This window comes from Neobacillus mesonae (assembly GCF_023715155.1).
GTDB classification, from domain to species: domain Bacteria; phylum Bacillota; class Bacilli; order Bacillales; family Cytobacillaceae; genus Neobacillus; species Neobacillus mesonae_A.
Window position 1 is genome coordinate 57,672 of sequence record NZ_JAMBNQ010000008.1, and the last position, 57,671, is coordinate 115,342.

General features: G+C 39.0%; 52 protein-coding genes, 1 tRNA gene, 1 riboswitch and 1 other annotated feature (1 of these 55 only partly in view). Of the genes, 50 read left to right on the plus strand and 3 right to left on the minus strand.

The features are described from left to right. From M3183_RS09620 to M3183_RS09660, 9 genes are all read left to right on the plus strand, one after another. On the plus strand, nt 1-225 hold the 3' portion of the coding sequence (locus tag M3183_RS09620) for a DUF350 domain-containing protein (RefSeq protein ID WP_251468892.1). Its footprint begins 183 nt before the window's first position; the window shows 225 of its 408 coding nt (coding positions 184-408); its start codon lies off the left edge, out of view; the stop codon is at nt 223-225. 260 nt (nt 226-485) lie between these two features. Next, nucleotides 486-2,192: an AMP-binding protein gene (locus M3183_RS09625; protein ID WP_251468893.1), complete on the plus strand. Its 1,707-nt coding sequence runs from the start codon at nt 486-488 to the stop codon at nt 2,190-2,192. Nucleotides 2,193-2,380: 188 nt separating this feature from the next. Next, nucleotides 2,381-2,965 carry a TetR/AcrR family transcriptional regulator gene (locus tag M3183_RS09630; RefSeq protein ID WP_251468894.1) on the plus strand — a complete coding sequence of 195 codons (585 nt, stop codon included), beginning with the start codon at nt 2,381-2,383 and terminating at the stop codon, nt 2,963-2,965. Nucleotides 2,966-3,006: 41 nt separating this feature from the next. Next, nucleotides 3,007-3,780 carry an enoyl-CoA hydratase gene (locus tag M3183_RS09635; RefSeq protein WP_251468895.1) on the plus strand — a complete coding sequence of 258 codons (774 nt, stop codon included), beginning with the start codon at nt 3,007-3,009 and terminating at the stop codon, nt 3,778-3,780. A 107-nt stretch (nt 3,781-3,887) separates the two neighbouring features. After that, nucleotides 3,888-4,661: an electron transfer flavoprotein subunit beta/FixA family protein gene (locus tag M3183_RS09640; RefSeq protein ID WP_251468896.1), complete on the plus strand. Its 774-nt coding sequence runs from the start codon at nt 3,888-3,890 to the stop codon at nt 4,659-4,661. Nucleotides 4,662-4,708: 47 nt separating this feature from the next. After that, nucleotides 4,709-5,686, plus strand: a complete 978-nt coding sequence (locus tag M3183_RS09645) for an electron transfer flavoprotein subunit alpha/FixB family protein (protein WP_251468898.1) — start codon at nt 4,709-4,711, stop codon at nt 5,684-5,686. A gap of 152 nt (nt 5,687-5,838) precedes the next feature. Continuing rightward, nucleotides 5,839-6,153 (plus strand): thioredoxin, encoded by a 315-nt coding sequence (gene trxA / locus M3183_RS09650; protein WP_251468900.1) that lies wholly within the window; start codon nt 5,839-5,841, stop codon nt 6,151-6,153. 180 nt (nt 6,154-6,333) lie between these two features. Next, on the plus strand, nt 6,334-8,106 hold the full coding sequence (gene uvrC, locus M3183_RS09655; protein ID WP_251468902.1) for an excinuclease ABC subunit UvrC: 1,773 nt from the start codon (nt 6,334-6,336) through the stop codon (nt 8,104-8,106). A gap of 69 nt (nt 8,107-8,175) precedes the next feature. Continuing rightward, a riboswitch (Lysine riboswitch) is annotated at nt 8,176-8,353 on the plus strand. A 115-nt stretch (nt 8,354-8,468) separates the two neighbouring features. Beyond that, nucleotides 8,469-9,683, plus strand: coding sequence for an aspartate kinase (locus M3183_RS09660; protein WP_251468904.1), 1,215 nt, complete (start codon nt 8,469-8,471; stop codon nt 9,681-9,683). A gap of 33 nt (nt 9,684-9,716) precedes the next feature. On the opposite strand, the gene M3183_RS09665 is transcribed toward M3183_RS09660, so the two are convergent. Beyond that, a complete protein-coding gene (locus tag M3183_RS09665; protein WP_251468907.1) occupies nt 9,717-10,169 on the minus strand; it encodes a YslB family protein in 453 nt (150 codons plus the stop codon). A 412-nt stretch (nt 10,170-10,581) separates the two neighbouring features. Here M3183_RS09665 and M3183_RS09670 point away from each other — a divergent pair, with 412 nt between their 5' ends. The 17 genes from M3183_RS09670 (at nt 10,582) to yihA (ending at nt 28,289) form a co-directional block, all read left to right on the plus strand. Continuing rightward, a complete protein-coding gene (locus M3183_RS09670) occupies nt 10,582-11,190 on the plus strand; it encodes a succinate dehydrogenase cytochrome b558 subunit (protein ID WP_251468909.1) in 609 nt (202 codons plus the stop codon). A gap of 48 nt (nt 11,191-11,238) precedes the next feature. Beyond that, on the plus strand, nt 11,239-12,990 hold the full coding sequence (sdhA, locus tag M3183_RS09675; RefSeq protein WP_251468911.1) for a succinate dehydrogenase flavoprotein subunit: 1,752 nt from the start codon (nt 11,239-11,241) through the stop codon (nt 12,988-12,990). Nucleotides 12,991-13,011: 21 nt separating this feature from the next. Then, nucleotides 13,012-13,773: a succinate dehydrogenase iron-sulfur subunit gene (sdhB, locus tag M3183_RS09680; protein ID WP_251468913.1), complete on the plus strand. Its 762-nt coding sequence runs from the start codon at nt 13,012-13,014 to the stop codon at nt 13,771-13,773. 221 nt (nt 13,774-13,994) lie between these two features. Further along, nucleotides 13,995-14,219, plus strand: coding sequence for a spore germination transcription factor GerE (gene gerE / locus M3183_RS09685; RefSeq protein ID WP_009796032.1), 225 nt, complete (start codon nt 13,995-13,997; stop codon nt 14,217-14,219). Nucleotides 14,220-14,419: 200 nt separating this feature from the next. Then, nucleotides 14,420-14,869 carry a MarR family winged helix-turn-helix transcriptional regulator gene (locus tag M3183_RS09690; protein ID WP_251468916.1) on the plus strand — a complete coding sequence of 150 codons (450 nt, stop codon included), beginning with the start codon at nt 14,420-14,422 and terminating at the stop codon, nt 14,867-14,869. Between the two features lie 63 nt (nt 14,870-14,932). Further along, a complete protein-coding gene (gene racE / locus M3183_RS09695; RefSeq protein WP_285879226.1) occupies nt 14,933-15,733 on the plus strand; it encodes a glutamate racemase in 801 nt (266 codons plus the stop codon). A gap of 171 nt (nt 15,734-15,904) precedes the next feature. Continuing rightward, nucleotides 15,905-16,948, plus strand: coding sequence for a GerMN domain-containing protein (locus M3183_RS09700; protein ID WP_251468920.1), 1,044 nt, complete (start codon nt 15,905-15,907; stop codon nt 16,946-16,948). A gap of 102 nt (nt 16,949-17,050) precedes the next feature. Beyond that, nucleotides 17,051-17,806 carry a ribonuclease PH gene (gene rph, locus M3183_RS09705; RefSeq protein ID WP_251468922.1) on the plus strand — a complete coding sequence of 252 codons (756 nt, stop codon included), beginning with the start codon at nt 17,051-17,053 and terminating at the stop codon, nt 17,804-17,806. A gap of 44 nt (nt 17,807-17,850) precedes the next feature. Further along, nucleotides 17,851-18,465, plus strand: a complete 615-nt coding sequence (locus M3183_RS09710; RefSeq protein ID WP_251468924.1) for an XTP/dITP diphosphatase — start codon at nt 17,851-17,853, stop codon at nt 18,463-18,465. Next, a complete protein-coding gene (locus M3183_RS09715) occupies nt 18,458-18,967 on the plus strand; it encodes a metallophosphoesterase family protein (RefSeq protein ID WP_251468926.1) in 510 nt (169 codons plus the stop codon). Before M3183_RS09710 ends, M3183_RS09715 begins: the two co-directional genes overlap by 8 nt. 100 nt (nt 18,968-19,067) lie before the next feature. After that, nucleotides 19,068-19,144 (plus strand) — tRNA-Arg (locus M3183_RS09720). Between the two features lie 131 nt (nt 19,145-19,275). Next, a complete protein-coding gene (locus M3183_RS09725; protein WP_251468929.1) occupies nt 19,276-20,292 on the plus strand; it encodes a tetratricopeptide repeat protein in 1,017 nt (338 codons plus the stop codon). A 165-nt stretch (nt 20,293-20,457) separates the two neighbouring features. Beyond that, complete coding sequence (tig, locus tag M3183_RS09730; RefSeq protein WP_251468931.1) at nt 20,458-21,735, plus strand: trigger factor; 1,278 nt, start codon at nt 20,458-20,460, stop codon at nt 21,733-21,735. A 429-nt stretch (nt 21,736-22,164) separates the two neighbouring features. Further along, nucleotides 22,165-23,424, plus strand: coding sequence for an ATP-dependent protease ATP-binding subunit ClpX (clpX, locus tag M3183_RS09735; protein WP_251468934.1), 1,260 nt, complete (start codon nt 22,165-22,167; stop codon nt 23,422-23,424). Between the two features lie 126 nt (nt 23,425-23,550). Further along, a complete protein-coding gene (gene lonB, locus M3183_RS09740; protein WP_251468936.1) occupies nt 23,551-25,218 on the plus strand; it encodes an ATP-dependent protease LonB in 1,668 nt (555 codons plus the stop codon). Nucleotides 25,219-25,401: 183 nt separating this feature from the next. Continuing rightward, complete coding sequence (lon, locus tag M3183_RS09745; protein WP_396953713.1) at nt 25,402-27,711, plus strand: endopeptidase La; 2,310 nt, start codon at nt 25,402-25,404, stop codon at nt 27,709-27,711. Then, nucleotides 27,708-28,289, plus strand: a complete 582-nt coding sequence (gene yihA / locus M3183_RS09750; RefSeq protein ID WP_251468941.1) for a ribosome biogenesis GTP-binding protein YihA/YsxC — start codon at nt 27,708-27,710, stop codon at nt 28,287-28,289. Before lon ends, yihA begins: the two co-directional genes overlap by 4 nt. 27 nt (nt 28,290-28,316) lie before the next feature. On the opposite strand, the gene M3183_RS09755 is transcribed toward yihA, so the two are convergent. Beyond that, nucleotides 28,317-28,805: a LiaF transmembrane domain-containing protein gene (locus M3183_RS09755; RefSeq protein WP_251468943.1), complete on the minus strand. Its 489-nt coding sequence runs from the start codon at nt 28,803-28,805 to the stop codon at nt 28,317-28,319. Between the two features lie 205 nt (nt 28,806-29,010). On the opposite strand from M3183_RS09755, the gene hemA reads away from it, so the two are divergent. The 8 genes from hemA to ysxE all read left to right on the plus strand — a co-directional run bounded on the left by hemA (nt 29,011) and on the right by ysxE (nt 37,653). Then, nucleotides 29,011-30,354 (plus strand): glutamyl-tRNA reductase, encoded by a 1,344-nt coding sequence (hemA, locus tag M3183_RS09760; protein ID WP_251468945.1) that lies wholly within the window; start codon nt 29,011-29,013, stop codon nt 30,352-30,354. A gap of 14 nt (nt 30,355-30,368) precedes the next feature. Continuing rightward, nucleotides 30,369-31,202 carry a cytochrome c biogenesis protein gene (locus M3183_RS09765; protein WP_251468948.1) on the plus strand — a complete coding sequence of 278 codons (834 nt, stop codon included), beginning with the start codon at nt 30,369-30,371 and terminating at the stop codon, nt 31,200-31,202. Between the two features lie 15 nt (nt 31,203-31,217). Continuing rightward, nucleotides 31,218-32,153 carry a hydroxymethylbilane synthase gene (gene hemC, locus M3183_RS09770; protein ID WP_251468950.1) on the plus strand — a complete coding sequence of 312 codons (936 nt, stop codon included), beginning with the start codon at nt 31,218-31,220 and terminating at the stop codon, nt 32,151-32,153. After that, nucleotides 32,150-32,932 carry a uroporphyrinogen-III synthase gene (locus M3183_RS09775; protein ID WP_251468952.1) on the plus strand — a complete coding sequence of 261 codons (783 nt, stop codon included), beginning with the start codon at nt 32,150-32,152 and terminating at the stop codon, nt 32,930-32,932. The genes hemC and M3183_RS09775 overlap by 4 nt, the downstream gene beginning before the upstream one ends. 31 nt (nt 32,933-32,963) lie before the next feature. Continuing rightward, nucleotides 32,964-33,944 (plus strand): porphobilinogen synthase, encoded by a 981-nt coding sequence (gene hemB, locus M3183_RS09780; protein ID WP_251468954.1) that lies wholly within the window; start codon nt 32,964-32,966, stop codon nt 33,942-33,944. 22 nt (nt 33,945-33,966) lie between these two features. Beyond that, nucleotides 33,967-35,253: a glutamate-1-semialdehyde 2,1-aminomutase gene (gene hemL / locus M3183_RS09785; protein ID WP_251468956.1), complete on the plus strand. Its 1,287-nt coding sequence runs from the start codon at nt 33,967-33,969 to the stop codon at nt 35,251-35,253. 142 nt (nt 35,254-35,395) lie between these two features. Continuing rightward, on the plus strand, nt 35,396-36,520 hold the full coding sequence (spoVID, locus tag M3183_RS09790) for a stage VI sporulation protein D (protein ID WP_251468958.1): 1,125 nt from the start codon (nt 35,396-35,398) through the stop codon (nt 36,518-36,520). Between the two features lie 80 nt (nt 36,521-36,600). Continuing rightward, entirely contained in the window at nt 36,601-37,653 is a 1,053-nt protein-coding gene (gene ysxE / locus M3183_RS09795) for a spore coat protein YsxE (RefSeq protein ID WP_251468961.1), read from the plus strand. Between the two features lie 17 nt (nt 37,654-37,670). Here ysxE and M3183_RS09800 read toward each other — a convergent pair whose 3' ends face one another. Continuing rightward, entirely contained in the window at nt 37,671-37,859 is a 189-nt protein-coding gene (locus M3183_RS09800; RefSeq protein WP_311315356.1) for a hypothetical protein, read from the minus strand. A gap of 159 nt (nt 37,860-38,018) precedes the next feature. After that, nucleotides 38,019-38,256: a binding site (T-box leader), on the plus strand. Nucleotides 38,257-38,329: 73 nt separating this feature from the next. On the opposite strand from M3183_RS09800, the gene M3183_RS09805 reads away from it, so the two are divergent. From M3183_RS09805 to M3183_RS09880, 16 genes are all read left to right on the plus strand, one after another. Then, nucleotides 38,330-40,972 carry a valine--tRNA ligase gene (locus tag M3183_RS09805; RefSeq protein ID WP_251468963.1) on the plus strand — a complete coding sequence of 881 codons (2,643 nt, stop codon included), beginning with the start codon at nt 38,330-38,332 and terminating at the stop codon, nt 40,970-40,972. A 72-nt stretch (nt 40,973-41,044) separates the two neighbouring features. Continuing rightward, the gene (locus M3183_RS09810; protein WP_251468966.1) at nt 41,045-42,367 is read left to right on the plus strand and encodes a bifunctional folylpolyglutamate synthase/dihydrofolate synthase; all 1,323 of its coding nucleotides are present in this window, start codon (nt 41,045-41,047) and stop codon (nt 42,365-42,367) included. A 62-nt stretch (nt 42,368-42,429) separates the two neighbouring features. Continuing rightward, a complete protein-coding gene (locus M3183_RS09815) occupies nt 42,430-44,139 on the plus strand; it encodes a sensor domain-containing diguanylate cyclase (RefSeq protein WP_251468968.1) in 1,710 nt (569 codons plus the stop codon). A 199-nt stretch (nt 44,140-44,338) separates the two neighbouring features. Continuing rightward, complete coding sequence (gene tnpA, locus M3183_RS09820) at nt 44,339-44,794, plus strand: IS200/IS605 family transposase (RefSeq protein ID WP_251466272.1); 456 nt, start codon at nt 44,339-44,341, stop codon at nt 44,792-44,794. Nucleotides 44,795-45,224: 430 nt separating this feature from the next. Further along, nucleotides 45,225-45,593 (plus strand): type II secretion system protein, encoded by a 369-nt coding sequence (locus tag M3183_RS09825; RefSeq protein ID WP_251468970.1) that lies wholly within the window; start codon nt 45,225-45,227, stop codon nt 45,591-45,593. 100 nt (nt 45,594-45,693) lie between these two features. After that, entirely contained in the window at nt 45,694-46,446 is a 753-nt protein-coding gene (locus M3183_RS09830) for a prepilin peptidase (protein ID WP_251469136.1), read from the plus strand. A gap of 151 nt (nt 46,447-46,597) precedes the next feature. Continuing rightward, complete coding sequence (pilM, locus tag M3183_RS09835; RefSeq protein WP_251468973.1) at nt 46,598-47,764, plus strand: type IV pilus biogenesis protein PilM; 1,167 nt, start codon at nt 46,598-46,600, stop codon at nt 47,762-47,764. A gap of 31 nt (nt 47,765-47,795) precedes the next feature. Beyond that, nucleotides 47,796-48,356, plus strand: coding sequence for a hypothetical protein (locus M3183_RS09840; RefSeq protein ID WP_251468976.1), 561 nt, complete (start codon nt 47,796-47,798; stop codon nt 48,354-48,356). Next, nucleotides 48,353-49,894, plus strand: coding sequence for an SPOR domain-containing protein (locus M3183_RS09845; RefSeq protein WP_251468978.1), 1,542 nt, complete (start codon nt 48,353-48,355; stop codon nt 49,892-49,894). Before M3183_RS09840 ends, M3183_RS09845 begins: the two co-directional genes overlap by 4 nt. Before the next feature lie 36 nt (nt 49,895-49,930). Beyond that, the gene (locus M3183_RS09850) at nt 49,931-51,595 is read left to right on the plus strand and encodes a GspE/PulE family protein (RefSeq protein WP_251468980.1); all 1,665 of its coding nucleotides are present in this window, start codon (nt 49,931-49,933) and stop codon (nt 51,593-51,595) included. Nucleotides 51,596-51,615: 20 nt separating this feature from the next. After that, nucleotides 51,616-52,680, plus strand: coding sequence for a type IV pilus twitching motility protein PilT (locus tag M3183_RS09855; protein WP_251468982.1), 1,065 nt, complete (start codon nt 51,616-51,618; stop codon nt 52,678-52,680). Nucleotides 52,681-52,703: 23 nt separating this feature from the next. Continuing rightward, nucleotides 52,704-53,915: a type II secretion system F family protein gene (locus tag M3183_RS09860; RefSeq protein ID WP_251468983.1), complete on the plus strand. Its 1,212-nt coding sequence runs from the start codon at nt 52,704-52,706 to the stop codon at nt 53,913-53,915. 28 nt (nt 53,916-53,943) lie between these two features. Then, nucleotides 53,944-54,429 carry a type IV pilus modification PilV family protein gene (locus tag M3183_RS09865; protein WP_251468987.1) on the plus strand — a complete coding sequence of 162 codons (486 nt, stop codon included), beginning with the start codon at nt 53,944-53,946 and terminating at the stop codon, nt 54,427-54,429. 18 nt (nt 54,430-54,447) lie between these two features. Next, nucleotides 54,448-54,951: a type II secretion system protein gene (locus M3183_RS09870; protein ID WP_251468988.1), complete on the plus strand. Its 504-nt coding sequence runs from the start codon at nt 54,448-54,450 to the stop codon at nt 54,949-54,951. Nucleotides 54,952-54,954: 3 nt separating this feature from the next. Continuing rightward, on the plus strand, nt 54,955-56,358 hold the full coding sequence (locus tag M3183_RS09875; protein ID WP_251468990.1) for a hypothetical protein: 1,404 nt from the start codon (nt 54,955-54,957) through the stop codon (nt 56,356-56,358). A gap of 128 nt (nt 56,359-56,486) precedes the next feature. Further along, complete coding sequence (locus tag M3183_RS09880; protein ID WP_251468992.1) at nt 56,487-57,581, plus strand: hypothetical protein; 1,095 nt, start codon at nt 56,487-56,489, stop codon at nt 57,579-57,581. Nucleotides 57,582-57,671 lie beyond the last annotated feature (90 nt).

The following is a 57,671-nucleotide window of genomic DNA, read 5'->3' on the forward strand; positions in this document are numbered from 1 at the left end:
AATATTTTCCGCTTTACTATTGAAGAACATACCTCACTTCTTTCCATGATTGGCTGGGGGATATACGGTTTTTTTCTATTACTTGCCGGATATTTTATCTTTGAATTTTTAACACCCAAATTTCTAATTGACGAAGAAATTCAGAAAGATAATCGAGCTGTCGGCCTGATTTCACTGATTATTTCAGTTGGTCTATCCTATGTAATTGGAGCAGGGATTTCTTAAAGGGAGAAGAAAAATGGAAAACTTGTCTAAAATATTATTTGGTCTATGCGGCTTATTTTTGTTGATTGGGATTATTTATCTTATATTTTTTGCATAAAATGGTAAAAAATCATCGTTGAATCCATGTATTTAACGGTGATTTTTTTATAGGCATGGATGATGGAAAAAACAAGAATATGAATTGTTAATAGTACATGACTGTTCTATAATGGGTTTAGTAGTTAGAATTTTTTAAAAATAGGAAAAAGGGAGGTTTTTGAATGACGGGGTCCAAACCATGGTTAGCCGTATACCCCAAAGAAATTCCGACCACTATTGATTACTCTTTAGACCCAGTCCAAACATACTTGGAAAATTCCGCTCGGGATTTCCCTGATCAAGCAGCGACTTATTTTATGGGCAAAGAAACAACCTTCAAGCAGCTGTATGAAGATGCCGTGAATTTAGCTGGCTACTTTCAAGGAAGAATTGGAATTTCGAAAGGCGACAGAGTCGCCATCATGCTCCCAAATACACCGCAGGCAGTTATCTGTTATTTTGCAGTACTTTTTGCGGGCGGCATTGTGGTTCCGACCAATCCATTGTATACAGAGCGTGAACTGGAATATCAGATGAAGGATTCTGGAGCTATTGCTATCATCACGCTTGACATCCTCTACCCGCGTGTTTCTAAGATCATGCCGCAAACTGATTTAAAGCACATCATTGTTACTGCAATCAAAGACTACCTGCCGTTTCCAAAGAATCTTATCTATCCCATCATCCAGAAAAGACAATATGGAATTGTTGTAAAAGTGAAACATGAGGGCAGCTCACATCTGCTTTCAGAGATATTAAAAATGGAGCCGTCTCCGTTAACGAAATATGAAAGTAACCCTGAAGAAGATATAGCACTGCTGCAGTATACAGGAGGCACGACTGGTTTTCCAAAGGGAGTCATGCTGACACATAAAAATTTAACAGCCAATACCACTATGAGTGAAAAGTGGATTTACAAATGTGAGAAAGGTCAAGGAACGGCTTTGGGGATTGTACCATTCTTTCATGTATACGGAATGACTGTATGCATGCTTTTATCGATAAAAATGGCCAATAAAATGGTACTATTACCGAAGTTTGATGCGCTTGAAACTTTAAAAATAATTCATAAACAGCGCCCAACCTTGTTCCCAGGGGCCCCAACCATTTATATTGGAATACTCAACCATCCTGACTTAAAAAAGTATGACTTGTCTTCTATTCAGGCATGTATCAGCGGCTCAGCGCCATTACCGGCGGAAGTACAGCAGAAGTTTGAAGAGGTAACCGGAGGAAAACTTGTCGAAGGGTACGGCTTATCAGAAGCGTCGCCTGTTACCCATTCAAATTTTCTTTGGGATGGTGAAAAAGTAAAAGGCAGTATTGGAGTTCCATATCCAGACACCGATGCAAAAATTGTTTCAGTTGATACAGGCGAGATCATGCCGATAGGAGAAATTGGTGAAATTGTTGTCAAAGGACCCCAAGTAATGAAGGGTTATTGGAACAAGCCTGATGAAACTCAAGAAGTTTTAAAAGATGGGTGGCTGCATACAGGTGATCTTGGGTATATGGATGAAAAAGGATATTTTTATATTGTAGACCGCAAGAAGGACATGATTATCGCTGGCGGTTATAATATTTATCCTAGAGAAATAGAAGAAGTTTTATATGAACATCCAGATGTACTTGAAGCAGTTGCGGCAGGAATTCCGGATCCGTACCGTGGAGAAACTGTCAAAGCATATATTGTTTTGAAAAAAGGAGCGGCGGTTACACCGGAAGAAATGAATGAATATGTGAGAAAATATATTGCAGCATATAAAGCACCAAGAATCTATGAATTTAGAGATGAGCTTCCGAAAACAGCCATCGGAAAAATTTTAAGACGGAAACTTGTCGAAGAAGAAAAGAAAAAAATAGACGATGAAAATAAAAAACATGCATGAAGCAACAAATTTTTTTTCGAAAGAAATGCTTGTCCTGTCTCTTTTATAGAAAAAGTATTTCAGTACTTCTTGACAGAACTGAATTTAAAAACTATTATAAAAATATGAATGATTATTCATTCATATTTTTTCTTTCAAATACAATATCTAACTTTATTTCATATAGATTCTTCAAAGGGGGGATAGCAGTGAAAAAATCCAAACCAAAATATATGCAAATTATTGATGCAGCAGTGATTGCGATTGCTGAAAACGGCTATCATCAGACGCAGGTTTCAAAAATCGCGAAACAGGCAGGGGTAGCCGATGGTACAATTTATCTTTATTTTAAAAATAAAGAAGATATCCTTATCTCTCTCTTTGAAGAAAAAATGGGAAGATTTATTGAAGAAATAGATAAAACGATAGCAGGAAAAAGGACAGCAATGGAGAAGTTATTAATGATGATTGAAGCTCATTTTGATTTGCTTTCAAATGATCATCATCTTGCCATCGTAACACAGCTGGAGTTACGTCAATCAAATAAGGATTTGCGATTAAAAATTAATGATGTCCTTAAAGGGTACTTAAAAGTAATTGAAAAAATACTTATTGAAGGCAAAGAAAATGGTGAGTTTTCAAGCACTCTTGATGCTCGTCTTGCCCGGCAGATGGTTTTCGGCACGATTGACGAAGCTGCCACCTCATGGGTAATGAACGAAGAAAAGTATGACCTAAAAGCTTTGGCAGCGCCAGTTCACCAGCTTTTAATTCATGGATTTGGCAGCCGCTAAGCAAAGAGACGTTACAACAGTAAGGGAGGGGATTATTTGTAATGGAATATTTAAAGTGGTCCAGTGAAGACCACATTGCCACAATTACGATTCAACGGCCTCCAGCAAATGCTCTTTCATCTGAGCTTTTAAAGGAATTATCTGCTGTTCTTGATGAAATGGAATCTAATAGTGAAATCAGGGTGCTTGTTATTCATGGGGAAGGACGCTTCTTCTCGGCTGGGGCAGATATTAAAGAATTTACTATGGTTGAGTCTTCAAAGGACTTTTCAAAACTTGGGAAAAATGGACAAGATTTATTTGACCGAATGGAGAAATTTCCGAAACCAATCATTGCCGCCATTCACGGGGCTGCACTTGGCGGTGGTTTAGAACTTGCAATGGCATGTCATATCCGTCTGGTCAGTGAAACAGCGAAACTGGGGCTGCCTGAGCTGCAGCTTGGGTTAATTCCAGGATTTGCTGGGACACAGCGCCTACCAAGGTATGTCGGAACAGCAAAGGCAGCAGAGATCATGTTTACCTCAGAACCCATTACCGGTTTAGAAGCTGTACAATACGGTCTGGCTAATCATGCCTATCCTGAAGCTGAAGTGCTGGGCGAGGCTGCTAAGCTGGCTAAGAAAATAGCAAAGAAGAGTCCGATTTCTCTTAATGCAGCAATTACTCTATTAAACTATGCAAAAAACGAAGATTTCTATAGGGGCATGGAAAAAGAAGCTGAATTATTTGGCCAAGTATTTGTATCAAATGATGCAAAAGAAGGAATTCAAGCCTTTATTGAAAAAAGGGAACCAAAGTTTAAAGGAGAATAAACTTACCGAATCATTCATTAGGTAAGTTTCCATAAATTTTTTTGAAATAAATTTTCTCAATCTTTCAAACTGAAAAAATGTTTGAATTTATTAGGAGGGGCTAAAGGATGAACATTTTTGTGTTAATGAAAAGGACCTTTGATACTGAGGAAAAGATTTCCGTTTCAGGTGGAAAAATTAATGAAGATGGTGCCGAATTCATTATCAATCCTTATGATGAATATGCGATTGAAGAAGCAATTCAAGTTCGTGATGCTAACGGTGGTGAAGTAACAGTTATCTCTGTAGGAAATGAGGAAGCAGAAAAACAATTACGCACCGCTCTTGCCATGGGGGCTGATAAAGCTGTCCTGATTAATACAGAAGACGATGTTGAAAATGGAGACCAATTTACTACTGCGAAAATACTTGCTGAATATTTAAACGATAAAGAGGCTGATCTCATTTTAGGCGGCAATGTAGCCATTGACGGCGGTTCTGGCCAAGTTGGCCCCCGCGTAGCTGAACTGCTTGGAATTCCTTATGTAACAACCATTACGAAGTTGGAAATTGACGGAAACCAAGTAACCGTAACCCGTGATGTTGAAGGCGATTCTGAAGTAATTGAAACAAGTCTTCCATTATTAGTGACAGCACAGCAAGGCTTGAACGAACCGCGTTACCCATCTCTTCCAGGAATTATGAAGGCCAAAAAGAAGCCTTTAGAAGAATTAGAATTAGATGATCTTGACCTTGAAGAAGAAGATGTTGAAGCAAAAACAAAGACAATTGAAATTTATCTGCCGCCTAAAAAAGAAGCAGGGAAAGTATTGTCGGGTGAATTGACAGATCAAGTAAAGGAACTTGTAAATCTTCTTCATACTGAAGCAAAAGTTGTGTAAACGTCCCATTGTTAGTTCATAAAATTTTTTGCAGGGGGTAAACTCATATGTCAAGAAAAGTATTGGTATTAGGAGAAGTACGTGATGGCTCCTTAAGAAATGTATCATTTGAAGCGGTTGCTGCTGCTAAAACTGCAGCAGAAGGCGGAGAAGTTGTTGGCATTTTAGTCGGCCAGGCTGTAAGCGTTTTAGGATCTGAGTTGATCCAATATGGCGCCGACCGGGTTGTTGTGGTAGAAGATGAGAAATTGGCGCAATATACATCTGATGGTTATTCCCAAGCATTGTTAGCTGTTATTGAGCAAGAAAAACCGGAAGGACTTGTTTTCGGTCATACAGCTCTTGGAAAAGATCTTTCACCTAAAATTGCTGCTAAACTTTCATCAGGTCTTATTTCCGATGCAACAGCTGTTGAAACAGCCGGCGGTAATGTCGTTTTTACAAGACCAATCTATTCCGGAAAAGCGTTCGAAAAGAAAATTGTAACGGAAGGATTAATTTTTGCAACAGTTCGTCCAAACAATATTGCTCCACTTGAAAAAGATGAAACAAAAAGCGGTGATGTCACTTCCCTTTCTGTTGAAATCAAAGACCTTCGAGCTATTATTAAAGAGGTAGTAAGAAAAGCATCTGAAGGTGTGGATTTAAGTGAAGCAAAAGTGGTAGTATCCGGCGGACGCGGTGTAAAAAGTGCAGATGGATTTAATCCGTTAAAGGAATTAGCAGATGTATTAGGCGGCGCTATTGGGGCATCCCGGGGTGCATGTGATGCTGAATACTGTGACTACTCTCTGCAAATCGGGCAAACAGGTAAAGTGGTTACACCTGATCTTTATATCGCCTGCGGTATTTCAGGTGCGATTCAACACCTTGCCGGTATGTCAAACTCTAAAGTTATCGTAGCCATCAATAAAGATCCGGAAGCAAACATCTTTAAAGTGGCAGACTACGGAATTGTGGGCGACCTATTCGAAGTTGTCCCAATGTTAACGGAAGAGTTTAAAAAACTTAAAGTTCATCAATAATAAATACAGGCGAGCGGTCCAGTGCCGTTCGCTTTTTGAATACCTGTCTTTAAACCAGGGGAGAATACTTACGAACCTAATTATTAGCGTGATGTTCCAAACAATGTTATACTGTCGGTAGTATTTTAAGACATATTTAGGAGGTTTATGAAATGGCTATTTCACACGTTACAGATCAAAACTTTACTGCTGAAACAGGCTCCGGTCTTGTCCTTGTAGATTTCTGGGCAACTTGGTGCGGACCTTGTAAAATGATTGCTCCAGTTTTAGAAGAACTTGATGCAGAGATGGGCGATAAAGTAAAAATTGCTAAGCTTGATGTAGATGAAAATCCACAGACAGCTTCTAATTTTGGTGTAATGAGCATCCCTACATTAATGCTTCTAAAAAATGGCGAAGTAGTTGACAAGGTTGTCGGCTTCCAGCCAAAAGAAGCCTTAGCTGGTTTTGTTCAAAAACATATTTAATAACCGAACTTTAATGGACCCTGGCTGGATCATACTTCCGGCCGGGGTTTTATTTTTGAAATGGGATTTAAAGAAAATTATTGAATGTTTATAATAATGCTTTTGAAAAACATGCCACTTTCTTTTAAAGGCAGTTTGATTTATATTGAGAATAGAGATTGACGGAGGAGAGTGGCTGGAATGAATGAAACGATTAAGCAAAAACTAACATTGCTGCCTGACCAGCCGGGCTGTTACTTAATGAAAGACCGTCAAGGGACAATCATTTATGTCGGTAAGGCAAAAGTTTTAAAAAACCGTGTTCGATCTTATTTTACCGGATCACATGACGGAAAAACGCAGCGGCTTGTTCAAGAGATAGAAGACTTTGAATATATTGTTACCTCCTCAAATATTGAAGCATTGCTTCTTGAACTTAATTTGATAAAAAAATATGATCCCAAATATAATGTCATGCTAAAGGATGATAAAACATATCCATTCATAAAGCTGACAGCAGAAAGACATCCGAAGCTTGTCATTACAAGAAAAGTAAAAAAGGATAAGGGGAAATACTTCGGGCCATACCCAAATGTTGGAGCAGCCAATGAAACGAAAAAACTGCTTGACCGGATTTACCCGTTAAGAAAATGTGCAACTTTGCCAGATAGGGTGTGTTTGTATTACCATCTCGGTCAATGTCTGGCGCCATGTGTTAACGAGGTCAGCGAAGCACAGTATAAAGAAATTACGGATGAAATTACCCGGTTTTTACATGGCGGTTATAAGGAAATAAAAAAAGAGCTGTCAGAAAGAATGACAGCAGCGGCAGAGGAACTAGACTTTGAACGGGCCAAAGAATATCGTGATAAAATTACTCATATTGAGACAATTATGGAGAAACAAAAAATCACGATGACAGATTTTACTAATCGTGATGTGTTTGGTTATGCAGTGGATAAAGGCTGGATGTGTGTACAAGTCTTTTTTGTACGCCAAGGAAAAATGATTGAACGGGATGTTTCCATGTTCCCAATCTACAATGAACCTGAAGAGGAAATTTTAACATTTCTTGGAACTTTCTATCAGCAGCCCAATCATTTTAAACCAAAAGAAATTTTAATCCAGGATGAGGTAGACTTAAGTATGGCTGAACAGCTGCTCGGAGTTAAAGTACTGCAGCCTAAAAGAGGCCAAAAAAAGGAACTAGTCAAAATGGCCATTAAAAATGCCAAATTTGCCCTGAATGAAAAATTCTCCTTAATTGAAAAAGATGAAGAAAGAACCATCAAGGCTGTTGAAAATTTAGGGGATCTTCTGGGGATTTACACCCCGCACCGGATTGAGTCCTTTGATAACTCCAATATTCAAGGAACAAACCCTGTATCGGCAATGGTGGTATTTATCGATGGGAAGGCAAATAAACGGGAATACCGAAAATATAAAATTAAAACCGTTCAGGGACCTGATGATTATGAATCAATGAGAGAAGTTACTAGAAGAAGATACTCGAGGGTTCTTAAAGAAAACTTGCCGCTCCCTGATTTAATTATCATTGACGGAGGTAAAGGACATGTAGAAGCTGTCAGGGATGTTTTAGAAAATGAACTAGGATTGGATGTACCGTTGGCAGGGCTGGTAAAAGACGAGAAACATAGAACATCACAGCTTTTGTATGGTAATCCGCTGGAAATTGTGCCTCTTCCACGGAACAGTCAAGAATTTTATCTGCTGCAGAGAATTCAGGATGAGGTTCACCGTTTTGCTATAACGTTTCACCGCCAAACCCGTGGTAAGACTGCTTTCCAATCTTTGCTGGATGATATTCCGGGTATTGGGGAGAAACGAAAAAAACATTTATTAAAGCATTTTGGCTCTGTGAAAAAAATGAAAGAAGCCAGTGTGGATGAATTTACGGATATTGGTATGCCGCATAATGTGGCCGAGGAACTGGTAAGGAAATTACAGTCATAAAGTGATTGTCAGGAATACTAGGCTATGCTATAATGATGAAAATCAAATACTATCACTTTTATAAGATAAAGTGAAGGTAGAGGTGCGAGCTTCAAGAGTAAAGGTTCGGAGAAAGATGAGATTCGTTGAAGAGCCTTGAAAGGGAATGATCGCCGAAGCGGGAAAGACTCATTACTTTCTTTGCTGGTCCTGTATTGAATAAATACCGGATTGTCAAGACTAACGGTCTTGGAGAGCTATCTTTCATTGTCCGCACAAGAACTTTTTCTTCGTGTATACCAAAGCAATGGGATAACCTCTCATTGCTTTTTTATTTGTGCAGGATAGTTCGGCTTTAATTAACTGAAAGCAGGGGGAAGAAAATGGGATTAATTGTCCAAAAATTCGGAGGCACTTCTGTAGGTAGTGTCGAGCGCATTTTAAATGTAGCAGAATGTGTAAAAGAGGAGACAGACAGAGGAAACCAGGTGGTGGTTGTTGTTTCCGCAATGGGAAAAACAACGGACCAGCTTGTCAATATGGCTAAAGAAATTTCATCACAGCCTAGTAAACGTGAGATGGATATGTTGCTTTCAACAGGTGAGCAAGTTACTATTTCACTGCTGTCGATGGCATTAAAGGAAAAAGATCTTGAGGCTGTTTCCTATACAGGCTGGCAGGCAGGAATCATTACTGAACCAATCCATGGAAATGCAAGGATTACGAAAATAAAAACAGAAGCCATTGAAGGGCAGCTACAGGCAGGCAAGGTAGTGGTTGTTGCTGGATTCCAGGGGATTACGGAAACCGGGGAAATTACAACACTAGGCCGCGGGGGATCAGATACAACAGCTGTAGCATTGGCAGCATCCCTGAATGCTGATAGATGTGATATTTATACAGATGTAACCGGAGTTTTCACGACAGACCCGAGATATATTAAAAGTGCTAGAAAATTATTGTCTGTTTCTTATGATGAAATGCTTGAACTGGCTAATCTCGGCGCAGGTGTACTGCATCCAAGAGCTGTGGAATTTGCAAAGAACTACCAAGTCCGCTTAGAGGTACGTTCCAGTATGGAAAAGGTAGAAGGTACAATTATTGAGGGGGAAGCAACGATGGAACAGAATTTAGTTGTCAGAGGAGTAGCATTTGAAGATAAAATTACCCGGGTAACGGTGTTGGGACTTACCAATTCAATCACAAGCTTATCCACCATTTTTTCAACATTAGCCAAAAATCAAATTAATGTAGATATTATTATTCAAAGTACAACTGAAACTGGAGCAGCCAACCTGTCATTTTCGATCCATACAGATGATTGGTTAGAAACTTTAAACGTTCTGGAGGATAACAAGTCTATTCTAGACTATGAACAGCTTGATGCGGAAAATAAATTAGCTAAAGTTTCCATTGTCGGTTCCGGGATGATTTCCAATCCAGGCGTCGCAGCGAAAATGTTCGAAGTTCTAGCAGAAAATAACATCGCTATCAAAATGGTCAGCACATCAGAAATCAAGGTATCAGCTGTTGTTGAGGAAAAATATATGTTAAAAGCAGTTGAAGCATTACATGAGGCATTTGGATTGGGAGATTAAAATAGAAATGTCAGGCAGTAATGCCTGACATTTCTAAATTGAATCCTTTTGGTCCCACTTGACGGTGAAAAGGACTTTGTTGGATTTTTTTAACGGGTGTTCAAATGTTTCAGTGATGACTTTTTTTTGCTGTTGAATTTGTTGAGCCAGAAAGCCTGCTTCCAATTGGAAAAATTGTTCTGCTTTTGTTTTAACCCGAGAGACAATTAGCGGACTTGTTAATTCAAATTCCATTTCATTTTTTTGTTCACTTTTCATTTCGAGGTATCCCCAGGAGGCTTTTTCAAAAAAGTCTACAATTTTATCGTAATTATTTAAAGGATACTTTCTTGCAAGCAATTTACCTGCCCAATATAAAATTTCCGGGGTATCTTTACCCAAAATTTCAGGTAAAAGAATTTCACGAATTAATTCATATCCAAAAATGGAAATGGATCTTGGTTCATCGTTACTTATTAATGGATTTGCAGCTGTGCTTTCGTTCACAAGTTTCCCCTCTTTCTACTATTCTATTATATACAAATTAGCTGAAGTTTCATTACAGTTTTTCAAAAAGGGTTTCGATTTAGGGGATAATTATTTTTCGATATTTCTGCTTCATTACCATGATAATTTATCATTCCCAAATTGAAGAAGATTTCATCCGTTAGATTTTGGAAATTGAACGGGATGTAACTTAATTTTCAAACCAGGTATTGTTCAACATCAAAACGGACTATTACAATACTAATATATTGAAAATATTTTATGATTGTGTATCCGTTTCCTTGACGCTATATGATGTTGGGAGTACAATGTACATGTCACATAATTGTCACAGTGGTGCTAAGTTTTTTGGGGTTAATTTTTGGGACAAACTTACGCCATGGTAAAAATTCAAAGGGGGTACGTTACATTAATGGCGGGTAGTCGCGAGTTTTTTAATCGAAGATTGCATTCATTGCTTGGGGTAGTACCTATTGGCTTATTTTTGCTGGTTCACCTCACAGTCAATCACCAAGCAACAGGAGGAGCAGAATCATTTAACCGGGCAGCAAATTTCATGGAAAGTTTGCCGTTTTTAAATGTCCTTGAAATTGTGTTAATTTTCTTACCATTATTATACCATGCAATTTATGGCCTATACATTGCTTTTACAGGCACTGCAAATACTGGTAGGTTTGGATTTTTTAGAAACTGGATGTATCTTCTTCAGAGGATTACAGGTGTATTGACTCTCATCTTTGTTGCATGGCATGTTTGGGAAACACGTATTGCAATGATATTTGGAACACCTTTAAATTACCAAATGATGGAGGATATTTTTTCTTCACCATTTATGATTGCTTTTTATGTTGTTGGAATTATTTCAGCCATTTTCCACTTTTCAAATGGTTTATGGTCATTTATGGTAAGCTGGGGTATTACTATTTCACCTCGCTCACAAGTCATTTCTACATATGTAACTATGATTATTTTTGTACTGTTATCTATCGTAGGATTACAAGCTATATTTGCATTTATCTAAAATGTTTTTCGGAAAAATATTGGATTGAGTATTGGAGTGAGTTACCAAATGAGTAAAGGCAAGGTGATCGTAGTCGGCGGTGGTTTGGCTGGCTTGATGTCAACTATAAAGATTGCAGAAAATGGCACACCCGTAGAATTATTTTCTCTTGTTCCAGTGAAACGTTCTCACTCTGTTTGTGCCCAAGGCGGTATTAATGGAGCAGTTAATACAAAAGGTGAAGGGGACTCTCCTTGGATCCATTTTGACGATACAGTTTATGGCGGAGATTTCTTAGCGAACCAGCCGCCAGTAAAAGCGATGTGTGAGGCAGCACCTGGAATTATTAGTTTATTTGACCGGATGGGAGTTATGTTTAACCGTACTCCAGAAGGTTTGCTTGATTTCCGCCGTTTTGGTGGAACACAGCACCATCGTACTGCGTTTGCAGGGGCTACAACTGGCCAGCAGTTATTATATGCATTGGACGAGCAGGTTCGCCGTCATGAAGTAGCAGGATTAGTAACTAAGTATGAAGGCTGGGAATTTTTAGGAGTAGTTACTGATGATGAAGGCATTTGCCGTGGTATTGTTGCCCAGAATTTAAAATCAATGGAAATTAAATCATTTGCTGCGGATGCAGTAATTATGGCTACCGGCGGCCCTGGAATTATCTTCGGAAAATCAACAAACTCTGTTATCAATACAGGTTCAGCGGCATCCATTGTTTACCAGCAAGGCGCTTACTATGCAAATGGTGAGATGATTCAAATTCACCCGACTGCTATTCCTGGGGATGACAAATTACGTCTTATGAGTGAATCAGCACGTGGTGAAGGCGGACGTGTTTGGACTTATAAAGACGGAAAGCCATGGTATTTCTTAGAAGAAAGATATCCTGCTTATGGAAATTTAGTACCTCGTGACATTGCAACACGTGAAATCTTTAATGTCTGTGTTGACATGAAACTTGGTATTAACGGGGAAAACATGGTTTATCTTGATTTGTCACATAAAGATCCACACGAACTGGATGTTAAATTGGGCGGAATTATTGAGATTTATGAGAAGTTTGCCGGTGAAGACCCACACAAAGTTCCAATGAAAATTTTCCCTGCTGTTCACTATTCTATGGGCGGACTATGGGTTGACTATGATCAAATGACAAGCATTCCTGGTTTATTCGCTGCTGGAGAATGTGATTATTCACAGCACGGAGCCAACCGTTTAGGAGCCAACTCCTTATTATCAGCTGTATATGGCGGTATGGTTGCAGGACCTAACGCTGTTAGATATATTGAAGGACTTGAAAAGAGTTCTGATGCTGTTTCTTCTACTGTTTACGATCGTTTCGTTAAGGAACAGGAAGAAAAATGGGATAATATTATGGCGATGGATGGTACAGAAAATGCATACGTTCTTCATAAAGAGCTTGGAGAATGGATGACAGCGAACGTTACCGTTGTCCGCTATAATGATAAGTTATTAAAAACTGATGAAAAGATTCAAGAGCTATTAGAGCGCTATAAGAAGATTAATATTAATGATACATCAAAATGGAGCAACCAAGGGGCTGCTTTTACTCGTCAATTACAAAACATGCTTCAATTGGCCCGCGTTATCACAATTGGTGCATACAATCGTAATGAGAGCCGTGGTGCTCACTATAAACCGGATTTCCCTAAACGTGATGATGCGAACTTCTTAAAAACAACAATGGCGAAATTTGTTGATTCCAGCACTGCTCCAGCTTTCCATTACGAAGATGTTGATATTTCATTGCTTGCGCCAAGAGAACGGGATTATACCAAAAAGCATTAATAGAAAGGGGAGTAGGAAAAAATGGCAGATACAAAAACAGTGAAATTTATCATTACCCGTCAGGATACTCCAGAGTCTGCTCCTTACGAGGAAGAATTTGAAGTTCCGTATCGTCCAAATATGAATGTTATTTCTGCATTAATGGAAATTCGCAGAAATCCTGTGAATAATAAAGGACAGCATACAGCCCCTATTACTTGGGAAATGAACTGTCTTGAAGAGGTTTGCGGTGCTTGTTCTATGGTGATTAATGGAAAACCTCGTCAGGCTTGTTCTGCACTGGTGGACAAGCTTGAACAGCCAATCCGTTTGGCACCAATGAAAACATTCCCTGTTGTTCGTGACCTTCAAATTGACCGCAGCAGGATGTTTGATTCCTTAAAGAAAGTTAAAGCATGGATTCCAATTGACGGAACCTATGATTTAGGGCCTGGTCCTCGTATGCCTGAAACAAAACGTCAATGGGCATATGAATTATCTAAATGTATGACTTGCGGTGTATGTTTAGAGGCATGTCCAAATGTGAATAGTAAATCAAACTTCATGGGACCTGCAGTATTTAACCAAGTTCGTTTATTCAATGCACATCCAACTGGGTCAATGAATAAAGCTGAACGTTTAAATGCGTTCATGGAAGATGGAGGACTAACAGGCTGTGGAAATTCACAAAACTGTGTACAATCTTGTCCTAAAGGTATTCCAATCACTACTTCCATCGCTGCTGTTAACCGTGATGCAACACTTCAATCATTTAGAAATTTCTTCGGCAGTGACCGTGATTAATAAAACAAAAAACCCTCTTGTCCGTTATGGATATGAGGGTTTTTTGTTGTTAAAAATATATGGTTTAGTCATTTACAACAAAATGTTATCAATAAAAGAAAAAATCCTTCTCCTCAAAGTAAATACAGTCACTACCTATGCACAGTTCACATATGATATGGTGACTAAATATATACCCACCCCCGGTGCATAACTGGCGAAGGCAAGGAGGGTTACAATACTTGAAGGAGAATGAATATACTCACAAGCCATTACTCACCAAACGAGAAAGAGAAGTATTCGAACTGTTAGTACAAGACAAAACAACAAAAGAGATCGCTGGTGAATTATTTATAAGCGAGAAAACGGTTCGAAATCATATTTCGAATGCAATGCAAAAGCTTGGTGTTAAGGGGCGTTCACAAGCAGTTGTAGAACTCCTTCGTATGGGAGAGCTAGAACTTTAAACATGGCCGGCTTCCGTTAAGGAGGTCGGTTCATGCTTTTTTTAGGAGTGATCTTCTAAATGGCGGTTCATGTTTCCTTTTATTAGATGATGAAAAGCTAATTATTTTGCTTGAATTTTTTGTGGGAAAAGTAGAAAATAAGGACAAGCTTAAAGCAAAAATTGCCTTAGGGAGAAGCAAATTTTAGGAGTGTAATATACATGAAACTCGAAAATTCCGAAAAAGCAAATGGGGACCTGGTTGCTAGTATAGAGAAAGATTTGCGATATATATCCGGTATTATCAAACAAAAAGGCAGAGAAATGTTAAGTAATTATAAAATTACGCCGCCGCAGTTTGTTGCATTGCAATGGCTTTTTGAAGAAGGAGATATGACTATCGGCGAACTTTCTAATAAAATGTATTTAGCATGCAGTACCACAACAGACCTCGTGGATCGAATGGAGAAAAATCTCCTGGTCGAACGGGTAAAGGATACACATGATAGACGTGTGGTCCAAATACATTTGCTTGAAGAGGGAAAACGAATAATCGATGAAGTAATTAAAAAACGACAGCACTATTTGGCTGAGATTCTTAAAGATTTTAACATGGATGAAATTAAGGTTCTACAAAATAATTTAGAAAAATTGCACCAAGAAATGCGTTAATTCCATAGTGAATGATTTATGAAGTGCAGTTAAATTTTATGATAAAAAATGAGGCGAAAAGGTTTGAAACAGGCAATCGGTGTGATTGATTCTGGTGTAGGCGGGTTAACCGTCGCAAAAGAAATAATGAGACAGCTTCCTAACGAAAAAATTATCTATTTAGGAGATACAGCACGCTGTCCATATGGTCCAAGAAAAACAAAAGAAGTGAAGCAATTCACATGGGAATTAACCAATTTTTTATTAAAGAAAAATATTAAAATGCTGGTCATTGCGTGTAATACAGCTACAGCAGCAGCGCTGGATGACATTCGCAGGAAATTGTCTATTCCAGTCCTTGGGGTAATTAACCCTGGGGCAAGGGCAGCAGTAAAGCGAACAAAGAATTACCGTGTTGGAGTAATCGGTACAGAAGGAACCGTAAAAAGCGGTGCATATGAAAAGGCGTTGAAATCGCTGAACAGCCGGCTTTTTATCCAGAGCCAGGCATGCCCAAAATTCGTTCCGCTGGTAGAGAGCGGTGAATATGACGGCCCCATTGCTGAGAGAATTGTCAGCGAAGCATTGAGACCATTAATAGACCAAAATTTAGATACTTTAATATTGGGCTGTACCCATTACCCTTTACTTGGACCACTAATTAAAAAGGAAATGGGTGAGGATGTCAGTGTGATTAGTTCAGGAGATGAAACTGCCCGGGAAGTCAGTGCCATTCTTGAATATAATGGACATCTCGACCCTGGAATAGAAGAAGCAGTCCATGAATTTTATACTACCGGTTCTACATGGATTTTTTCAAAAATAGCTTCCAGCTGGCTCGGCGCGCTTTTTCCAGTCAATCATGTAAAAAAAATAAAATTGTAATATTCGAGGGTGTCCCAAAAGAATTTTTAGGGGCATCCTCTTTTTGTTTGTAATGGGGTTTCATTATTTATAAAAAAATCAAAACTTTGTCCAATTTTTCTTTCAAAGGCGGTCTAATTTTTTCATAAGCTCGTATACATGATAGTACAAACTGTCTTTGGGGGGAAAAATATGCTCAAATATAAAGGGAAAATCCTAGGATACACTGTACTTACTTCAACTGTACTGCTGTCCGGATGCGGTCTGTTTGGCGGAGAAACAAAACAGAAAGTCGATCCGCCAAAAACAATATCGGTCTCTGACCAAAAAGAAGTGAAAAAAGAGACAGCCGAAAAGGCGGAAACCAACACTATTAAAACAGAACTTTACCTTATTGATAAAAACGGCTATGTTGTACCGCAAACATTAAATTTGCCGAAAACAGCATCTGTGGCAAAACAAGCCCTTGAATATTTGGTTGCAAATGGTCCGGTTACTGATATGCTGCCAAATGGATTTAAGGCGGTTTTACCAGAATCAACTGACCTATCCGTCGATATTAAAGAAGGAGTAGCAACAGTTAATTTCTCAAAAGAATTTAAGAACTACCAGCCTGAGGATGAGATGAAGATTCTCCAATCAGTTACCTGGACACTGACGCAATTTGATAATGTCAATTCTGTCAGGCTTAAAATGAACGGCCACGAGCTGACGGAAATGCCTGTTAAAGGAACTCCAATCAGCGAGAACCTTTCAAGAGCTAATGGGATTAACATTGACGTATCAGATGTAGCAGATATTACGAATACAAAGCAAGTTACGGTTTATTTTATTGGCGGCGAGGAAGGCTCCTATTATTATGTTCCTGTTACACGCAGGGTCAAGAGCAGCCAAACAAATGATATTGCCGCAGCGGTTAATGAATTAATAAAAGGACCAAGTGAAAAATCAAATCTTGTTTCTGAATTTATGCCTGATGTCAAACTGCTGAATAAGCCAAAAAGTGAAAATGGGGAAGTAACATTAAATTTTGACGAGAATGTCTATGGAAGTTTTGAAGAAAAGGTTGTTTCACAGCATTTGCTTGATGCTTTAGTGTTAACATTAACTGAGCAAAAGGGAATTAAAAAAGTAGCCGTGCAGGTTAAAGGTAAAGCGGGAATCAAAAATGATCAAGGGAAGAAGCTTTCGGAGCCGGTAACACGTCCGGAAAAAGTCAATACAGGTAGTTTTTAAAAAAGTATTTTTGATATACTATATAATGACGATGAGGAGGTTGGCTTGCCGCCGCCTCTTTTATTTGTGATAAAAATTTTGTAAGAGTAGGGAGGATTCATTTTGCGTGTTGATGGAAGAGAGTCGCTGCAATTAAGACCTGTACATATAGAAACTAATTATATCATGCATCCGGAAGGATCTGTTCTCATTTCCGTTGGGAATACGAAAGTAATATGTTCTGCGAGTATTGAAGATCGTGTGCCTCATTTTATGAGAGGGGAAGGAAAGGGATGGATTACCGCGGAATACTCTATGCTGCCAAGAGCCACCGAAACTAGGAATATCAGGGAATCATCAAAAGGGAAGATATCCGGACGTACGATGGAGATTCAGCGTTTGATCGGCCGGGCATTAAGAGCGGTGGTCGACCTGGGCGCAATTGGTGAGCGGACCGTTTGGATTGACTGTGATGTTATCCAGGCAGACGGCGGAACAAGAACGGCATCCATTACCGGTGCATTTACAGCTATGGCAATAGCGCTCAATAAACTCGCTGAGAAAAAGTCATTAGCAAAATTTCCTATCATTGATTACTTAGCTGCCACCAGTGTAGGAGTTTTAAAGGACAAACAAACAGTTCTTGATTTGAATTATGCTGAAGACTCTAAAGCTCAAGTTGATATGAATGTTGTCATGACAGGAAGCGGAGAATTTGTAGAGCTCCAAGGTACAGGGGAGGAGTCCACTTTTTCATACGAGCAGCTCCAGGAATTGTTACAGGCTGCACAAAAAGGAATGATAGAATTATTTGAGACTCAGAAGGCTGCTCTTGGAGATGAGATTACAACAAAAATTGAGAACCGCAGAAAGAAGTAGAATTATATGAAGCTGAAGGAACAATCAGCAGAGAGGAGATTACTATGAAAGAAGTCATTATTGCTACCAAAAATCCAGGAAAAGCCAAGGAATTTGAACATATTTTTTCACCACGCGGAATAGCGGTAAAGACGCTGCTCGATTTTCCCAGCTTTCCTGAAGTTGAGGAGACAGGCTCTACTTTTGAGGAAAATGCCACATTGAAGGCAGAGGCAGGATCAAATGCTTTAAATAAAATAGTAATCGGCGATGATTCCGGGCTTATAATAGATGCCTTGGACGGGAGACCAGGAATATATTCCGCCCGCTATGCGGGAGAATCGAAAAATGACGAAAATAATATTGATAAAGTCTTAAATGAATTAAGAGATATTCCAGAAGAAAAAAGAACGGCCAGATTCTACTGTGCCTTAGCAGCTGCTGTACCGGGACAGGAAACTTTCACGGTTTCAGGTACTTGCGAAGGACGGATTCTGGAAGAAAGAAGGGGAACAAATGGATTTGGATATGATCCAATATTTTATGTCCCTGAGAAAGGCGTTACAATGGCTGAACTGACTTCCGATGAAAAAAATAAAATCAGCCACCGTGCCAATGCTTTAAAAAAGTTAGATGAGATTCTGGACTCCCTTTTAGAAAGAGCTGAGAATCATGAGTAAGATACTTATTGTCAGTGACAGTCATGGATTAACACGGGAGCTTGAAGTGATAAGAGAAAGACATTTAAGCGAAGCAGATGTCATGATTCATTGCGGGGATTCACAACTCTCGCCAGATCATCGTTCCATTTCCGGATATCTAACCGTTGCAGGGAATTGTGATTTTGCTGACTTTCCGCAGGATTTAGTTTCCAATGTTGCAGATAAAAAAATTTTTGTTACTCACGGGCATCATTATTCAGTCAAGTCATCATTAATGAACTTAAAATACAAAGCCAAGGAAGTTCATGCAGATATTGTCTGCTTCGGACACTCACATGTATTAGGTGCCGAAGTTGTGGACGGTACATTATTTGTGAATCCGGGCAGTATTCGTCTCCCAAGGGGCCGCTCTGAAAAAACATATGTTATTCTTGAGTTGCAAACTAATCAAATTAATTTAAGTGTTTTTGAATCGAATGGCCGGGAAATCAAAAGCTTGGCACAAGAATTTATCATCTAAATATGGGGGCATAGTCCCCCCTTAAAAAAATTAAAAAAGCTGTTGACTTTTATTTGTTAGGATAATATAATAAATATTTTCTTTGATAGACAGCTAAAATGTCCCAGTAGCTCAGCCGGATAGAGCATACGCCTTCTAAGCGTACGGTCGGGAGTTCGAATCTCTCCTGGGACGCCATACTACATACCAGAAATTCAAACTCGCCATACGATGGTGGGTTTTTTTTATTCAGTCCATCGATATTTCACTTTTCTTGTTTTTATTGCTAAACTAATTGTCATAAACAGGCCAAAAGGTGGAGTTATCTTATGAAGAAACGGGAGCGGATCAAGAAAAAGGATAACATCATCTTTTTTCCCGGAATAGAAAAACGATTAACAGACAAAGGCATGGAAAGCCTGCACCATAAAAAGTTTTCCGAAGCTATCAGCTTTCTCGAACAGGCAAAGGAATATGATCCAGAGAATGATGAGATATTAATAGGCCTGGTCATGGCCTATTTTGAGGCTTCTTTTTTTCAAAAAGCTAAAGAGCTGGCCAAAGAAATGCTGCATAAAGGAATTGGGGATTATTTCCAAATGGTTGATTTATATTTGACCATACTGATTCAGCTGCATGAATATCACGAAATTATCACAACTATTGAAGCGTTATTAGAAGAAAAAGAAGTACCGCCAGAAAAGTCCAATCATTTCATAACCATTCTTCAATTTAGCAGAAAAATGCTGGTGAACCACCAGTATGAATCACAGCTGGAAGAGGAAGAGCACGGGGAGCTTGGGCTTTTTTCTTTGGATGATTTGAACGAACAAATGCTATTGGTATCAAGTCTTGCAGCTAAAAATATCCGCCCTTATTTGGGGGAGATAGAAGAATATTTAAAGGCAGAATCGGGTAATTCTTTTTTAAAAACGATTTTATTAACACTTTTAAAAGAACAGGAAATCAGCCAGCCATTGACTGTTGTCAAATTTGAGATAGAACAAACGGTTATACCGGTGGACCTTCCGGAAGTCAGGGAAATGCCAAAAATGCTGGAAGTAAAAGCTGCGCTTAGGAATCGGCTTGAAAACAGTAACCCGGTTTTATTTGAAAATATCCTGGCATTGGTAGACCGGATATTTTTTATAAGTTATCCTATTGACTTAGATCCTTATAGTCCGTCTGCATGGGCTGCGGCCTTTCATTCACTGGCCGAAGAATATCATGGAATTGAAACGGATTTAACTGAACTAGCTGAGGAATATGCTGTAAATTCAGAAGAAATTACGCGGGCAATAGAGGAAATTGATCGGATAGAGAAAATTTCTTATCCCAATCTTTAGGCAGTCCTGTTGAAAGAAACAAATCCTGTGGTATAATGTAGGGGTTGCATTGTGTAAAAACGTATATTTTACATTAAAAAATAGGACATGACTTGGTGGACAAGACATTTCCACGAATTTAATTCGTAACAAATGAAATGAGAATAGATGTTGGAGGGAAAATGTATGACTGCAAAATGGGAAAAGTTAGAAGGAAACCGCGGCGTTCTTACAGTTGAAGTCAGCGCTGAAGAAGTAAACAAAAGCTTAGATGCGGCATTCCAAAAAGTTGTAAAACAAGTAAACGTACCGGGCTTCCGTAAAGGTAAAGTACCTCGTTCATTATTTGAAAAACGTTTTGGTGTGGAATCACTTTATCAAGATGCATTAGATATTCTTTTACCTGATGCATATGGCGATGCAATCGACGAAGCGGGGATTGAACCTGTTGACCGTCCTGAAATCGATATTGAGCAAATGGAAAAAGGAAAAGAATTAATTTTCAAAGCTACCGTAACTGTTAAGCCTGAAGTGAAATTAGGTGAATACAAAGGGCTTGAAATCGAAGAAATGGATACAACTGTTACTGATGAAGATGTTCAAAAAGAACTTGAATCACTTCAAAATCGTCATGCAGAGCTTGTTGTTAAAGAAGAAGGCACTGCTGAAAACGGCGATACAGTTGTTATCGACTTCGAAGGCTTCGTTGATGGTGAAGCTTTTGAAGGCGGAAAAGCTGATAACTATTCGCTGGAACTTGGTTCAAATTCATTCATTCCAGGATTCGAAGAGCAGCTTGCAGGGGTTGCAGCAGGAGAATCTAAAGATGTGGAAGTAACATTCCCAGAGGAATATCATGCAGCAGAGCTTGCAGGAAAACCAGCAACTTTCAAAGTTACGGTTCATGAAATCAAAGCAAAAGAACTTCCTGAATTAGATGACGAGTTTGCGAAAGATGCTGATGATGAAGTTGAAACTTTAGATGCATTAAAGGAAAAAATTAAAACTCGCTTAGAAGACAGCAAAAAACATGAAGCAGAACATCATCTAAGAGATTCTCTTGTTGAAAAAGCAGCTGAGAATGCAGAAGTTGAAATTCCAGAAGTGATGACTGAAAACGAAGTAAATCGTATGATGCAGGAATTTGAACAACGTTTACAAATGCAAGGTATGAACCTTGAACTATACTTTCAATTTTCAGGACAAGATGAAAAAGCCCTTCGTGAACAAATGAAAGAAGAAGCCGGCAAACGTGTTAAAATTAACTTAACATTAGAAGCAATTGCTAAAGCTGAAAAGATTGAAGCAACTGATGAAGATGTTAATGCAGAGCTTGAGAAAATGGCTGAAATGTACAACATGACTGTTGACAACATTAAAGCAGCCCTTGGCGGAGTAGAAGGCATCAAAGGTGATCTTCAGCTTCAAAAAGCAGTAGAATTTCTTATCGAAAATAAGAAGTAATGAATAGAATACCACAAGGCACGATATTTAGTCGTGCCTTGTTTTTAAACTGCAGGAAATTTCGTTTCATTTTAACATACATAAAAGTGTCCAAATGGACCCGTTAATTTATACATTTTTTAAATTACATATTATAATTAGAGTAGGGAACATTTTTAACAATAGGCAGGAAAATTTAAACTCCAGGGCGAATTAATTATTTCAAGAAATAAAGATTTATTTTTAATAAATATGGCTAAGATTAATGAGTACATTATTTTAAAATCGCGTTTCACATCGTTTTGAAAAACATAATACTATAAAGCGTTTTGTTTCCAGTCTATTGTCTAAATGTGATACAATGCAAAATACATACTATTCAATGAAAATTATTGTTTGTGAAGCGCGACATAAAAATAATGGGATTTTATGCATCGAGGGGTGAAAGGATTGTTTAAATTTAATGATGAAAAAGGACAATTAAAATGTTCGTTCTGTGGAAAAACTCAGGATCAAGTTCGAAAGTTAGTAGCGGGGCCTGGCGTTTATATATGTGACGAATGTATTGAGCTTTGTACAGAAATCGTTGAAGAAGAGCTCGGAACTGAAGAAGAAGTAGAATTTAAAGATGTTCCAAAACCAAAAGAAATTTGTGAAATCCTTGATGAATATGTCATCGGTCAGGATAAAGCTAAAAAATCCTTATCAGTTGCGGTTTACAATCACTATAAACGCATCAACTCCAATAGCAAAATTGATGATGTTGAACTTTCAAAAAGTAATATCTGTATGATTGGACCAACAGGAAGTGGTAAGACATTGTTAGCGCAAACATTAGCACGGATTCTGAATGTCCCATTTGCAATTGCTGATGCGACCTCTCTTACAGAGGCTGGCTATGTTGGTGAAGATGTTGAAAACATTTTATTAAAATTGATTCAAGCTGCTGATTATGATGTGGAGAAAGCTGAAAAGGGCATTATTTATATTGATGAAATTGATAAAATTGCCCGTAAATCTGAAAATCCTTCCATTACACGTGATGTGTCTGGTGAAGGTGTTCAGCAGGCATTATTAAAAATTCTTGAAGGCACGGTTGCAAGTGTTCCTCCTCAAGGCGGAAGAAAGCACCCGCATCAGGAATTTATACAAATTGATACTACTAACATTCTATTTATTTGCGGCGGTGCTTTTGACGGTATTGAACCAATCATTAAACGCCGTTTAGGACAAAAAGTAATCGGCTTCGGCTCAGATACGAAACAACAGGAACTTACTTCTAAAGAACTTTTATCAAAAGTTCTTCCTGAAGATTTATTGCGCTTTGGTTTAATTCCTGAATTTATCGGTCGTCTTCCGGTAATCGCAAGCCTTGAGCAATTAGACGAAGCAGCATTAATTGAAATTTTAACAAAGCCAAAAAATGCGCTTGTTAAGCAATATCAAAAAATGCTTGAAATCGATGATGTGGAACTGGAATTTGAAGAAGGTGCATTGATTGAAATTGCTAAGAGAGCAATTGAGCGTAAAACAGGTGCACGGGGTCTTCGCTCCATTATCGAGGCTATCATGCTGGATGTGATGTTTGACCTTCCATCCCGGGATGATATTTCAAAATGTATTATCACAAAGGATACAGTAATCGATAACAGTGTTCCGAAGCTTATATTGGAAGATGGAACTGTTGTTGCTGAAGAAAAATCAGCTTAATGATTAAATGATTAGTGAAGACCCGGTAATGTTTGCCGGGTCTTTTAAATTTTTTTGTTTATTCCTTCTGCCTGCAGGAAATACTTATTAGTATTAATTGAGTATATTGGTGCAGGAGGAATAGACATGAGTTGGACGGGGATTGCCTTATTTATACAACTGTTTTTTGGAATAATCATTGGACTATATTTTTGGAATCTGTTAAAAAATCAGCGGACCCAGAAGGTATCTATTGATCGTGAATCGAGAAAAGAAATGGAACAGCTTCGGAAAATGAGGTCCATTTCTTTGACAGAACCATTATCTGAAAAAGTGAGACCAACCAGTTTTCAAGATATTGTGGGTCAAGAAGATGGTATTAAATCACTGAAGGCTGCTCTTTGCGGACCTAATCCGCAGCATGTTATCATCTATGGGCCGCCAGGGGTAGGAAAAACAGCAGCAGCCAGATTAGTATTAGAAGAAGCAAAAAAGAATGCCAAATCACCATTTAAACGGGACTCTGTTTTCATCGAACTAGATGCAACTACTGCCAGATTTGATGAGCGTGGGATTGCTGATCCATTAATAGGATCTGTACATGATCCTATTTATCAAGGGGCGGGTGCAATGGGACAGGCTGGAATTCCACAGCCGAAACAAGGGGCGGTAACAAATGCCCATGGCGGGGTCCTGTTCATTGATGAAATCGGTGAACTCCACCCCATCCAGATGAACAAGCTGTTAAAAGTATTAGAGGATCGGAAAGTATTTTTAGAAAGTGCCTATTATCATGAGGAAAATACACAAATCCCGACCCATATTCATGATATTTTTAAAAACGGTCTTCCTGCTGACTTTCGTTTAATAGGAGCAACGACAAGAACACCAAGTGAGATTCCGCCTGCTATTCGTTCTCGTTGTATGGAAGTATTTTTCCGTGATTTAACCCAAGAGGAAATTGTAACCGTTGCGAAAAAAGCAGCAGCAAAGGTCAATATGGAAATTAAAGAATCAGGTGTTCATACCCTATCAACTTATGCAAGAAATGGCCGTGAAACAGTGAATATGATTCAAATTGCTGCCGGGCTTGCGATTACTGAAGACCGTGGCTTTATTAAAGATGAAGATATTGAATGGGTTATTCATTCCAGCCAAATGACGCCAAGAATGGAACGGATGATCAATGAGAATGCACAAGTAGGACTTGTAAATGGTCTGGCAGTGTATGGTCCAAATTCGGGGGCGTTACTTGAAATTGAAGTCACGGTCATTCCGGCAAAAGAAAAAGGAACAATAAATATTACCGGCATTGTTGAAGAGGAAAGCATTGGCGGTCAGGGCAAATCAATCCGCCGCAAAAGTATGGCACGCGGGTCCATCGAGAATGTCATTACGGTGCTTCGTTCAATGGGGGTTCCTGCGAATGACTATGATATTCATGTCAATTTCCCTGGAGGGGTGCCTATTGACGGTCCGTCAGCCGGGATAGCAATGGCAACGGGAATTTATTCGGCTATTTATAAAATCCCGATTGACAATACGGTCGCAATGACAGGTGAAATCAGCATTCATGGTAATGTGAAACCAATTGGTGGTGTTTATCCGAAAGTAAAGGCAGCGAAAAAGGCTGGAGCCAAAACCGTTATTATTCCAGAAGAGAACATGCAGAACATTTTAAATGAAATTGACGGTATTCAAATTATTCCGGTTACACATCTTAATGAAGTATTTGAAGCTTCTCTTGTTAATAGCAGGGAAAATCACAATGTCATTCCAGCGTCCATTGAGTTAACTAAAAAAGAATCCATCTAAAAATGGAAAGAAAAACTTCGGTTTGTAATCGAAACAAACCGGAGTTTTTCTTTGATGATAGGGAGAAAATAACGTATACAAGATGCTGGCATCAGTTTAAATTAGACACTAAAAAATAAATAAGATAGAATTGTACAAAGACTATTTTACTGGAGGTGCAGTACGTTGCCGAAAAAAGACAAAATGATTGTCCCTCTTCTGCCGCTCCGGGGCCTGCTTGTGTATCCAACAATGGTCCTACATCTTGATGTTGGACGTGACCGGTCAGTACAGGCACTCGAAAAAGCAATGGTAGATGACCACCTAATATTTTTAACTACACAAAAGGATGTTTCCATAGACGACCCGGTTGAGGAGGATATTTATCGATACGGGACCTTAACAAAGGTTAAACAAATGTTAAAGCTGCCAAATGGAACAATCCGTGTATTGGTAGAAGGATTAAAAAGGGCCGAAATTATCTCCTTTTCCGATGAAGAGGATTACTATTCGGTTCAAATCAGCACATATGAAGATTCTGATGAGAAAGATATCGAGGATCAGGCCTTGATGAGAACAATGCTTGATTATTTCGAGCAATACATAAAATTATCTAAAAAAATTTCTGCTGAAACCTTTGCTTCCGTTGCCGACATTGAGGAACCAGGAAGAATGGCTGATATCATCGCCTCTCATTTACCAATCAAGCTTAAGGAAAAGCAGGAAATATTAGAAACCATTGATATTAAACAGAGAATGAACTATGTTATCAACATTATTCAAAATGAAAAAGAAGTACTTAATCTCGAAAAGAAAATCGGCCAGCGCGTAAAGCGGTCAATGGAAAGAACACAAAAGGAATACTATTTACGGGAACAAATGAAAGCCATCCAAAAAGAATTGGGTGATAAAGAAGGAAAGACAGGGGAAATAGCCGAACTGAAGAAAAAAATTGAACAGTCAGGAATGCCGGACCATGTCTTACAAGCGGCCATGAAGGAACTTGATCGCTACGAAAAAGTGCCGACAAGTTCAGCGGAAAGTGCTGTCATTCGAAATTATATCGATTGGCTTATTTCACTGCCATGGTCTAAAAAAACCGATGACGATATTAATATCGAACGGGCAGAAAAAATATTGAACGAAGATCATTATGGTCTGGAAAAAGTAAAGGAACGTGTTCTTGAATATTTAGCGGTTCAAAAGCTAACGAATTCCTTGAAGGGACCAATCCTATGCCTGGTTGGACCTCCTGGTGTTGGTAAAACAAGCTTGGCTAAATCAATAGCAACATCACTTAATCGTCATTTTGTCCGGGTGTCTCTTGGGGGAGTACGGGATGAATCAGAAATTCGGGGACATAGGAGAACATATGTAGGTGCTATGCCGGGCCGGATTATCCAAGGAATGAAAAAAGCAGGTACCATTAACCCTGTATTTTTGCTTGATGAAATTGATAAAATGTCCAGCGATTTTCGCGGCGATCCGTCAGCAGCATTATTAGAGGTTTTAGATCCAGAACAAAACCATAATTTCAGTGATCATTATATTGAAGAAACCTATGACTTATCAAAGGTCATGTTTATTGCAACTGCCAATAATTTGGGGACAATCCCCGGCCCATTGTTAGACCGGATGGAAATTATCTCAATAGCCGGCTACACAGAACTAGAAAAGGTGTATATCGCACGTGATCACCTGCTCGCAAAGCAAATCAAAGAAAATGGATTGACCAAGAGTGCCCTGCAGGTCCGTGATGATGCTATTTTAAAAATCATCCGCTATTATACCAGGGAAGCTGGTGTCCGCAGTCTGGAACGGCAATTAGCATCTATTTGCCGTAAAACAGCTAAAATTATTGTTTCTAAAGAGAAAAAACGTGTGGTTGTTACAGAAAAAACAGTAGAAGAATTTTTAGGAAAACCTAAATTCCGCTATGGGCAGGCTGAGACAGAGGATCAAGTGGGAGTGGCAACAGGTCTTGCTTACACAACTGCAGGCGGTGATACACTGCAAATTGAAGTTTCACTTGCTCCTGGAAAAGGAAAACTGGTTCTGACAGGTAAACTGGGTGATGTGATGAAGGAATCAGCACAGGCTGCATTCAGCTATGTCCGTTCAAAAGCAAAGGAATTGGGAATCGAAGAAGATTTCCATGAAAAATATGATATCCATATTCATGTCCCGGAAGGTGCTGTTCCAAAAGACGGCCCATCGGCAGGGATTACAATTACTACAGCTCTTGTTTCAGCGTTAACTGGCAAACCGATTCGCCGTGAAGTAGGGATGACAGGTGAAATAACCTTACGGGGCAGGGTGCTTCCAATCGGCGGGTTAAAAGAAAAAACGCTGAGTGCCCATCGTGCAGGATTGACAAAAGTGATTCTTCCGAAAGAAAACGAAGTGGACATCGATGATATTCCAGAAAGTGTCCGGGAGAAATTAGAATTTGTTCCGGTCTCCCATATCGATGAAGTATTGAAGCATGCTCTTTTGGAAGGTGGGGCTGAATGAAAGTAACAAGTTCAGATATTGTCATTAGTGCGGTGAAACCAGCGCAGTATCCAGAAACCGATTTGCCGGAATTTGCCCTTGCCGGCCGTTCAAATGTTGGAAAGTCATCTTTTATCAATAAGATGCTTAACCGAAAAGGACTAGCGCGAATTTCCTCTAAACCTGGAAAAACGCAGACATTGAACTTTTACCTAATCAACGAAATACTCCATTTTGTTGATGTTCCTGGTTATGGTTATGCGAAGGTGTCAAAGACAGAGCGCGCCGCTTGGGGGAGAATGATTGAAACATACTTTACTACTCGTGAGCAGCTGAGAGCGGTTGTCTTAATTGTTGATTTGCGGCATCCCCCAACAGAGGATGATGTGATGATGTATGGTTTCTTAAAACATTATGGAATCCCGTGCCTTATAGTGGCAACAAAGGCTGATAAAATTCCTAAAGGAAAATGGCAAAAACATTTAAAAGTGACACGTGAGGCTTTAAATCTGGAAGCGGGTGACCAAATGGTGATTTTCTCATCTGAAACAGGTGAAGGAAAAGATAAAGCCTGGTCGATTATTGAAAGTTATATCTAAAAAAAACGCCTGGATAATGCCAGGCGTTTACTTTTTTCTTTTTAAGAGAAAATAAATACCAACAACTATTAGAAGTGCCGGCCAAAATTTCCAAATAAAACTCATACCGCTTTGCAGCAGCCCGAAATAGCCTGCAATTTGATCATAAAACAACAGCAGTACAGATATGATGAGAAAGAGGAATGCTTGAAATAAGCCATTATTGGTTCTTTGAAATCGGAGAAAGAATCCAATTGAAATGATTAAAATCAGCATCCCAATATGGTTATGAGGCCAGGATGTAATTCGTCCGGCTAATAGAAAATGGAGTCCAAAACCGAACATGATGACACCGGGTAAAATCGATTCGGCATCCTTCGCTCCATAGCCTTGTCCTAAGAACGCCAAACCAACAATGATAATTAAGGTCGGCCATGTTGAAAATGTCTGAAAAAATGAAACTCCAGCTTGCTGTAATAAAAAATAGATACCAAAGCCAATTAAAATAATACCAGGAAAAATTCGTTGGTTTTTCATTATAAACACCACTTCCAGTAAGGTTCACTTGAATCCTGTCGAATTTTTTGTTACTGTACATAGGGAGATAATAAGAAACATATCTATTCAATTTTCTATATTAACATATAGTGTCATTTTATGTTCACATTTTTTACCGAGATAGTAAAATAGACATGTTATAATTTAGCTAGTATTGTCATTATTTTGGGGGTGCACTTAACAAATGCATATTTTAGTGATCGGACTTAATTATAAAACTGCCCCTGTAGAAATCCGTGAGCGGTTAACATTCAATGAAACCGATCTTGTGGATGCCATGAACCAATTAAAAAATAAAAAAAGCATCCTGGAAAATGTTATTCTTTCTACATGTAATCGTACGGAGATTTACGCCGTGGTTGATCAATTGCACACAGGCCGCTACTATATTAAAGAATTTTTAGCAAATTGGTTTGGATTGGAGCAGAAGGAATTTTCACCGTTCCTCTTTATTTATGAAGACGACGGTGCGGTAGACCATTTATTTAACGTAACTTGTGGACTTAATTCCATGGTTTTAGGGGAGACCCAGATTCTTGGACAGGTCCGTACAAGCTTTATGACTGCTCAGGAGCAGGGAACAACAGGCTCTGTATTTAACCACTTATTTAAACAAGCAGTCACAATAGCAAAGAAAGCACATTCAGAAACTGAAATCGGTGCAAATGCAGTATCAGTCAGCTATGCAGCTGTTGAATTAGCAAAGAAAATTTTTGGTTCTCTTGCGAATAAGCATGTCGTGATTTTTGGTGCAGGGAAAATGGGGGAACTGGCAGTACAGAACCTTCATGGAGGCGGAATTGGTAAAGTAACGGTTATTAACCGGACTTATGAAAAAGCGCAAGACCTTGCCAGCCGGTTCGACGGCGAAGCAAGAACGATAGATGAATTGCAGAGGTCGCTTATCGAAGCGGATATTCTTATTAGTTCAACGGGTGCAAAGGATTTTGTTATAACAAAAGAATTGATGGCGGGAGTGGAGAAAAAACGAAAAGGCAAGCCATTATTTATGGTAGACATTGCCGTTCCCCGCGACCTTGACCCCCAAATCGCTGATCTGGAAAATGTCTTTTTATATGATATTGATGATTTAGAGGGTATTGTTGAAGCTAATTTGCAGGAGCGCCAAAAGGCCGCTGAAAAAATTATGCTCATGATTGAAAAAGAAATTGTTGACTTTAAACAATGGCTTGGCATGCTTGGTGTGATTCCGGTTATTTCTGCCCTAAGGGAAAAAGCACTGGCCATCCAGGCAGAAACAATGGAAAGCCTTGAACGCAAACTGCCAAATTTATCTGAACGTGATAAAAAGGTTTTAAGTAAACATACAAAAAGTATTATCAATCAGATGTTAAAAGATCCGATTTTACAAGCGAAGGAATTGGCTGCAAGACCTGATAAAGAACAGGCAATGGATTTCTTTATGAAAATCTTTAATATTGAAGAGCTTGTGAAAGAACATCAAACGAAATCGGCCGAATCGAATAAACGGCCAAAGCTCGAAGTACAGGCTTCCTTTCAGTCATAAGGGGGCCCATCTCTATGCTTAGCGTCTTTATGACGAGGGTTCATGAAGTAACGGTTGTTCTTTACGCCTTCAGTGTGCTGTTATATTTTTTCGACTTTGTTTACCATAACCGGAGGGCAAATCGGATTGCCTTCTGGTTACTTGCATTTGTATGGGGTTTACAGACGGTTTTCCTTATTCTTTATATGAAAGAAACAGGAAGGTTCCCAGTATTAACGATTTTTGAGGGGCTTTATTTTTATGCCTGGATATTAATCACATTGTCACTGGGTATAAATCGGTTATTACGGGTGGATTTCATCGTTTTTTTTACGAATATTCTCGGCTTTATTGTCATGGTCATCCATACGTTTGCGCCGACTCAATATCATTCACATGTTATGGCAGCGAAATTGGTGTCTGAATTATTGCTAATTCATATTACGATGGCCATTCTATCATACGGAGCATTCTCACTGTCTTTTGTTTTTTCCATTTTATATCTTTTACAGTATGATTTATTGAAAAGGAAAAAGTGGGGAGCGAGGCTGTTAAGAATTGCGGATTTGGAAAAACTGGAAAGAATGTCGTACATATTAGCTGTAATTGGTGTTCCAATACTTTTATTAAGTTTGATTTTAGGTATGCAGTGGGCTTATATTAAGCTTCCAGGCATGCCTTGGTATGATATTAAAATTATCGGGTCATTTATTTTACTAATATCCTACAGTATTTTTTTATACTTACGGATTGTAAAAAACTTTTCTGGAAAAAGACTGGCTTTATGGAATGCCGCTTCTTTTTTAATTGTTTTAATTAACTTTTTCTTATTTGGACAATTATCATCTTTCCATTTGTGGTACTCATAACACTAGGAGGAAATCATGCGAAAAATTATCGTGGGTTCAAGACGCAGTAAGTTAGCATTAACACAAACCAATTGGGTTATTGACCAATTGAAAAAAATTGATCCAAGCCTAGAATTTGAAGTAAAGGAAATTGTCACCAAGGGAGATAAAATCTTAGACGTAACTTTATCCAAAGTCGGCGGCAAAGGTCTATTTGTAAAAGAAATTGAGCAGTCGATGCTGAATAAAGAAATAGATATGGCGGTACATAGTATGAAAGATATGCCAGCCGTACTGCCTGAAGGTCTTACGATTGGCTGTGTGCCATTCCGTGAAGATCATCGCGATGCTTTGATTTCGAGAAATCATGTGAAATTGGCTGATTTAAAGCCAGGTGCTATTATCGGCACCAGCAGTCTGAGACGCAGTGCACAAATATTAGCGAAACGTCCTGACTTAGAAATTAAATGGATTCGCGGAAATGTCGATACAAGATTGGCCAAACTAGAATCAGAAGAATACGACGCTATTATTTTAGCTGCTGCCGGACTTTCCCGTCTAGGCTGGGCATCTGATGTAGTAACGGAATTTTTGGATACGGATGTATGTATCCCTGCAGTAGGTCAAGGAGCATTATCCATTGAATGCCGTGAAGATGATACAGAACTACTTGATTTGTTTGAAAAGTTCACCTGTAAGAAAACAGAAAGAGCAGTTCGGGCAGAACGAGTGTTTCTTCAAAAAATGGAAGGCGGCTGTCAGGTCCCAATTGCGGGCTTTGCTCGAGTAGAAGACAATGATGAAATTGTTTTAAATGTATTGGTAGGTACTCCTGAAGGTCAGGAGATTTTCCATGAAGAAGTTAAGGGGCAAAATCCGGAGGAACTTGGGAATCAAGCTGCTGATCTATTAATTAAAAGAGGAGCAAAAGACTTGATTGACAGGGTGAAACGGGAGCTTGAGGGGAAATGACCCCGGCTCTTTCACTTAATCATAAAAGGGTGCTCGTTCCTAGAGGAAAGGGGCAGGCGGAATCCTATTCTGAACTAGTCGAAGAATATGACGGGGTTCCGATTAAAATCCCTCTTATTGCGTTTCGCCCGATTGAAAACAATCAACTTTTTGCGAAATGTTTGAAAAAACTGAATACATATGACTGGCTGATCTTTACAAGTAATGTAACAGTTGAAACGTTTTTCTCGCTGGCAGATTCGGCAGTGAAAGTGGATCTGCCGAAAATTGCGGTCATTGGAAAACGGACGGAAGCAGTCTTAAAAGAAAAAGGGGTTTCGGCTGTATTTGTTCCTTCTGCCTATGTAGCTGAAACATTTGTGAAGGAATTTTTGCCGCTCGTTTCAACTGGAATTCGGGTGCTGCTTCCAAAAGGCAATTTAGCCCGGGATTATATTGCAGCTTCCCTGACAAAGGCTGGTGCTGTGGTGGATGAGGTCATTATTTATGAAAATTATCTTCCAGATGATAGCAGGGAAAGTTTGGCTTCGGCGCTTGAAAACCAGCGCTTAGACATTCTGACTTTTACCAGCCCTTCAACTGTCGATCATTTGATGGCAGTGGTTCGTGAAAATCAGCTTCAAGAAAAGCTTCAGGGCCTGGTTATTGGCTGTATCGGGCCGGTGACCGAAAAAAGGCTGCAGGAATATGGACTGCCGATTCACGCCTCGCCAAAAGTATATACAGTAAAAGAAATGTTGAAGAGTTTAGCTCTTTTTTTAACGAAAAAGCAGGTTTAAAAATTAATTATTCATTTGGAGGTATGTAAAAATGGAACTTCAATTTGCACGTCATCGCCGTCTGCGTTCAAGTGCCAGCATGCGGGCACTTGTGAGAGAAAACCACTTAAGGGCAGAAGATTTTATTTATCCGCTGTTTATTTATGAAGGAGAAAATATTCGCAAGGAAGTTTCCTCGATGCCTGGTGTTTTCCAAGTTTCTATGGACAATCTTCAAGCGGAAATGGAAGACATTATAGCACATGGAATTAAAGCAGTATTATTATTCGGTATCCCGGCTGAAAAAGATGAGTGCGGCGGCCAGGCATACCATGATCACGGAATCGTTCAAATTGCAACACGTTATATTAAAGAACACTTCCCTGAAGTTCTTGTTGTTGCCGACACCTGTCTATGTGAGTACACAAGCCACGGTCACTGCGGCTTAGTAGAGGGGGATAAAATTTTAAACGATGAATCTCTGGATTTACTTATAAAGACTGCTGTAAGCCAGGCAAAAGCTGGCGCCGATATCATTGCACCATCCAATATGATGGACGGCTTTGTTGCAGCCATTCGTGCAGGCCTGGATGAAGCTGGTTTTAAAGAAATTCCTATCATGTCTTATGCAGTCAAATATGCATCAGCATTCTACGGACCATTCCGTGAAGCAGCGGAAGGCGCACCACAATTTGGTGACCGTAAAACCTATCAAATGGATCCAGCAAACCGACTCGAGGCATTTAGAGAAGCAGAATCTGATGTCGCAGAAGGTGCCGATTTCCTAATTGTGAAGCCAGGTATGCCATACCTCGATATCGTTCGTGATATTAAAAATAATTACAACCTGCCAGTGGTGGTCTACAATGTAAGCGGCGAGTATTCGATGGTCAAAGCGGCGGCCCAAAATGGCTGGATTGATGAAAAAAGCACTGTACTTGAAATGTTAACGGGTATGAAGCGCGCTGGTGCAGATCTGATCATTACCTACCACGCAAAAGACGCTATTCGCTGGTTAAAAGAAGATCAATAATTTCTGAAATGAGGGAAAAAAGATGCGTTCATATACAAAATCAGTTGAAGCATTTAAAGAAGCCCAAAAATTAATGCCTGGCGGTGTAAACAGCCCGGTTAGAGCTTTCAAATCCGTCAACATGAATCCCATTTTCATGGAGCGGGGAAAAGGCTCGAAAATCTATGATATTGACGGTAATGAATATATTGACTACGTACTCTCTTGGGGACCGCTGATCCTTGGCCACTCCAATGATCAAGTAGTCGAGGCATTGAAAAAAACAGCTGAGAATGGTACAAGTTTTGGCGCCCCTACATTGATGGAAAATAAATTGGCAAAGCTTGTGCAAGAACGCGTGCCATCTATTGAAATTGTCCGCATGGTCAATTCAGGTACCGAAGCAACAATGAGTGTGTTAAGGCTTGCACGCGGCTACACCGGGCGTGATAAGATCTTAAAGTTTGAAGGCTGTTACCATGGGCATGGTGATTCCTTGTTGATTAAAGCCGGTTCCGGTGTTGCAACTCTCGGATTGCCTGACAGCCCTGGTGTTCCTGAAGGTACTGCTTCCAATACGATTACCGTTCAGTACAATGACCTTGAAGGGGTAAAATACGCATTTGAACAATATGGTAAGGATATCGCGTGTATCATTGTTGAGCCTGTTGCAGGCAATATGGGGCTTGTGCCGCCTCTGCCAGGGTTCTTACAAGGATTACGTGACATTACTTCGGAATACGGAGCATTGCTGATTTTCGATGAGGTCATGACAGGCTTCCGGGTCGGCTATAATTGTGCCCAAGGCTATTTCGGGATTACACCTGATTTAACATGCCTTGGTAAAGTAATCGGCGGCGGGCTGCCTGTAGGGGCATACGGCGGTAAAGCTGAAATCATGGAAAAAATCGCACCAAGCGGCCCAATCTATCAAGCAGGCACATTATCCGGCAACCCGCTTGCGATGACTGCCGGTTATGAAACATTAAGCCAGCTGACACCAGCCCATTATGAAGAATTTATCAAGAAAGGTGACTTGCTTGAAAAAGGATATAAGGCCGCAGCTGAAAAATATAATATCCCAATCACATTTAATCGGGCGGGTTCCATGATTGGTTTCTTCTTCACAAATGAAGACGTCATTAACTATGAAAAAGCTAAAACATCAAATCTGGATTTCTTTGCTGAGTACTATCGCCAAATGGCTGATCTAGGAGTATTCCTGCCGCCATCCCAATTTGAAGGCTTGTTCCTATCAACAGAACACTCAGATGAGGATATTGAAAAGACGCTAAAAGCAGCTGAGATTGCATTTTCGAAACTTAAATAAATAATTTTTATTGGCTCTCCTTTTAGGGGAGCCAATTTTTATGTACTTAAACTCTCATTTTTATCATAAATAAAAATATCCATTCATAAAGTGTAAGTGACATGGTGATTTTTTAGTGAAGGAAAAGAAAGGAGGAGTCGCTTTGTCCCAGGAGAATCAATCGTCACTAAGATTTTCCTTGGAGGAGTCTTTGTGGTTTCGAAAAGGACAGGAAGTCGAGGAACTTTTGTCCATTTCGCTTGATCCGGACATTACCATCCAGGAAAATGATCAATATGTAACCATTCGTGGTTCGCTTGAGCTTACCGGCGAATATAAAAGTTGTGAAGTAAGTAATGAAAACGAGGATGAAGGTTATACCTCTCAAAAATTTGTTGAGACAGTTGCAGAACGTGAGGAAGGAAATTGTGAATTTTCTCATCGCTTCCCAGTTGATATAACCATTCCTAATAACCGGATTCAAAGTATTTATGATATTGATGTCCATGTGGAATCGTTTGACTATTCAATACCTGAACGGAGCTGCCTAAAATTGACTGCCGAACTGACCATCAGCGGCCTTTATGGAACAGAGCAGCAACAGCAGCAGGAAGAAGTACAGGAATTTGAAGTTCTCAACCGCTCAAATGAGGTTCAAGAGGAAGAAGAGGCTGAGGTTGAGGAACCAGCCGTTCCAACTAATGAAACGAGCAGCCTATTATTTGAAACAGAAGCAAGAAAACAGCAGGAGGAAGAGCCGGAATTAACATTTCCTAAATTCCCAACCTTTAATTATCAGCCTGAGGAGCAGGAGGAAGAACCAGAACAGCCGTCATGGCAGTTCCAGGAATATAATCCTTCCTTTAGCCAATCATCATGGCCTTACCAGGAAGCTAGAAGCGAAAGCAGCCAGCATCTGGATGTAGAGGTGGAGGCAGAAATAGAAGAAAAAGTGGAAGTGGAAGTGGAAGCAGAAGCAGTGGTAGAAAATGAATATGAAGAAAGTTCATCCTCTTCCTCTGAAGAAGCACCAAAACAAAAGAAAAAGCTTTTTTCCAAAAATAAAACGATGACCCTGACAGAATTCTTTGCCCGTAAGGACGAAGGAACCGCACAGGTGAAACTAAAAGTGTGTATTGTTCAAAAAGGTGATACGGTAGATAGTCTAGCTGAACGGTATGATGTATCTGTCCATAATCTGCTCCGTGTTAACAATCTTGACTTAAATCAAGATGTATATGAAGGACAGGTGCTATATGTACCGGCTGCATCACTTGCAAAAAAATAATGGTATAAAAAAGAGCGGGCGGGTTGGTGATAGACCTGCTCTGCTTCTTTTATAGATTTTTAAGAGAGAGTTGAGTTCATATGAATGACTCGAACCGTCTTGAAGCATTGGCCCCTATTCTGGAACAATATCATATTGAGCCGCATTTTATAGAAGATTATGGAAGCATTCAAAAGATTTACTCTAATAAAGGGACATTTGCTTTGAAAAAAATTGCTCCAACAGCCGGAACAGATTTTATTCGCCATGTGCATTATTTGTATCAAAAAGGGTTTAACCGGATTGTTCCAATTTACCCGACAATGGACGGCAGGTATGCTGTGCTTCATAATCAATTCCTATATTATCTTATGCCATGGATGGCCAATGAAAGTCGTGATCAAAAAAGTCAACAATTATTTAGGGAGCTGGCACGCCTTCATACACTTTCCACTAAGGAAATGACCATTAACAAAGAAGAACGAAACGAGCACTATGAAAAAACGATACAACAGCTTGATAAACACCAAGAATTCCTTGATGGCTTTATTGATGTTTGTGAAAGACAAACCTATATGTCTCCCTTCGAATTGTTATTCTGCTTATATTACAATGAGATTAGCCAGGCACTTCGTTTTTCAAAAGAAAAGTTCGAAGAATGGTATGAAAATACGAAGGATAACGAGAAAGCCAGAGCGGTCGTTGCTCATGGAAAGCTGTCTCCTGACCACTTTCTTTTTGATGAAAGAGGCTACGGTTATTTTATTAACTTTGAAAATGCTTCATATGGGTCGCCCATCCATGACCTGTTACCTTTTATCTCAAGGTCGCTCAGCACAGGTCCTAGGAGGAGTGATGATACAGTAGATTTGATTTACCATTATTTCAAGTACTTTCCTTTTAGGGAAGAAGAGAAGCTATTATTCTATAGTTATTTAGCCTATCCGATCCCTATTATCCAAACAATTGAGAAATATTACCGAAAACAGCGTCCTAAAAATGAGTTGAAGTATGTACGTATGCTTCAGCAGCGTTACTGGCATTTAAAAAATACAGAGTATGTTGTTATGAGAATGACCGAAATTGAAAAACAACAGCAGGAAGCGAGTAATGCAGCCCAGCAAACAGAAGAAGGAGCCCAACAGCAGCAGTAATCTGCAGGCAGGGCTCCTTAAATAATTTCAAAATAAATCGAAATGGCAATCACGATAAATAATGATAATAATAACACATCAAAGACGGTTGGAAGAAAGATGGTCCGAAGAAATTGAAAAATAATAAATGGAACAATTAATTGACCGCTCCACTTGCGAAACGTTTGAAACCAGGGACGGTATTTAAACTTTTGAAAATTCCTCACCAGAAAAACCTCCCCTTTCCCAAATATTACATTCAGTTTATGTATATTCCCAAGTTGTGTGCACCTTTCCGAAAATAGCATATAGTATAAAAAAGAATAATTTTGGTTAACATGTTGACGTAACAAAATCTTTTGGATAGTATTACTATTGTAAAATGAAAAAAAGCAATGACAGGGAAGAGTACGATGCTTACCTGCTTTAAGAGAGGGAAACCAATAGCTGCGAGGTTTCCTAAGCAAAACATCGGAAGGTCGCCCATGAGCTTCTTCTGTAAGATGCCGAATGACGGGCAAGGTAGCAGAAGACGGAGGAAATCCGTTATCCAGAGAAGTGCCAATCATGTTTTTTGATTGGAAAAAAGGTGGTACCGCGAAACAAACTCCATTCGTCCTTTTACGGGCGAACGGGGTTTTTTTTTTTTTTAGAAAAAAGGCAAACCGCCTTATGGAATAAAGGAGGCAGAAATTAGATGGAAACAAAAGAAGTAACAATGCCTACCAAATACGACCCGCAAACAATTGAAAAAGGGCGTTATGAATGGTGGTTAAAAGGCAAGTTTTTTGAGGCAAAAGATGATGAAGGGAAACAGCCGTATACAATCGTCATCCCGCCGCCAAATGTAACAGGTAAACTGCATTTAGGTCATGCATGGGATACAACCCTGCAGGATATTCTTACCCGCATGAAGAGAATGCAGGGGCAGGACGTGCTTTGGCTGCCGGGCATGGACCATGCCGGAATCGCTACTCAAGCAAAGGTAGAGGCAAAGCTTCGCAGTGAAGGCAAGAGCCGTTATGATCTTGGCCGCGAAAAGTTTGTTGAAGAAACATGGAAGTGGAAAGAAGAGTACGCTTCTCATATCCGCGAGCAATGGGCTAAATTAGGACTGGGCCTCGACTACTCACGCGAGCGTTTCACATTGGATGAAGGCTTATCCAAGGCTGTACGCGAGGTTTTTGTAACCCTTTATAAAAAAGGCCTGATTTATCGAGGAGAATATATTATTAACTGGGATCCGTCAACAAAGACAGCCTTATCCGATATCGAGGTAATTTATAAAGATGTGCAAGGTGCTTTCTATCATATGAATTATCCATTATCAGATGGCTCAGGCTCTATCGAGATTGCCACAACTCGTCCGGAGACCATGCTGGGAGACACAGCAGTTGCGGTTCACCCTAAAGATGACAGATACAAGCATTTAATTGGTAAAACCGTGATTCTGCCAATCGTTGGCAGGGAAATTCCGATTGTTGGCGATGAATATGTTGATATGGAATTCGGTTCAGGGGCGGTCAAAATTACACCGGCACATGACCCAAATGATTTTGAAGTAGGCAACCGTCACAATCTTGAACGCGTTCTTGTCATGAATGAAGACGGTACAATGAATGAAAAAGCCGGTAAATACCAAGGAATGGATCGTTTTGAATGCCGCAAGCAGATTGTAAAAGATCTTCAAGAAATAGGGGTTCTCTTTAAAATTGAAGACCATCTGCATTCTGTCGGCCACTCTGAACGAAGCGGTGCAGTTGTAGAGCCATATCTTTCTACACAATGGTTTGTTAAAATGCAGCCGCTTGCCGATGCGGCAATTGCCCTTCAGCAAAAAGAAGACAAAGTTCATTTTGTACCAGACCGTTTTGAAAAAACATATCTTCATTGGATGGAAAATATCCGCGACTGGTGTATATCCCGACAGCTGTGGTGGGGCCATCGAATCCCTGCTTGGTACCACAAGGAAACGGGTGAAGTATATGTTGACCATGAGCCGCCAAAAGATATCGAGAATTGGGAACAGGATCCAGATGTCTTAGATACATGGTTCAGCTCTGCATTATGGCCATTTTCAACAATGGGCTGGCCTGATAAGGAAGCTTTCGATTTTAAACGCTACTTCCCAACTGGTGCCCTTGTAACCGGTTATGATATTATCTTCTTCTGGGTTTCCAGGATGATTTTCCAAAGTGTTGAGTTTACTGGAAAGCGTCCATTTAAAGATGTGCTGATTCATGGCCTAGTACGTGATGAACAAGGGCGTAAGATGAGTAAATCCCTTGGTAATGGCGTGGATCCTATGGATGTTATTGACCAATATGGTGCAGATGCTCTAAGGTATTTCTTGTCAACCGGAACTTCTCCTGGCCAAGATTTACGCTATAGTACTGAAAAGGTGGAGTCTGTTTGGAATTTTGCCAATAAGATTTGGAATGCTTCCCGTTTTGCCTTAATGAATATGAATGGCTTAACCTATGAAGAAATTGATTTTAGCGGGGAAAAATCTGTTGCCGACAAATGGATCTTAACACGATTAAATGAAACGATTGACCATGTAACCAAACTTTCAGACCGCTATGAATTTGGTGAAGTAGGCCGTGCCCTTTATAACTTCATCTGGGATGACTTCTGTGATTGGTATATTGAAATGGCGAAGCTTCCGCTGTATGGTGAAGATGAAGCGGCCAAGAAAACAACACGTTCGATCTTAGCCTTTGTGCTTGACCAAACCATGCGTTTATTGCATCCGTTCATGCCATTTATAACGGAGGAAATTTGGCAAAACCTTCCTCATGAAGGAGAATCCATTACACAGGCAAAATGGCCGGAGGTAACACAGGAGCTTACTGATGACGCAGCAGCACAGGAAATGAAACTGTTGGTGGAAATGATCCGCGCTGTACGGAATATTCGCGCCGAAGTGAATACTCCATTAAGCAAGAAAATTAAAATGATTGTGAAAGCAAAGGATGAAACGATTCTAGGTACAATCGAGAGGAATCGTGCGTACATCGAACGTTTCTGTAATCCTGAACAATTACAAATGGGCATCGATGTTGAAATCCCTGAAAAGGCTATGACAGCCGTTATTACCGGTGTAGAAATCATCCTTCCGCTTGAAGGTTTAATCAATATTGACGAAGAAATTGCCCGCTTAGAAAAAGAATTGGATAAATTAAATAAAGAAGTTGAAAGAGTGCAAAAGAAATTAAGCAATGAAGGCTTTATGAAAAAAGCACCAGAACATGTAGTGGCTGAAGAGCGTGCAAAAGAGAAAGACTACCTAGAAAAGAGAAGTATTGTGGAAGGCCGGATAAAAGAATTAAGAGGTTAAAAAGTAAACATGGTGAGGCGAATTTATTCCAAATTCGTCTCGCCATTATTTTTTAAAAAAGGGGTGTATGGAATGTTTGCTACATATGAAGAAGCCCTAAAGTGGATTCATGGAAGACTTAGATTAGGAATAAAACCAGGTTTAAAACGAATGGAATGGATGATGGACAAACTTGGATCTCCAGAGAAAAAGATGAAAACTGTTCATATCGGCGGTACGAATGGGAAGGGGTCAACTGTAACATTTCTGCGTTCGATTTTGCAGGAAGCTGGATATACTGTGGGTACGTTTACCTCTCCTTATATTGAGCACTTTAATGAGCGTATCAGTGTGAATGGAAAGCCGGTTACTGATCAGGAAATCCTTGATTTAACGAATATAATCGTTCCGTTGGCAGATGAATTGGAGGGGACTGATCTTGGCGGACCTTCGGAGTTTGAAGTAATCACCGCGATGTCATTTTATTATTTTGCTCAAAATGCCAATGTTGATATTGTCCTTTACGAAGTAGGTTTAGGAGGAAGATTGGACTCTACAAACATCATTCATCCTTTAGCCTCCATCATTACGAATATTGGACTTGATCATACAAACATTCTTGGTGACACGTATGAGAAAATTGCCTTTGAAAAAGCGGGAATTATTAAGGAAAAAACTCCGATTTTCACTGCAGTCAAACATCCAGGGGCAATGAGGGTAATAAAAGAAAAAGCTGAACAAATGGCAGCTCCTTTCTACCGTTTAGACCATGACTTCTTTATTTATGATCATAAATCAATTCAAAAAGGGGAAGTTTTCAGCTTAAAAACTAATATGGTCGAGTTAAAACAGCTTGAAATCAGCATGATTGGACAACACCAAACGGAAAATGCGGCTCTTGCCATTTGTGCAGCTTTATATTTGGACCAAGCGAATCTGTTCCATATATCTGAACAGGCTATTCGGACGGGGTTAAGAAACGGCTACTGGCCGGGAAGATTTGAAGTCCTTTCTGAAAAGCCGCTGGTCATTATCGATGGTGCCCATAATGATGAGGGAATCACCACTCTGGTTCACGAACTGTCAACACGTTTTTCTGACCGCAGGATCCATATTGTTTTTGCTGCTCTAAAAGATAAAAAGTATGACAAAATGATTGCTAAGCTTGACCAAGCAGCAGATAAAATATCTTTTGTGAATTTTGATTACCCGCGTGCAGCGAAAGCAGAAGACTTTTTGAAAATTAGCGATTCAGCAGATAAATTGGCAGTTGATGACTGGAAAACCTACCTGCAAGAGGAGATTCAAACCATTGCAGATGACAGCATGTTAGTTGTCACAGGTTCTCTTTATTTTATTTCTGAGGCAAAGCCAGTTTTATGTAAAAATTTGAAAAATATGACGATTTCTTTATGACAATTTTTTTATAATTTGGTAAAATAATATTATCTTGAATTCAAATTAAGGAGGGGAAGCAGATGGAAATTAAGCCGCAAATAAAAACTGCAGCTTTCCTGATGTGGATTTTAATGGTTCCAGCAGGTTTATGGTTTACCTATACATCCTACCCTCCTCAATTCTCCGGCAATTGGCTTGATCTGCTTGCATTTTTGCTGCTAATTTCGCTGGTTGCCGGCATGCCGATTGTTATCAATAACATGTTTATCTTTTTAATTCAGTGGGTTGCCTTGGCTGTCTTTTTAAAATTTGGTTTATTTGTAGAAATAATTTTTGCCCAAGTCTCATTGGTTGTTTTACTGTTACGATTAAAAGTTTTTGAAAAAGATCAATGGTTTCGCTACCCGCTTAATTTAAACATGATTTTTATGGTATCTTTTGTAAGCGGTGTGATTTATTTTGCTCTTGGGGGTGAAATCTCTCCTAATCTATCAGACAATCATAATGCCATTTGGCTTGCTTTCCTGTATGCAATTGTAAGTTATCTCTTAAATCAAATCATCATCACTATCCATCTCTATTTTATTTTTAAAGAGCCTTTTCTGGGAAAAGACTTTATTGTTGAAACGATTACGACATTCATCACCCTGCCAATTGGTATTGTGCTCTATATTCTCTATAAACAGGTGGGTTTATTAGCACTTTTATTTGTAGGTGCCCCGTTTATCAGTATATCTATCATTTTTAATCTCTATTATTCTAGTCAAAAAGTAAATCATTATTTGCAAAAGGCAGCAGAAATTGGTCATCAAATGGCTGAGCATTTGCATGTGGATGATGTATTGAATCTATTTATCGAGAAGCTATGCGAAATGCTTCCCGTTGATTATGCATATATATTGGAATTAAAGAATGATGAACTTAAGCTGGTTCGGAGAATGGAATCGGGACTTGCCTTATCAAAAGATATGCCTTCTTTAAAATTAAGTGAGGGAATCAGCGGGCTTGTACGTTCAAATCGTAAAGCTTTGATTTTTGCGAAAAGGAAAGAATGGCTGCCATATGCAAACGGCTATATTCCGATGGAAGCTGAAAGTATATTAAGTGTTCCAATTGAGAGAAGCCAGAATTTAATAGGTGTGCTCGTTCTGGCTTCGAAAAAAAAGCGGGCATATGAAAAATATCAGCTGATGATTCTCGATATCTTATGCTCCTATTTTGCTGTGGCAATGGAAAATGCGAGGCATTATGAACATACGAAAATGCAAAGTGAACACTGCTCATTAACGAAATTATATAATTATCATTACTTTGAAAGTGTATTGAACCAGGAATTTGATAAATTAATACACTTCGAACGTCACCAGCTTTCATTGATCATTCTCGATATTGACCATTTTAAAGCTATTAATGATACATATGGCCATCAAAGCGGGAATGAAATTCTATTAGAATTAGCTTGCAGATTAAAGCAGGTTGTGGGGGATTTCGGCACTGTTGCACGATATGGAGGAGAGGAGTTTGTTGTTCTGCTGCCAGACAGTTCAAAAGACGAATCAGTCCAAATGGCCGAACAAATCAGGCAAGCCGTCGGCACCTGGCCTTTTACTTTAAAACAATCTTTGGACACAACCCAGCGGCAGGTCAAAATGACTGTTTCAATCGGTGTAGCTACTGCACCGGAAGATGCGGAAGATGCCCTGGCATTAGTCAGGCATGCAGACAGGGCCTTGTATGTGGGAGCGAAGCGGGCAGGACGGAATCGGGTAGCGGAATATTCATCATGTTAAAAAACGGAATACAAGAGCAGTTTCATTTGGAGCTGCTTTTAATTACGACTTTAGTCCGTTGAGCTCGCGATAGCGTGCGAAACAAAAAACCACCTGCTATGCGGGTGGGTGACAAGTGGTTAGACCAAACAAAAAACTCACTTTTTTCTATAATAGAGATTGTTCAAGCCTCTATAATTTAGAAAGGAAAGTGAGTTTATTGGCAAACAAAGCAAATAGTTTGGCACATACAAAATGGTTATGCAAGTACCATATTGTGTTCACTCCAAAGTATAGACGAAAAATAATTTACAATCAATATAGAAAGAGTATAGGTGAAATATTACGAACGCTTTGTAACTATAAAGGTGTTGAAATAATAGAAGGTCACCTCATGCCAGACCATGTTCATATGTTGGTAAGTATTCCGCCCAAAATATCTGTTTCAAGTTTCATGGGATATTTAAAAGGTAAAAGCGCATTAATGGTTTTCGACAAGCATGCAAATTTAAAATATAAATTCGGAAATCGGCATTTTTGGGCTGAAGGATATTATGTGAGCACAGTAGGATTAAACGAAGCAACGATAAAAAAATATATCCAAGATCAAGAAAAACATGATATAGCATTAGATAAATTAAGTGTAAAAGAATATACAGACCCTTTCAAAGGGTAGCAAGTAATACCAATACCCTTTAAGGGGTGGCAAAAGCGGCAAAGGCAATAGAGGCTTGAATTAAATGAAAGCCAGCGCCTTTAGACGCTGGCCGGTAATATAGGCTTATAGCCGTTGTTCAAACCACCCGTTGGACGGGTGGTCATGATTTATTGCAATAATTAGATTATGTTCACTAAAATTTAACAAAAAATATCTATTCCCAGCCCTCATACTGCATGCTACAATACAGATTGAACTACAGATGAAGGACTTTTGGGTTATAGAAAAAACAGTAAGGAAGTCCCTGTTTGGTAATTGCGAAATTTGTCGAAATGTCTATAATAAAACATATAGGAGGAAAATAAAAGAAAGATTAGTATAAGGCACATAGCCTGTATTTTCAGAAAAGATAGGAATAAAGCATTAAAGCAAACGAGGAGACATGAACATGAAAAAATTAATAGGAAAATTGTTAAATAAAAAAATGAAACTGTTAAAAAATCAACAAGGTTTAACATTGATAGAGTTATTGGTTGTGATTGTTATTTTGGGGATTATTGCGGCTGTTGCAATTCCGATGGTAAGTAATCAATCTTCAAATGCAAAGAAAAGTGCTGCTGAACAGACAAATGCGATTGTAAAAGATGCTGTTCAACGTTATGTAGCAACTGATTCTGCCTATACAAGTGGGTCAAAGGTGACAATTACAAATCTAGTTGATAAATATCTGAAGGAAACACCAAAGTGTCCAGATACCTACAATGCAGCAGGTAATACTGACGATCTTCAAAAAATTGATTATTGTACTGCGAATTAGAAAAACTAAAGAACTAAAAAAAGCTGTCGCGTCATTTTTGGCGGCGACAGCTTTTTTTGTCATAATAGAAGCAGGGAAATGAAGAGGGGGAAGGTTTTTGGTGATTTTTATTGATATTCTTGTTTTGATCTATGCATTGATTCTTGGCAGCTTTTTTAATGTCGTTGCCATCCGCCTGCTAAATAAAGAATCACTGGTTTTCCCGCCTTCACATTGCATCCATTGCCGCCATCGTTTACATGTATTAGATTTAATTCCTGTATTGAGTTATCTATTTCTAAATGGGAAATGCCGATATTGTAAGGCTCCCATTTCACCGTTATATCCATTTGGTGAATTATTGACGGCCGTCTCTATTTTCTTTGTGTATAAATCAATAGGTCTGTCATTAGAATTGATTCCCGTATTGCTTTTAACGGTTTTACTCATTATCTCTGTTTTAACCGATATTCGAAAACAGGTAATTCTTGATGCTGTAACATTGCCAATGCTTGGGGTATTAACTATAATCCGCCTATTTATTGGGAACGAATCTTTTTGGTATTATCTAATTGGTGGAATAGTTGGCTTTTTGCTGCTGTTTCTTATCGCAATTGTCAGTAAAGGAGGCATGGGCGGGGGAGATATCAAATTATATGCCGCCATTGGAATAGTCTTGGGACCCGGGCTGACAGTTATGAGTCTCGTCCTTGCGTCCTTTGTTGGTGCAATTGCGGGGCTGTTCCTTATGATGATTGGAAAGTTAAAGCGGGGTCAGCCGATTGCTTTCGGGCCATTTATCATGATTGGTACATTATTTAGTTATGTATATGGAAGAGAGATATGGGATTGGTACATGGATATCTTTCTATAAAATGAAACTTCAATCATTGAGGATTAATCCCGCTCAACTAAGCCGCAAAAAACACAAGCGGTGAGTTTTACTTAATCCCGCCAATCGGGCGTTTACGACAGTTCATCCCCGCTTTTCGTCTGCCAAGGCAACGCATTAATGCGGGATAAAAGTGAATAGGATATCAATCTTTGAGGTGATTAGATTGTTTAATAAAAATAAATTTTCAGGAATTGACTTTCATGAAAGGTCCATTTCGATTGCTGTTATTAGGATGGAAAGAGGGCTGCCGGTTGTCCAGGATGTTGGACGGTATGAGATGAAAGAGAACATACTTAACGGAAGTCATTTATCCAAAAACGAGCTCCTTTTAACTGCGTTAAAAGATGCCTTGGATACAAAAAGACTGGTGAAAAAGGTTCACTTAGCCATTCCGACCCAGAATATCCTTGTACGAAAAATCACCTCGCTTCCTGATATTGGCGAAAATGAATTAGCTAAAATTTTGCAGTTCCAGATTGGTGAAAATATCCATCTGCCATTTGAGAATCCCATTTACGATTTTGTTAAAATAGGATCACTTTTACCAAGTAAAAAAGGTGAATATCTGGCAGATCATCCAGGCTGGGAAGAAAATAATGATGAGCTGTCTTTGGATGAATTGGCAAAAGGAATTGAACAGCATATCGAAGGGCCAAAAAGTGAACTATTGCTTTTTGCAACTTCCAAGGATTTTTCACATGACTTATCGGAAGTTTGCAAATCCTCTGGTCTTAGACCCATTTCGGCTGAAATTCGCGGCCTTGCACTACAGCGCCTGCTTATGTATGTTCATCCCAATTGGCTTAATGAAACAGAAATGATTCTGGATGTATCGGAGAATTCCATTGACATTCATATTTTCAAAGAAAATTGGATTGTATTTTCAAGGATGATGTCCTTTACACAAAATGACTATTTTTCAGCGGAACATCAAGATAATTTAATGTTTGATGAAGATTTGCTGCAGGTGTCTAGGAGTCAAATGGAAATTGCAGCGGCCCGGGATGTAGGAATGGACAGATACGAAGATGCTTATCTTAATCAAATTGTACTTGAGATTGAAAGAGCACAGAACTTTTTCCGTTATTCAATGAATGAACGAGAAACCGAGTTTAAGAGGATAATTGTTACGGGGGACAATGCCAGTCAAATATTTGAACCCTTAAAGCAGAGAATGGAAACGGAGCGTCTAGTACGGATTGATTTTAGTTCCATCTTAGCAAATAATTTTACAGATCAGCGACTTTTAGATTCCTGCAGTGTTGCCATAGGTCTGGCAATAAGAGGAAATTATTAATTGAGCAGGTTCATCGGAATGGAGGCCTATCGTGGAAGTCAGCATTAATTTATTACCCCAATCCAATAATCGTCAGGAAAAAAGACCAGTTTATCTCATTCCAATTATAGGTATAACAGCCGTGCTGGCCGCAGCCTCTTTTTTAACCTATAGTTATTTTGATAGTAAGAACTCTATTAAGACATTGTCAGAGACTATAAATGCGAAGACAACCATTCGAGATCAATTATTAAATGATTATAAAACCAAAACGAATGGAGTTAGTGAGTTTAATTTTATCGATAAATATCAACAATTGGATAAATTTTTACAGTCAATTTATGTAAATTCAAGCGACCTGCAGGATTCTTTAAAACGCTTGCTGCCTGTTCAAGCTGATGTGGTTTCGTATTCTTATTCAAATGAGGGCGATCTCACAGTAACCGTTAATTTTTACTCCAAAGGGGATTCTGCTGTTTATCTGCACCGCTTGCTTCAAGCAAATTTTGTTCAAAAGGCTGAGATGGTGAGTATTACAGCCAATGATAAAGATCTAACCTATAATGCTGTATATCAGATGAAGCTCAATACATTGGCGGGTGGAGAAAAATGACAAAATGGCTGGAACTAAATCAAAAGCTGGTGCTGATGATTGTCCTTTTCTTACTGATGATTTTAACAGCTTTTTATATTTTTATGATTCTTCCATTAGCGACCGAAGAAAAAAATGAACAGCAGCAATTATCCAGAATCAATGACGATGTTTCATTTTACCAAAAGGCCTTAAAAAAACTAACGCCCCAAAGAATGACGGAAAAGGAAAAAAACTCATTAATGGAAACAATCCCAGGAAAACCAAATGTAGAGGAATTAATTAAAGACCTGGAAAGAACGGAATTAGAGACAGGTGTCGTGATTGAAAATATTACTTCAAGCATCCACTCAAATGGTTTAAATCAAAATAAAGAGGCGGCTTCCCAGAATAATCAGCCTGTAGATCAGCAGGGACAGGGATGGGAAACCATCTTGCCAAAAAATGTTCTTGAAAAGTTTAAAGATCAAATGACAGGTTTGAACAATCTCAAAGTCTCTTATGTAGAGATGGCGATTAATGTAAATGGTGAACCGGTGGATGCTTCTAAATTTGTCAAGCAGCTTGAAAATTTAAACAGGATTATTCATGTACAAAGCTATGAGTATACGATTAATAAGGAAAAGAATCATCGTTTAGAAGGAATTGTCACCATTCATGCTTTTTACTGTGAAGATTTTGCCGAGCTGCTAAACGGAGATACCAAATTCGAATTAGATTATGATTTCAATCCCAATATGTTAAAACGTTACGTAGATCCGTACGTGTCCACCGATAGTCAGCTTGAATCAGGAAGTGACTCTACTACTATTGGACAAGATAATAGTGTTGTGGAACAACCTCCTGCAGTAGAAACAGGTTCGGAAACGAATAGGACAAACACGGGAAGTTCTGAAAAAACGACACAGGCCGATAAAAAAACTCCTGTTTATCAAGCTCCTCAAATAAAAAATAGCGGTATAATACAAGACAATCCAGTATTTTATGTTGTACAAACGGGAGCTTATCAGTCTGAAAAATACTTGAATGCAGCGGTCCAAAAATTGATGAATGCCGGAGTATATCCGAGAATTATTGGAGACAACATGAGTTATATTTATACGGCAACGGACAGCAGTATTCCTTCGGCAGAAAAATTGGTAGAAATTTTAAAAACTGCAGGTTTTGATTCCTATGTGAAAGTATTGCCTTACAGGTTAACAAAGGATGAAAAAGCTGTGTTGTTAAAGGATTCTGATGATTTAATAGGTTCTATAACAGAAATCATTTCTAAAGGAATAATGAACCATGATTCTTCCCTTACAAAAGAACAATTCGACACTTTGGTTGGCAAAACAAAGTCATACGAGAAAAAAGTTCAGCAGGCTATAAATAAAACAGACAACAAAGAACGGAAAGATGAATTGCAGGAAACCATGACAATTCTTGACCATGTTTTAGATATAGTACAAGAAAACGTACCAAATGGAAAAGCCGATTCCCTATGGGAAGCAGAAGGGTTAATTTTAGACTATATGTTAATTTTCAATGGGTATGTTCCAACTGATATAAAAGGATAACAGTCTTTTCACTTTACGAAAAGAAGGGATAAGAAAATGATTCAAAAGCGGAAAAGGTTAGGAGATTTACTGGTAAATGCTTCAATTATCACGGAACGACAGCTGTTGGAAGCTTTAAGTGAACAAAAGAATACTGGTAACCGGCTTGGCGATCAGCTGATTGCTATGAATCTAGTAAGTGAGCAGCAAATTATTGAGGTGTTAGAATACCAGTTAGGCATTCCACATGTTGATTTATATAAACAGAAAATAGACAGGAAATTGGTCAATATTATTAGTGAAGAACTGGCAAGGAAACATCAAATATTGCCTCTTAAAAAGACTGGGAACAGGCTGATGGTCGCCATGGCCGATCCGCTGGATTATTTTGCACTCGATGATCTGCGTTTAAGCACCGGTTTTGAGATTGACCCTGCGATTGCTAAAAAAGAAGAGCTTCATTTAGCGATTAACCGATATTATGGGATGCAAAAGTCTATTGATCAAGTATTGCAGGAAATGCCTGTGAGTGAAGATGACCCTGCTTACATGGAAGCACAGCAATCGGATGATTCACCAGTAGCCAAGATGGTAAATCAATTAATCAATCAAGCGGTTCAGCTCGGGGCCAGTGACATCCATTTTGATCCGCAGGAAACAGAAATGTTCATTCGTTTAAGAATTGATGGGCTGCTAAGACTAGAGCGGACATTGCCTATTAAAATGAATAATATTTTAGTGTCCAGAATCAAAATTATGTCCAAATTAAATATTGCCGAAAAACGTCTGCCACAGGATGGCCGTTTTAAATTGGACTTAGAATTGAAAACCATTGATATCCGTGTTTCCATTCTGCCAACCGTCTATGGAGAAAAAGTGGTGATGCGGCTTCTGGACACAGGAAATATCTCCTTAGGAATTGAGAAACTTGGCTTTTCTGAAGAAAATAAAACGAAATTCCATAAAATGATTCACCATGCATATGGAATTATTCTTGTAACCGGCCCAACTGGGTCAGGTAAGTCTACTACCCTTTATACTGCTCTGCAGCAGTTGAATTCGGATACAGTCAATATTATTACGGTTGAAGATCCAGTTGAATACCAAATAAAAGGAATCAATCAGGTACAGGTCAAATCCAATATTGGCATGACATTTGCTGCGGGTCTGCGTTCCATTTTAAGACAGGACCCGGATATAATCATGGTCGGGGAAATTCGTGATTCGGAAACAGCCGAAATTGCCTTGCGTTCTGCCATGACCGGTCATTTAGTATTAAGCACCCTTCATACGAATGATTCAGTTAGTGCCATCAGCAGGCTTATGGATATGGGGGTTGAACCCTATCTTGTCGCCTCATCTTTAGTCGGGATAATAGCCCAAAGGCTTGTCCGCAAGGTGTGCCCGGATTGTGCCCATACCTATGAACTAACGGATGGAGAAAAAGATCTTTTTGTTTCAAGGGGCCTTCCTATAACGGGAATTGTTAAAGGCACAGGTTGTTCCAGCTGTAATAGTACCGGATATAAAGGCCGGCTGGCGATCCATGAAATGGTCTTAATCAATGATCATTTGCGTGAAATGATTACTAGAAAACATGCAGATTCTGTATATCGCCGCTATGTAGAAGAACAAGGTTTTAAAGGAATGTTTGATGATGGCCTTGTGAAGGTATCACAAGGGCAGACAACAATAGAGGAAATCTTTCGGGTCACAGTTTAATCGTGGAAGGAAAAATAGAAATGAGTTCATCCAATGTGCTAAATATGGAAAAATTACTGTACTTTGCTTATCGAAACCAAGCATCTGATTTACACATAACTGCCGGGATTACACCGATTGTTCGAATAAATGGACAGTTAAAGAAAATCGGCACCCAAAGTCTTGTGCCTGAGGACACAATCAGAATGGCTCAGGAAATAACAACACAAGAACAGTTTGAACGATTTCAAAGGGAAGGAGAGCTTGACTTTTCCTATTCTTTGCCAAATATTTGCCGTTTTCGTGTAAATCTATACCGTCAAAGAGGGTCTGCTGCTATCGTCTGCCGGGTGATTAATAATCATATTCCTACATTGGCATCATTAAATTTGCCAGGGGTAACCAAGCACTTTGCTAAGCAGACACAAGGGATTTTACTAGTTACAGGACCTACCGGAAGCGGTAAATCTACCACTTTAGCTGCGATTATTGATTATATAAATGAAACATTCAGCAAACATATATTGACGCTGGAAGATCCAATTGAATATCTTCATAGCCACAAGAAAAGTATAGTAAACCAGCGTGAAATTGGACAGGACAGTAAATCCTTTGCCATTGCCCTCCGTGCTGCATTAAGGCAGGACCCAGATGTTATCCTTGTAGGAGAAATGAGGGATCTGGAAACGATCCAAACGGCAATTACGGCAGCAGAAACGGGGCATCTGGTACTTGCAACTCTTCATACAACCGGAGCTGCTCAAACGGTGGACAGGATTATTGACGTATTTCCTGCTGAGCATCAGCAGCAAATCCGCGTTCAGCTCGCAAGTACATTGCTTGGTGTTATTTCGCAGCATCTTCTGCCAACTGCGGACGGAACAGGAAGAATTGCAGCGCTTGAAATATTGGTATCAAACCATGCTGTTGCCAATCTAATTCGTTCTAATAAAATCCACCAAATTCAATCGATTTTGGAAACCGGCAGGGGAAGCGGTATGCAGACAATCAACATGGCCGTAGCCCAGCTTGTACAGGCAGGACTCGTTACCCGCACGGCTGCTGATGAATATGTGCCAAATTGGGATCAACATGAACAGATTTAGCGCTTTAGAGGAGGGCTTGGGTTGTGATTTATCATTATAAAGGAATTGATGCCCAAACCGGCAAAGAAGTAAAAGGGAAACTTACTGTCTCATCAAAAACAGAGGCAGTGGAAGAATTAAAAAGAAAAGGCCTTTATCTATCTGAACTTATAGAGAAAAAGGAATCTATCCTTACGAAGGATTTGAACCTAACGATTGGAAAGCCGGTTAAAAATCAAGACTTTGTTGTATTTTGCCGGCAGCTGGCTACCCTGCTAAATGCCGGGACACCTATCGTTGACTCTATCAGACTGCTCTCTGATCAGGTTTCTTCTAAAGTTTTCCGGAAGACGCTTAATGAGTTATATCGGGATATACGTTCAGGAACTGCTTTTTCGGAAGCCTGTCAAAAATTCCCGAAGATCTTTGATAAAGTATTCATAAACATGGTTATAGCTGGAGAGACAAGCGGCGACCTGGAGAGAGTTATGGACCGATTAGCTATTTTCTATGAAAAAGAATATAAAATCCGCGGCAAAGTTAAGTCAGCTATGATGTATCCGGTTGTTGTCAGCATAGTGTCGATTATTGTGGTGATTATACTGCTTACAAAAGTATTGCCTAGTCTTTTAAACAATCTTCTATCAGTAGGGGGAAAAATACCGCTTCCCACAAAAATCGTAATGGCATTATCAAACTTTTTTATTGAAAAATGGTTTTTATGTTTGCTGATTGTTCTTTTGTTTGTATTACTCTATTTAGCAGCCAAGCGAAGCCCAAAAGGGCAATATATGCTGGATTTATTGAAACTAAAAATCCCGGTATTTGGTATTCTAAACCAAAAGCAAATTATTGCCAGGATTTCAAGAACAATGGCATCACAATTTGCCAGCTCGGTTCCGGTCTTACAAATATTAAAAATGAGTGCAGAGGTTTCAGGCAATTTGGTGTTCTCACGGGTATTGGATCAATCGCGTGAGTCACTCCGCGGCGGTTCAAGTCTATCTCATCCACTATCACAAAGCTGGGTGTTTCCTAAATTAGTCAGCCATATGGTGGCGGTTGGCGAGGAAACAGGGCAGCTGGACATGATGCTGGAAAAGGTTGCGGACTTTTATGAAGAGGAAGTAGAGCAAATGACCTCCCGTTTAAGTGCTGTATTAGAACCTTTAATGATTGCCATTGTCGGCGGAATTGTAGGATTAATTGTACTAGCTGCCATGCTTCCGATGTTTTCAATATATCAAAATATTTAATTTGCGATAACTAAATGGATGTGGCACTGTGAAAAAAATAAGGCAAAATCAATCTGGGATAACTTTAGTCGAGGTCCTGCTGGCAACAGTACTCTTAGGATTCATTGTTTCCGTGTTTGTCATCCTTTCGGGGAGTATTGCTAAAACCAATACGGATAGCGGGAAAGAGACTCAAGCAATGGCCTATGCAACGATTATTAGTGAATTGGTTAAATGTAAATATAACCTTAAATGTGAAGAATCAAGTATCTATCTAGAATCAACTGTAATGGATAAGGATAGTGCAGCCAATGGGGATCCTGATTATTCTATCAGCCAGCCTATCCATATACCTTCCGATGATTTTGAAGATATTAAATATATATCAGGAAAGAAAACGGGGTACCAGTACAAGATAAAAATATCGAAGGCAGCGGCATCTGAGAATTATCTTGAAATTCAAGTGACGGTTAGAAATCTGCAAGCCAAAACAGAAGAGACCCTTGTGTTTAGACATAATTTTTTTAATAGCTAAGAGAAGTGATGATGGAAAATGCGACATTTGCGTAATAATCGGGGCGTTACTTTAGTAGAATTATTGATTGCATTACTGATTGGTGCAATGATAGCAGGGTTAGTTTTTCTAGTTCCACAGGTTTTTCATCAACAAAATATGTACAATAATGAATTTAATTCAGCCAAAAATGAAATTTTATTGATCACTAATACCTTAAATGAACGGTTTGCCAAAGCTGATTCTGTCAATGTTGATAAAACCTGTTCCACTTTTACATTAAATGGTACAAATGAAAAGGAACAGTTTATCTTTGAGCAGCAGTTTAGCCCTGAAAATTATTTGTATCAGGTAAAGTATAAAGCCGGGTCCGAAGAAAGAATTTTGGGTAAGGCGGGCTTTCACTTGGAAAACTGTGATTCAACCCAGCCTTTAACGTTTTTAATCCTTACTTTATGGGCACCGTACAATCAAACAAATTCTTCTGAGGGGAGATTCATCGTCACTCAAGGATTTCACACGTCTGTCATGAATCAGAGGTAATCTATGAGAAAATGTTTAAAAAACAAAAACGGATATGCACTGATGATTGTATTAGTATTGATTTTGGTCATGGGATTGCTAATACCTGTCATACTTACAGCAGCCACCTATGGCATGAAAAATACCATTAGTACCAATAATAATATTACCGCACAATATATTGCTGATACCGCCTATCAAGAAACATTAGATAAGGTGAATATGGCTAAGAATTCTGGGGTATTATCGAATGAAACGGACATAAGTCATTTTATTAAAAATAATATTATTCATTTAAACGGTTCAATAAATGGCGGTTCTTATATGACAAACTATCATCCCGAGTATTCAAATAGCACAGATCAACCTAGAGTAGTAGAGAACTATAATGGGGATCCTAAAAAAACGGAGTATACCTACTATTTGAGATCTACTGGAAAAGCTGAAAACGAATCAGCGGTTATTGATTATAAGCTTTCCTTTGTAGTTAGAAAATTAGGTGGAACGACCATTCTATATGACATAAGCCATTATAATGAGACCTATGGCAATCTGCCGACTCAGCCATATGATCTTAAAGCCATTGCAAAAGGAGAATCATTTTTAAATAATAAAGTAAGTGATGATATTTCCAAAAAGTTAATTTTATATAAAGATACTTTAACTCCTATACCTCCCTCTTTTAATGGAGAATTAAAAGGAACAATTAATTCCGCTAGAGTAACTAACGTCTATTTAGATGGTAAGACACTAGAAGTTAATGGAGATTTGTATGTTGAACAAAATGTGGTTCTAGAAGATGATGCCCAGCTAATTGTCAAGGGGAACCTATATATAGGCGGGGATTTTCAAGTTAATGCAAATAATAAACAAAGTGCAGCCACTTTAGATGTAACAGGGGATTTTATTGTTAGTAAAGGTATAGACAACTACAATAATATAGAGGATAAAACGGTTTATCTAAATGATATTTCTATTACCATTGATGGAAGTGTGTTTGTTCCAGGTCTAAAGATTGAAAAAGTTGCATCAGATATAAGTATAGGCGGAAGTTTATTTATTAAAGATGGTAATCTTGAAATTGGAAATTTATATGGCAATAAAGGGCTGTTAAAGGTATCAAACGATATTATAGCCAATAATATTTTTTTATCCCATCCGAATTTAAACGTCATATCAGGTGGAGAAGTGCTAGTCCAAAATAATTTTGAAGTGAGAAATAATGCATATATTGAATTTGCCGGCGGTTTAGAAGTTGGAAAAGAATTAAAATTATCGAATAATGTTGATTTTAAGTTTGCAGAGAAATTATATATTACCGAAAAACTAGAAAACAATGGGACGATGTCATTGTTAAAAAACAGCAGCATAGGTAATGGACCTTCCTATATAGTTAATATTGAAGACCCTGTAAAATTAACGGATTAGATTGAAATTTCACTATAAAAAATTTGACGAAACTCTATGATAACAAGACGACAAAAGTCTTGTTATTTTTTTTTGTCTTTATGATAGGATGGAACAAATTAGCAATCTATAGAGAAAGGAGTCATAATGTGGACAGGCCTAAAAAAGGCAATACAATCACAATTAAAATAAATGGAGACCATAAAGCCTATCAGGAGGAACTTCGTAAAGATGAGGCGAAGAATGAAGAGAATTCAAATTCCCAAATGCTAGAATCTCGGCCAAAGGAAGTTGAAAAAGAGACCATCCTTGAAACGGCTGCAGCCCAGGAATCAGAAGATGACAGCTTCGATTGGATTATCCCCGAATCATCAGAAAATGATATAGTGCCGAGCAATAAAGGAGCAGAGAAACCTGCTAATAAATCCAGCAGCAAAAAAACAGTCTCTTTTTCCAGCTACTACAAAAAGAAGAATGGCAGGCATATTAGTTCTATATTTATTACGGCCATTTTTGCAGTTCTAATTGGGACAACGATTGGTGTATTTATGCTTAAACTATTAAATGGGTCTTCAGCCGAAAAGCCGGTAAGCGACCCAGCGCCTATTGAATCAATAACAGAACCCAAAACAGATGCAAAAACAAAGAATACTGAGAAACCTGCTGCTAATACCACTTCGGCGGTCATCAAGCAGCAAACAGTCTATGTCATCCAGGGAGGCGTTTTTGGATCTAAAGAAGGTGCTGATAAAACAGCAAAATCGGTTGAATCCTTAGGGACTCCGGCTGAAACAATAGAAATGGATAATAAATTCTATTTATTACTTGGTGTTGCGGATTCCTTGGAAACAGCCAAATCATTAGGGGGGCATTATAAGCAAAATGGTATAGAAGATGTGTTTGCCAAACCGCTTTTATTAGATGAAAAGAATTTTTCCGGCCTATCCGATAGTGAGAAAGACTTTTTAGAAGGAGTCTCTACCATCTATCAAACTCTATCGCTGGTTACATCAAGCGCCATTTTAACTAATAAATTGCCTGAGGAAGGAAAGAGTGCACTGGCGGTCATTGATAAACAGTTAAAGGCAAGCGAACTGAAAAAGAAAAATATGACCACTTTAAAATCTGAATTGGAGAGTGCTGAGGAGAACGTTAAAAATTATGAATCATCCAAAGATGAAAAGAGTCTGGTCAAAGCCCAGCAGCATTTATTAAATTTCTTGGCTGCCTATTATTCTTTATAAGCATTTCAACCCCAGGCAGATGAAACCTGCAATTTTCTGGGAAATTACTTTTCAAGAAAGGTCTGTCCAAAATGGGCAGACTTTTTTGAA

Excerpts from the sequence above, each read along its gene's own strand:
- M3183_RS09625 (WP_251468893.1), top strand. The coding sequence starts at position 486 with ATGACGGGGTCCAAACCATGGTTAGCCGTATACCCCAAAGAAATTCCG.
- M3183_RS09635 (WP_251468895.1), top strand. The coding sequence starts at position 3,007 with ATGGAATATTTAAAGTGGTCCAGTGAAGACCACATTGCCACAATTACG.
- M3183_RS09640 (WP_251468896.1), top strand. The coding sequence starts at position 3,888 with ATGAACATTTTTGTGTTAATGAAAAGGACCTTTGATACTGAGGAAAAG.
- M3183_RS09645 (WP_251468898.1), top strand. The coding sequence starts at position 4,709 with ATGTCAAGAAAAGTATTGGTATTAGGAGAAGTACGTGATGGCTCCTTA.
- trxA (WP_251468900.1), top strand. The coding sequence starts at position 5,839 with ATGGCTATTTCACACGTTACAGATCAAAACTTTACTGCTGAAACAGGC.
- uvrC (WP_251468902.1), top strand. The coding sequence starts at position 6,334 with ATGAATGAAACGATTAAGCAAAAACTAACATTGCTGCCTGACCAGCCG.
- M3183_RS09660 (WP_251468904.1), top strand. The coding sequence starts at position 8,469 with ATGGGATTAATTGTCCAAAAATTCGGAGGCACTTCTGTAGGTAGTGTC.
- M3183_RS09670 (WP_251468909.1), top strand. The coding sequence starts at position 10,582 with ATGGCGGGTAGTCGCGAGTTTTTTAATCGAAGATTGCATTCATTGCTT.
- sdhA (WP_251468911.1), top strand. The coding sequence starts at position 11,239 with ATGAGTAAAGGCAAGGTGATCGTAGTCGGCGGTGGTTTGGCTGGCTTG.
- sdhB (WP_251468913.1), top strand. The coding sequence starts at position 13,012 with ATGGCAGATACAAAAACAGTGAAATTTATCATTACCCGTCAGGATACT.
- M3183_RS09690 (WP_251468916.1), top strand. The coding sequence starts at position 14,420 with ATGAAACTCGAAAATTCCGAAAAAGCAAATGGGGACCTGGTTGCTAGT.
- M3183_RS09700 (WP_251468920.1), top strand. The coding sequence starts at position 15,905 with ATGCTCAAATATAAAGGGAAAATCCTAGGATACACTGTACTTACTTCA.
- M3183_RS09710 (WP_251468924.1), top strand. The coding sequence starts at position 17,851 with ATGAAAGAAGTCATTATTGCTACCAAAAATCCAGGAAAAGCCAAGGAA.
- M3183_RS09715 (WP_251468926.1), top strand. The coding sequence starts at position 18,458 with ATGAGTAAGATACTTATTGTCAGTGACAGTCATGGATTAACACGGGAG.
- M3183_RS09725 (WP_251468929.1), top strand. The coding sequence starts at position 19,276 with ATGAAGAAACGGGAGCGGATCAAGAAAAAGGATAACATCATCTTTTTT.
- tig (WP_251468931.1), top strand. The coding sequence starts at position 20,458 with ATGACTGCAAAATGGGAAAAGTTAGAAGGAAACCGCGGCGTTCTTACA.
- lonB (WP_251468936.1), top strand. The coding sequence starts at position 23,551 with ATGAGTTGGACGGGGATTGCCTTATTTATACAACTGTTTTTTGGAATA.
- lon (WP_396953713.1), top strand. The coding sequence starts at position 25,402 with ATGATTGTCCCTCTTCTGCCGCTCCGGGGCCTGCTTGTGTATCCAACA.
- yihA (WP_251468941.1), top strand. The coding sequence starts at position 27,708 with ATGAAAGTAACAAGTTCAGATATTGTCATTAGTGCGGTGAAACCAGCG.
- M3183_RS09755 (WP_251468943.1), bottom strand. The coding sequence starts at position 28,805 with ATGAAAAACCAACGAATTTTTCCTGGTATTATTTTAATTGGCTTTGGT.
- hemA (WP_251468945.1), top strand. The coding sequence starts at position 29,011 with ATGCATATTTTAGTGATCGGACTTAATTATAAAACTGCCCCTGTAGAA.
- M3183_RS09765 (WP_251468948.1), top strand. The coding sequence starts at position 30,369 with ATGCTTAGCGTCTTTATGACGAGGGTTCATGAAGTAACGGTTGTTCTT.
- hemC (WP_251468950.1), top strand. The coding sequence starts at position 31,218 with ATGCGAAAAATTATCGTGGGTTCAAGACGCAGTAAGTTAGCATTAACA.
- M3183_RS09775 (WP_251468952.1), top strand. The coding sequence starts at position 32,150 with ATGACCCCGGCTCTTTCACTTAATCATAAAAGGGTGCTCGTTCCTAGA.
- hemB (WP_251468954.1), top strand. The coding sequence starts at position 32,964 with ATGGAACTTCAATTTGCACGTCATCGCCGTCTGCGTTCAAGTGCCAGC.
- hemL (WP_251468956.1), top strand. The coding sequence starts at position 33,967 with ATGCGTTCATATACAAAATCAGTTGAAGCATTTAAAGAAGCCCAAAAA.
- ysxE (WP_251468961.1), top strand. The coding sequence starts at position 36,601 with ATGAATGACTCGAACCGTCTTGAAGCATTGGCCCCTATTCTGGAACAA.
- M3183_RS09805 (WP_251468963.1), top strand. The coding sequence starts at position 38,330 with ATGGAAACAAAAGAAGTAACAATGCCTACCAAATACGACCCGCAAACA.
- M3183_RS09810 (WP_251468966.1), top strand. The coding sequence starts at position 41,045 with ATGTTTGCTACATATGAAGAAGCCCTAAAGTGGATTCATGGAAGACTT.
- M3183_RS09815 (WP_251468968.1), top strand. The coding sequence starts at position 42,430 with ATGGAAATTAAGCCGCAAATAAAAACTGCAGCTTTCCTGATGTGGATT.
- M3183_RS09825 (WP_251468970.1), top strand. The coding sequence starts at position 45,225 with ATGAAAAAATTAATAGGAAAATTGTTAAATAAAAAAATGAAACTGTTA.
- M3183_RS09845 (WP_251468978.1), top strand. The coding sequence starts at position 48,353 with ATGACAAAATGGCTGGAACTAAATCAAAAGCTGGTGCTGATGATTGTC.
- M3183_RS09850 (WP_251468980.1), top strand. The coding sequence starts at position 49,931 with ATGATTCAAAAGCGGAAAAGGTTAGGAGATTTACTGGTAAATGCTTCA.
- M3183_RS09855 (WP_251468982.1), top strand. The coding sequence starts at position 51,616 with ATGAGTTCATCCAATGTGCTAAATATGGAAAAATTACTGTACTTTGCT.
- M3183_RS09870 (WP_251468988.1), top strand. The coding sequence starts at position 54,448 with ATGCGACATTTGCGTAATAATCGGGGCGTTACTTTAGTAGAATTATTG.
- M3183_RS09875 (WP_251468990.1), top strand. The coding sequence starts at position 54,955 with ATGAGAAAATGTTTAAAAAACAAAAACGGATATGCACTGATGATTGTA.